At 42.3% G+C, this 52,619-nt stretch carries 51 protein-coding genes and 2 pseudogenes; 23 read left to right on the top strand and 30 right to left on the bottom strand.

The window, feature by feature from the left end; translation table 11 throughout:
- Nucleotides 1-36: 36 nt before the first annotated feature.
- Complete coding sequence (locus tag HWQ44_RS05845) at nucleotides 37-318, bottom strand: transposase (RefSeq protein WP_292716127.1); 282 nt, start codon at nucleotides 316-318, stop codon at nucleotides 37-39.
- 111 nt (nucleotides 319-429) lie between these two features.
- On the opposite strand from HWQ44_RS05845, the gene HWQ44_RS05840 reads away from it, so the two are divergent.
- Both HWQ44_RS05840 and HWQ44_RS05835 read left to right on the top strand, forming a co-directional pair.
- Nucleotides 430-2,610 carry a CHAT domain-containing protein gene (locus HWQ44_RS05840; protein WP_292716124.1) on the top strand — a complete coding sequence of 727 codons (2,181 nt, stop codon included), beginning with the start codon at nucleotides 430-432 and terminating at the stop codon, nucleotides 2,608-2,610.
- A gap of 15 nt (nucleotides 2,611-2,625) precedes the next feature.
- On the top strand, nucleotides 2,626-4,278 hold the full coding sequence (locus HWQ44_RS05835) for a hypothetical protein (RefSeq protein ID WP_292716121.1): 1,653 nt from the start codon (nucleotides 2,626-2,628) through the stop codon (nucleotides 4,276-4,278).
- 33 nt (nucleotides 4,279-4,311) lie between these two features.
- On the opposite strand, the gene HWQ44_RS05830 is transcribed toward HWQ44_RS05835, so the two are convergent.
- Genes HWQ44_RS05830 through HWQ44_RS05820 form a run of 3 tightly spaced genes read right to left on the bottom strand, consistent with a single transcriptional unit; the run spans nucleotide 4,312 to nucleotide 8,360 of the window.
- Nucleotides 4,312-5,010, bottom strand: coding sequence for a hypothetical protein (locus tag HWQ44_RS05830; RefSeq protein WP_292716118.1), 699 nt, complete (start codon nucleotides 5,008-5,010; stop codon nucleotides 4,312-4,314).
- Nucleotides 5,011-5,060: 50 nt separating this feature from the next.
- Complete coding sequence (locus HWQ44_RS05825) at nucleotides 5,061-8,087, bottom strand: SUMF1/EgtB/PvdO family nonheme iron enzyme (RefSeq protein ID WP_292716115.1); 3,027 nt, start codon at nucleotides 8,085-8,087, stop codon at nucleotides 5,061-5,063.
- A 48-nt stretch (nucleotides 8,088-8,135) separates the two neighbouring features.
- Nucleotides 8,136-8,360, bottom strand: a complete 225-nt coding sequence (locus HWQ44_RS05820) for a hypothetical protein (RefSeq protein WP_292716113.1) — start codon at nucleotides 8,358-8,360, stop codon at nucleotides 8,136-8,138.
- Nucleotides 8,361-8,755: 395 nt separating this feature from the next.
- On the opposite strand from HWQ44_RS05820, the gene HWQ44_RS05815 reads away from it, so the two are divergent.
- Nucleotides 8,756-10,240 carry a CIA30 family protein gene (locus HWQ44_RS05815; RefSeq protein ID WP_292716110.1) on the top strand — a complete coding sequence of 495 codons (1,485 nt, stop codon included), beginning with the start codon at nucleotides 8,756-8,758 and terminating at the stop codon, nucleotides 10,238-10,240.
- 301 nt (nucleotides 10,241-10,541) lie between these two features.
- Nucleotides 10,542-10,889: a hypothetical protein gene (locus HWQ44_RS05810; protein ID WP_292716109.1), complete on the top strand. Its 348-nt coding sequence runs from the start codon at nucleotides 10,542-10,544 to the stop codon at nucleotides 10,887-10,889.
- 64 nt (nucleotides 10,890-10,953) lie between these two features.
- On the opposite strand, the gene HWQ44_RS05805 is transcribed toward HWQ44_RS05810, so the two are convergent.
- Entirely contained in the window at nucleotides 10,954-11,169 is a 216-nt protein-coding gene (locus HWQ44_RS05805) for a hypothetical protein (RefSeq protein WP_292716107.1), read from the bottom strand.
- A gap of 216 nt (nucleotides 11,170-11,385) precedes the next feature.
- Here HWQ44_RS05805 and HWQ44_RS05800 point away from each other — a divergent pair, with 216 nt between their 5' ends.
- Nucleotides 11,386-12,906 carry a PLP-dependent aminotransferase family protein gene (locus tag HWQ44_RS05800; protein WP_292716105.1) on the top strand — a complete coding sequence of 507 codons (1,521 nt, stop codon included), beginning with the start codon at nucleotides 11,386-11,388 and terminating at the stop codon, nucleotides 12,904-12,906.
- Nucleotides 12,907-13,012: 106 nt separating this feature from the next.
- Here HWQ44_RS05800 and HWQ44_RS05795 read toward each other — a convergent pair whose 3' ends face one another.
- Entirely contained in the window at nucleotides 13,013-13,873 is an 861-nt protein-coding gene (locus HWQ44_RS05795) for a tetratricopeptide repeat protein (protein WP_292716129.1), read from the bottom strand.
- Nucleotides 13,874-13,903: 30 nt separating this feature from the next.
- Nucleotides 13,904-14,080, bottom strand: a pseudogene (locus HWQ44_RS05790) (IS4 family transposase); the annotation flags it as partial.
- On the opposite strand from HWQ44_RS05790, the gene HWQ44_RS05785 reads away from it, so the two are divergent.
- Entirely contained in the window at nucleotides 14,081-14,491 is a 411-nt protein-coding gene (locus HWQ44_RS05785; RefSeq protein ID WP_292716103.1) for a hypothetical protein, read from the top strand.
- A gap of 3 nt (nucleotides 14,492-14,494) precedes the next feature.
- On the opposite strand, the gene HWQ44_RS05780 is transcribed toward HWQ44_RS05785, so the two are convergent.
- From HWQ44_RS05780 to HWQ44_RS05765, 4 genes are all read right to left on the bottom strand, one after another.
- Nucleotides 14,495-14,689 carry a hypothetical protein gene (locus tag HWQ44_RS05780; protein WP_292716101.1) on the bottom strand — a complete coding sequence of 65 codons (195 nt, stop codon included), beginning with the start codon at nucleotides 14,687-14,689 and terminating at the stop codon, nucleotides 14,495-14,497.
- A 42-nt stretch (nucleotides 14,690-14,731) separates the two neighbouring features.
- A complete protein-coding gene (locus HWQ44_RS05775) occupies nucleotides 14,732-15,139 on the bottom strand; it encodes a ParA family protein (protein WP_292716099.1) in 408 nt (135 codons plus the stop codon).
- A gap of 336 nt (nucleotides 15,140-15,475) precedes the next feature.
- Nucleotides 15,476-16,327: a CDP-diacylglycerol diphosphatase gene (locus tag HWQ44_RS05770; RefSeq protein WP_292716097.1), complete on the bottom strand. Its 852-nt coding sequence runs from the start codon at nucleotides 16,325-16,327 to the stop codon at nucleotides 15,476-15,478.
- A 186-nt stretch (nucleotides 16,328-16,513) separates the two neighbouring features.
- Complete coding sequence (locus tag HWQ44_RS05765; protein ID WP_292716094.1) at nucleotides 16,514-17,206, bottom strand: hypothetical protein; 693 nt, start codon at nucleotides 17,204-17,206, stop codon at nucleotides 16,514-16,516.
- 15 nt (nucleotides 17,207-17,221) lie between these two features.
- Here HWQ44_RS05765 and HWQ44_RS05760 point away from each other — a divergent pair, with 15 nt between their 5' ends.
- Nucleotides 17,222-17,398 (top strand): hypothetical protein, encoded by a 177-nt coding sequence (locus tag HWQ44_RS05760; RefSeq protein WP_292716091.1) that lies wholly within the window; start codon nucleotides 17,222-17,224, stop codon nucleotides 17,396-17,398.
- 76 nt (nucleotides 17,399-17,474) lie between these two features.
- Here HWQ44_RS05760 and metX read toward each other — a convergent pair whose 3' ends face one another.
- The 3 genes from metX to HWQ44_RS05745 form a co-directional block, all read right to left on the bottom strand.
- Complete coding sequence (gene metX / locus HWQ44_RS05755; RefSeq protein WP_292716088.1) at nucleotides 17,475-18,554, bottom strand: homoserine O-acetyltransferase; 1,080 nt, start codon at nucleotides 18,552-18,554, stop codon at nucleotides 17,475-17,477.
- A gap of 110 nt (nucleotides 18,555-18,664) precedes the next feature.
- Entirely contained in the window at nucleotides 18,665-19,969 is a 1,305-nt protein-coding gene (locus HWQ44_RS05750) for an O-acetylhomoserine aminocarboxypropyltransferase/cysteine synthase family protein (protein WP_292716085.1), read from the bottom strand.
- 71 nt (nucleotides 19,970-20,040) lie between these two features.
- On the bottom strand, nucleotides 20,041-20,214 hold the full coding sequence (locus HWQ44_RS05745; protein WP_292716082.1) for a hypothetical protein: 174 nt from the start codon (nucleotides 20,212-20,214) through the stop codon (nucleotides 20,041-20,043).
- A 221-nt stretch (nucleotides 20,215-20,435) separates the two neighbouring features.
- On the opposite strand from HWQ44_RS05745, the gene HWQ44_RS05740 reads away from it, so the two are divergent.
- Nucleotides 20,436-20,678, top strand: coding sequence for a hypothetical protein (locus tag HWQ44_RS05740; protein WP_292716079.1), 243 nt, complete (start codon nucleotides 20,436-20,438; stop codon nucleotides 20,676-20,678).
- A gap of 233 nt (nucleotides 20,679-20,911) precedes the next feature.
- Here HWQ44_RS05740 and HWQ44_RS05735 read toward each other — a convergent pair whose 3' ends face one another.
- The 8 genes from HWQ44_RS05735 to trxA form a co-directional block, all read right to left on the bottom strand.
- On the bottom strand, nucleotides 20,912-21,610 hold the full coding sequence (locus tag HWQ44_RS05735) for a glutathione binding-like protein (RefSeq protein WP_292716076.1): 699 nt from the start codon (nucleotides 21,608-21,610) through the stop codon (nucleotides 20,912-20,914).
- Nucleotides 21,611-21,670: 60 nt separating this feature from the next.
- Nucleotides 21,671-22,447 carry a class I SAM-dependent methyltransferase gene (locus tag HWQ44_RS05730; protein ID WP_292716073.1) on the bottom strand — a complete coding sequence of 259 codons (777 nt, stop codon included), beginning with the start codon at nucleotides 22,445-22,447 and terminating at the stop codon, nucleotides 21,671-21,673.
- A gap of 34 nt (nucleotides 22,448-22,481) precedes the next feature.
- On the bottom strand, nucleotides 22,482-23,171 hold the full coding sequence (locus HWQ44_RS05725) for an SDR family NAD(P)-dependent oxidoreductase (RefSeq protein WP_292716070.1): 690 nt from the start codon (nucleotides 23,169-23,171) through the stop codon (nucleotides 22,482-22,484).
- Between the two features lie 4 nt (nucleotides 23,172-23,175).
- On the bottom strand, nucleotides 23,176-24,471 hold the full coding sequence (locus HWQ44_RS05720) for an MFS transporter (RefSeq protein WP_292716068.1): 1,296 nt from the start codon (nucleotides 24,469-24,471) through the stop codon (nucleotides 23,176-23,178).
- A gap of 182 nt (nucleotides 24,472-24,653) precedes the next feature.
- Nucleotides 24,654-25,319, bottom strand: coding sequence for a nitroreductase family protein (locus HWQ44_RS05715; protein ID WP_292716066.1), 666 nt, complete (start codon nucleotides 25,317-25,319; stop codon nucleotides 24,654-24,656).
- Between the two features lie 224 nt (nucleotides 25,320-25,543).
- Nucleotides 25,544-26,656: an alkene reductase gene (locus HWQ44_RS05710; RefSeq protein ID WP_292716064.1), complete on the bottom strand. Its 1,113-nt coding sequence runs from the start codon at nucleotides 26,654-26,656 to the stop codon at nucleotides 25,544-25,546.
- A gap of 103 nt (nucleotides 26,657-26,759) precedes the next feature.
- A complete protein-coding gene (locus tag HWQ44_RS05705) occupies nucleotides 26,760-27,554 on the bottom strand; it encodes an SDR family NAD(P)-dependent oxidoreductase (RefSeq protein ID WP_292716061.1) in 795 nt (264 codons plus the stop codon).
- A 271-nt stretch (nucleotides 27,555-27,825) separates the two neighbouring features.
- Nucleotides 27,826-28,149, bottom strand: coding sequence for a thioredoxin (trxA, locus tag HWQ44_RS05700; RefSeq protein ID WP_012412473.1), 324 nt, complete (start codon nucleotides 28,147-28,149; stop codon nucleotides 27,826-27,828).
- A gap of 80 nt (nucleotides 28,150-28,229) precedes the next feature.
- Between trxA and HWQ44_RS05695 the strand changes: the two genes are divergently transcribed.
- On the top strand, nucleotides 28,230-28,580 hold the full coding sequence (locus HWQ44_RS05695) for a helix-turn-helix transcriptional regulator (RefSeq protein WP_292716058.1): 351 nt from the start codon (nucleotides 28,230-28,232) through the stop codon (nucleotides 28,578-28,580).
- Nucleotides 28,581-28,664: 84 nt separating this feature from the next.
- On the opposite strand, the gene HWQ44_RS05690 is transcribed toward HWQ44_RS05695, so the two are convergent.
- The 3 genes from HWQ44_RS05690 to HWQ44_RS05680 form a co-directional block, all read right to left on the bottom strand.
- The gene (locus HWQ44_RS05690; RefSeq protein WP_292716055.1) at nucleotides 28,665-29,561 is read right to left on the bottom strand and encodes an undecaprenyl-diphosphate phosphatase; all 897 of its coding nucleotides are present in this window, start codon (nucleotides 29,559-29,561) and stop codon (nucleotides 28,665-28,667) included.
- Between the two features lie 266 nt (nucleotides 29,562-29,827).
- Nucleotides 29,828-31,216 (bottom strand): LCP family protein, encoded by a 1,389-nt coding sequence (locus HWQ44_RS05685; protein ID WP_292716052.1) that lies wholly within the window; start codon nucleotides 31,214-31,216, stop codon nucleotides 29,828-29,830.
- A 708-nt stretch (nucleotides 31,217-31,924) separates the two neighbouring features.
- Nucleotides 31,925-32,176 carry a hypothetical protein gene (locus HWQ44_RS05680; protein WP_292716048.1) on the bottom strand — a complete coding sequence of 84 codons (252 nt, stop codon included), beginning with the start codon at nucleotides 32,174-32,176 and terminating at the stop codon, nucleotides 31,925-31,927.
- 275 nt (nucleotides 32,177-32,451) lie between these two features.
- Here HWQ44_RS05680 and HWQ44_RS05675 point away from each other — a divergent pair, with 275 nt between their 5' ends.
- From HWQ44_RS05675 to HWQ44_RS05660, 4 genes are read left to right on the top strand one after another with little or no spacing between them, the layout of a single operon-like run.
- Nucleotides 32,452-33,063, top strand: coding sequence for a sigma-70 family RNA polymerase sigma factor (locus tag HWQ44_RS05675; protein WP_292716045.1), 612 nt, complete (start codon nucleotides 32,452-32,454; stop codon nucleotides 33,061-33,063).
- Nucleotides 33,060-33,407: a hypothetical protein gene (locus HWQ44_RS05670; RefSeq protein ID WP_292716041.1), complete on the top strand. Its 348-nt coding sequence runs from the start codon at nucleotides 33,060-33,062 to the stop codon at nucleotides 33,405-33,407. Before HWQ44_RS05675 ends, HWQ44_RS05670 begins: the two co-directional genes overlap by 4 nt.
- Nucleotides 33,408-33,419: 12 nt before the next feature.
- Nucleotides 33,420-33,902 carry a Spy/CpxP family protein refolding chaperone gene (locus HWQ44_RS05665; RefSeq protein WP_292716038.1) on the top strand — a complete coding sequence of 161 codons (483 nt, stop codon included), beginning with the start codon at nucleotides 33,420-33,422 and terminating at the stop codon, nucleotides 33,900-33,902.
- Between the two features lie 4 nt (nucleotides 33,903-33,906).
- Nucleotides 33,907-35,460, top strand: a complete 1,554-nt coding sequence (locus tag HWQ44_RS05660) for a DUF1800 domain-containing protein (RefSeq protein ID WP_292716035.1) — start codon at nucleotides 33,907-33,909, stop codon at nucleotides 35,458-35,460.
- A 24-nt stretch (nucleotides 35,461-35,484) separates the two neighbouring features.
- Here HWQ44_RS05660 and HWQ44_RS05655 read toward each other — a convergent pair whose 3' ends face one another.
- Nucleotides 35,485-35,631: a hypothetical protein gene (locus tag HWQ44_RS05655; protein WP_292716032.1), complete on the bottom strand. Its 147-nt coding sequence runs from the start codon at nucleotides 35,629-35,631 to the stop codon at nucleotides 35,485-35,487.
- A 73-nt stretch (nucleotides 35,632-35,704) separates the two neighbouring features.
- Here HWQ44_RS05655 and HWQ44_RS05650 point away from each other — a divergent pair, with 73 nt between their 5' ends.
- The gene (locus HWQ44_RS05650) at nucleotides 35,705-36,937 is read left to right on the top strand and encodes a DUF1501 domain-containing protein (RefSeq protein WP_292716029.1); all 1,233 of its coding nucleotides are present in this window, start codon (nucleotides 35,705-35,707) and stop codon (nucleotides 36,935-36,937) included.
- A gap of 8 nt (nucleotides 36,938-36,945) precedes the next feature.
- On the opposite strand, the gene HWQ44_RS05645 is transcribed toward HWQ44_RS05650, so the two are convergent.
- On the bottom strand, nucleotides 36,946-38,196 hold the full coding sequence (locus HWQ44_RS05645; RefSeq protein WP_292716026.1) for a glycosyltransferase: 1,251 nt from the start codon (nucleotides 38,194-38,196) through the stop codon (nucleotides 36,946-36,948).
- Nucleotides 38,197-38,318: 122 nt separating this feature from the next.
- Here HWQ44_RS05645 and shc point away from each other — a divergent pair, with 122 nt between their 5' ends.
- The gene (gene shc / locus HWQ44_RS05640; protein ID WP_292716023.1) at nucleotides 38,319-40,235 is read left to right on the top strand and encodes a squalene--hopene cyclase; all 1,917 of its coding nucleotides are present in this window, start codon (nucleotides 38,319-38,321) and stop codon (nucleotides 40,233-40,235) included.
- Between the two features lie 1,285 nt (nucleotides 40,236-41,520).
- Here shc and HWQ44_RS05635 read toward each other — a convergent pair.
- Both HWQ44_RS05635 and HWQ44_RS05630 read right to left on the bottom strand, forming a co-directional pair.
- Nucleotides 41,521-42,012: an orange carotenoid protein N-terminal domain-containing protein gene (locus HWQ44_RS05635; RefSeq protein ID WP_292716021.1), complete on the bottom strand. Its 492-nt coding sequence runs from the start codon at nucleotides 42,010-42,012 to the stop codon at nucleotides 41,521-41,523.
- A gap of 504 nt (nucleotides 42,013-42,516) precedes the next feature.
- Nucleotides 42,517-42,915, bottom strand: coding sequence for a DUF6335 family protein (locus tag HWQ44_RS05630; RefSeq protein WP_292716018.1), 399 nt, complete (start codon nucleotides 42,913-42,915; stop codon nucleotides 42,517-42,519).
- 356 nt (nucleotides 42,916-43,271) lie between these two features.
- Between HWQ44_RS05630 and HWQ44_RS05625 the strand changes: the two genes are divergently transcribed.
- The 6 genes and pseudogenes from HWQ44_RS05625 to HWQ44_RS05600 all read left to right on the top strand — a co-directional run bounded on the left by HWQ44_RS05625 (nucleotide 43,272) and on the right by HWQ44_RS05600 (nucleotide 47,188).
- A complete protein-coding gene (locus HWQ44_RS05625) occupies nucleotides 43,272-43,673 on the top strand; it encodes a DUF2267 domain-containing protein (protein ID WP_292716015.1) in 402 nt (133 codons plus the stop codon).
- 106 nt (nucleotides 43,674-43,779) lie between these two features.
- Complete coding sequence (locus tag HWQ44_RS05620; RefSeq protein ID WP_292716011.1) at nucleotides 43,780-44,877, top strand: DJ-1/PfpI/YhbO family deglycase/protease; 1,098 nt, start codon at nucleotides 43,780-43,782, stop codon at nucleotides 44,875-44,877.
- A 107-nt stretch (nucleotides 44,878-44,984) separates the two neighbouring features.
- A complete protein-coding gene (locus tag HWQ44_RS05615; RefSeq protein ID WP_292716008.1) occupies nucleotides 44,985-45,683 on the top strand; it encodes an SRPBCC family protein in 699 nt (232 codons plus the stop codon).
- Between the two features lie 19 nt (nucleotides 45,684-45,702).
- Nucleotides 45,703-45,888: pseudogene (locus HWQ44_RS05610) on the top strand (zinc-binding dehydrogenase); the annotation flags it as partial.
- 117 nt (nucleotides 45,889-46,005) lie between these two features.
- Nucleotides 46,006-46,404 carry a hypothetical protein gene (locus HWQ44_RS05605; protein ID WP_292716006.1) on the top strand — a complete coding sequence of 133 codons (399 nt, stop codon included), beginning with the start codon at nucleotides 46,006-46,008 and terminating at the stop codon, nucleotides 46,402-46,404.
- A gap of 442 nt (nucleotides 46,405-46,846) precedes the next feature.
- A complete protein-coding gene (locus HWQ44_RS05600) occupies nucleotides 46,847-47,188 on the top strand; it encodes a cupin domain-containing protein (RefSeq protein WP_292716003.1) in 342 nt (113 codons plus the stop codon).
- 148 nt (nucleotides 47,189-47,336) lie between these two features.
- Here HWQ44_RS05600 and HWQ44_RS05595 read toward each other — a convergent pair whose 3' ends face one another.
- Nucleotides 47,337-48,296, bottom strand: coding sequence for an SGNH/GDSL hydrolase family protein (locus tag HWQ44_RS05595; protein ID WP_292715999.1), 960 nt, complete (start codon nucleotides 48,294-48,296; stop codon nucleotides 47,337-47,339).
- Nucleotides 48,297-49,064: 768 nt separating this feature from the next.
- Between HWQ44_RS05595 and HWQ44_RS05590 the strand changes: the two genes are divergently transcribed.
- Together HWQ44_RS05590 and HWQ44_RS05585 are read left to right on the top strand one after the other, a co-directional pair.
- Nucleotides 49,065-51,983, top strand: coding sequence for a glycerol-3-phosphate acyltransferase (locus HWQ44_RS05590; RefSeq protein ID WP_292715997.1), 2,919 nt, complete (start codon nucleotides 49,065-49,067; stop codon nucleotides 51,981-51,983).
- The gene (locus HWQ44_RS05585) at nucleotides 51,980-52,327 is read left to right on the top strand and encodes a cupin domain-containing protein (protein WP_292715994.1); all 348 of its coding nucleotides are present in this window, start codon (nucleotides 51,980-51,982) and stop codon (nucleotides 52,325-52,327) included. Before HWQ44_RS05590 ends, HWQ44_RS05585 begins: the two co-directional genes overlap by 4 nt.
- Nucleotides 52,328-52,619 lie beyond the last annotated feature (292 nt).

Here is a 52,619-nt window from a genome sequence, read left to right as displayed (position 1 = left end):
ACTATATTATCAAACCCAAAGTAGTCACTTAATTGTTCAAGTTATTTTTACATAACTCCTACCTGTGAATGCAAAGCACACATCATCTGCTCTAGCACTCCATCTGAACGCCACTGCTTGTAATGCCAAAATACCGTCGAGTAGGGCGCCAAGTATGAAGGGTAGGTCACACCAATTACAGCCGTTCTTAAGTTGATAAAAGATGCCATCTAAGATTTGTCGTTTTGTCCAACGAGGTGGTCTGGTTTGTTTCTTCTGCGGAAGTAATGGCTCAATGAGTTTCCACTCTTTGTCGGTTAAGCTGCTGGAGTATGCCATTTATTCCTGATCTTAGCTCGTTATCAGAGATCTCAAATGGGTTCTATAAGTGCTTCTCTTCTCATAGCTAAAAATTTTAACCGTATAAAGTATTACAAGCAACCTACTTCAATGAATTCTTCCGTTACCAAAACTCTACTAGCTCTGTTACTGGCGCTGAAAAAACTGGAAATTCCTTTGAGCGAAGATGAACAAGCACTTCTGCAAGATGTAGGACAGCAACTAGCTCTCGATCCTGATTACTGGGAGTTTATTGAACCAGAATTAATTACTATAATTCAGGCAAATTCCACTTTACATCAGCTTTTTGAAGCAGTAAAAGTCAAATTAGACACTTTAGACGGTCGAATCCCTAGAGAATTGTTACCAAGCCTAGCTTACTTAGAGAAAGAACTATTCGGAGAGACAAAAGAAATTACCACCTTTGACGGTCAAATCAAAGGTGAACCCAACAATCAACCAAACCCGGTAATTAGCCTTACCAGTTCCATCCTGCGTCTTTCCAACCAAGACCACACTGTTAAGCAGCTACCTTTTATACAAGAAATCTCCGACTATGTAGAAAACTATCGTTACTTTAATACTTACTTTGCAAATCCTGATGAGCGCACAACTGTTCCACCCAGCGAACCCTTAATTCACGGACAGACTTATTTATTGCTTGTAGACATCAGCCCAGAACGAAAAGGAATAGAGAGTAAGCCGACTCCATTTCCAGATCAAGCCTTGGCTCAGGTGTGGAATGACTCGGAATCCCTACCTCTAGATTTAGTGGTGGCTTCTAAGGAATTTAACATAGATGCAACAGTCAAAAAGCTAACCCTACCCCGCAGTGGTGCATCAGATATTGTACAGTTCACCGTTAAACCTAACTTATTTGAAGGTCGAGGCTACATTCAGGTGGACTTGTTATATCGCGGATATCTGCTTCAGTCAAAGCAACTTGCAGTCCTCATCATCCCCGTAGCCGGGGCAGAAATCCCAGAGTCACTGCGCCCACCTCAAACCGCTACCATTACCTTTACTACCACTGACTTGCTGACTCATGACAAGCTAACACTGCTTCCTGAGCGATTCTTAACTGTAGATGTACAAGTTGATACACGCGATGGTAGCACTGATCTGCGCTTTCTGGACAGGACACAGGGCAATCAAGAACTAGTATCTTATAGTACAAATTTACAATCTGGGTTAGGAAATGCGATCGCCAGAGTGCGGCAAAAATTACACTCAATGGCGGCGACAAAAGAGGGTTATCAGTTTAAAACCCAAGGCGATATGAAGCTGCTAAATACTTGGCTACCTCAGTTAGCCGATGCTGGACGATATTTATATCGCTCATTACTCCCCGAAAACAAAGGTCGAACGTTAGGTGAAGACAGTGGCGAAAAATTACGCGCCGCCTTAAAACCTGATAGCGTCATCCAAGTTAACCCGATTAACCCAATTTTAGGATTGGGAAAAGCAACAATCCCTTGGGCGTTGCTATATGAGCGTAAGGTAATGACCAGTAAAGAAGTTCATGTCTGCGAAGAATTTCTCAATCACGACATCGACTGTACTGACTGTCCTTTTAAGGATAATTACAAGGTTGTTTGCCCCCATGCTTTTTGGGGCTACCGCTATGCTATTGAGCAACTTCCAGCTTGGACAAGTGGCGAACTTTCTCAAACGCCTAGCCTTGTATGGCAAATTGCCAATAATCAACCTTTGTATATCAATTTCAACGTCTGGCGAGATTTTAGGTTTTGGAAAAACCACCTGCCTAAAATTGAACAACTTGGTTACGTGAAAATGCTAGTAGCTGAAGAAATCATGGAACTAGAGAATATTTGGGCAACTTACAGTTCTGATTTAGATATTGTGTACTTTTATTGTCACGGCGGTATAGATGAAACTGAACAACTGCCTTACTTGCAACTGAGCGATGACAAAATTTCCAGTAATTTTCTCGAAGCCTGCGAGGTAAACTGGCAGCATCGCCCTTTAGTCTTACTCAACGGCTGCGCTACTGGGGATTATGGGCCGGAGAGTTACATCAGCTTAATTGATGACTTTCGTGCAGCTGGTGCTAGTGGCGTAATTGGTACGGAATGCCCTGTACCAGAATTATTTGCAGAACTCTATGCCATTATCTTGCTGAAGCGAGTATTTCGCGGAGAACCTTTAGGACGAGCTATGCTGACAGTGCGGCGAGAAATGCTTCAGCAGAACCTCAATCCTTTGGGTTTAGTGTATTCATTGTATGCTCCTTATGAGATTGCTTTAGCTCGTGCGCTTGCCCATAATTAACTGCTTGACCTACTCATGAAATGCTGGATTACTGCTGCACTCCTGATTTTACTCGTTTGCCCTGCTCCTGCTGTTGCTCAAACTAATGTCAAAATTGAAGTTGATGCCAAAGACAAGCCGTTAGAAGTTAAAGGTTGGCTTGGGGAAGAGAATGCCTTAATTAGCAACATCCGATTAACAGCCTCTGGAGGGAATATAACAGCTTGGACATTCCTACCCTCAGACTTGAAGCGAACCGAAGGTGATGAAGTAATTGGTCGCCAGCAGGTAGAGTTAATTGGAGAACGCAAGCTAGAAGCGGGTTTACCAAAAGATTTTCAGGTGAAGTTGAATGGTGTAAAGTTACCAGGAACTTATCAAGGACAGATTGAAATACTTTTACCTAGTCAAAAGCGATCTGAGGCTTTGGTGATTCCTTTAACAGTGAAAGCAAAAGCTAGACCTGCATTAGTACCTGTAAAAGATTCAGAACAAGTTCAGTTGCAATTAGTCCGATGCAGTTGGGATTGTGGTTTAGCTGATCTATTACTCCCCGCCAGTGCTGTCCAAAATCAACGGCTAATTTATTTAGATAACCCCAATCAAGCAACTGTGCTTCTTACCAGTGCTGAAGTAATTTTACAAGGGAAGCAAACTAACTATCAAATTACTAAAACCGAGGTAGACCCCCCGCTAAGTCCGCAAACTTTAGCTGCTAATAAAATTATTAGCTTGCCTTTAAAGTGGGAGCGATCGCAAATACCCCCCGACCGATATACGGGGGCAGTTTACTTGACAATGGAAGGTCGAGAGGGGAGACTGTCGATTCCAGTGGATTTAAGTATGCGTATTGGCCCAGCAATACCAATTTTAGTTTTATTGGTGGGTATCGTTCTGGGCAGATTGTTCAAATATATGCAAGATAAGGGGATTCCCCAATCGGATGCTTTGGCGAAAGTCTACGAAGTAGAGAACATGATTGATAAAGTTGACGAAAAAGACCAAGAAATTCTGAGTCCAATGGTTAATAAAGTCCGCAGTTCTGTTACTCAAATGGATTTAGAAACAGTGAACGCAGATTTAGCCAAGATTAAAGAGCGTCTTAATTGCTTAACTAGCCTCCGAAAAATCGAACAGCAGTTAGAAGGTATGGAACAAGACCCTGCTGTGGGTGGTGAAAACGGGCTATTAGCCAAAATTACGGAAACTCGTAATTGCATTAAATTTGAGAGCGATGATAAAGCTAAAGAATTGCTGCAACAAATACAGCAGAGTATTATCAACCTCAGCAATGGCATGATGGGAGGAGATAAAAAACCCGATCCTAGTTTGACAGCAGCTGCAAATGAAGCTGCTGTGGCCATAATATCTGCTGAACGTGCTACACAGGTGCAGAAAACTAAATCAGCTAGGTTTGCGTGGTTACGCCAACTTTTGATAGCGATCGCAGGAGTATCTAACGAATTGCGAGCAGAAACAACACTCTGGATTGTGCGACCACTGTTATCTTTAACGTTGTTAGTAGGATTATCGTTAGTAGGGATACGCGCATTATATGTAGAAAAGGGTATGACTTTTGGTGCTGACCCCTTTTCTAATTATTTGGAATTGATACTTTGGGGATTGAGTGCAGATGTCGCTAGTCGTAGCTTGAGTAATTTGGCAGGGGGAGAGATTCAGGACAAGTAATTTAACTTGTTATTGAAACGAAATCAATCCATTTTAAGTAACCACCCAATTTCCTGTAATACTATAATTAGTACCGGGTTCGCCCTGTACCATAAGTTTAAAATACTTATTTTGATTTACTCTATAGATTAGATTTTCAGAACTGTTAGATGAAACTGTAATTTTTCTAACGTAGTCCCCCCAATTACCCTGTCCTGTTGTTGATTGATACAAGAAGAAAGTAGCATTCCCTCTTTGGACAGTAATAATAGCTTCTACCTTAGTAAGTGGGCTTGTTTTATAAACTTCTCTTGATAAAGTTGTTATAGGTATAGGTTGTAAGGTATCATCATTTATTGATCTCCACATTATACTGGGTAATCGATTTTCAAATGCAAATTTTAGTTTGCTTCCTGGATTTATATTGTCTAGAAGAAGGGAGTCTACAAAAATTTCTAAAGGTTGAATTATATCTTCTATATTTTCTGCTTCCGCAGAAATGCCAGGTTCAGAATTTAAAACTGGCCGATTGTCAGCTTCGGGTATCAAACTGGCAACTGTATCTGATTCTAAGATTTCATCTGTGGATATATTTAAGGATATCAATAAATTTTTAGTCCGTTCCTCTATTTCATTTTTGCTACTACCATAAGCTTTAACAAAAACCTTATAGCCTTGATTATTATCATATATGGCAGTACTCTCATAACGAGTAATAGGCTTTGAAAATTCTAATTTTTTAAGCTCGGACACCTTGCTTTTCCTCCTGATATTTTTAGTCTATTAATAAACCGGATATGATATTACTTGGCACAACGTATTCCTGTATCTGGATTATGAAAGGAGCTAGGAGTCTCCAAACGTTGAGTTACTCGGTCAATTTGTGACATCCATCCTCCTCCCCTAGTAATTAGAGACAAGTTTGATGGAATAGGCTGTTTTGAATCTTTCCAAACCAATGCCAAATTGTAGTTTTTATAGGATGGCTGATAATAGGATGCAGTCCATTCCCAAACATTACCAATTAAGTTATAAACTTCTCCTTCATTAGTTCTCCCTTGTTTATAAGCATTTATAACTTCAATACCTTTTTTGGATTTTCCAGAAATATTAGCAAAATTAGCTACTGGAGTTTTGTCACCCCATGGCCATAGTTCTCCTTTAGAACCGCGTGTAGCCCTTTCCCATTCAAGTTCTGTAGGTAATCGCATACCTAGCCACTCACAGTAAGTAGCTGCATGAAAAGCCGTCACTTCTACTACTGGATATTGATCAAATTTGTGATCATTTAATTGACTGGGATTAACTGGTTTATCACAATGTCCAGCTTGTACGCAAAAGCGATAAAGATGATTAGAAACCTCAAACTTTTGGATTTGAAAATCTGAAAGATGAAAAAAGCTTTTGGGTTTTTCGTTACTATAAGCATTGGAATCGTCTGTGCCGATAATAGCGTCGCCACCAGAAATAGATACCATCTCAGTTTGCCTAATCAGAATCTGCCGCAATCCTTCTCGGTAGACGAATGAGCCAATAGTACCCATAGCGATCGCACCGAGTACAAAAGCCAGCCATTGCCAACCGCGTCGTGCTTGTTTTTCTCTTTGTAATTCTTGCTGTTGTGCAAGTCGCTCTCGTTCTAATTCTTCCTTTTCTAGTCGCTCCAGTTCAGTAGCAATGCGATCGCGCTCTTTCTGACTAGCCTCTATTAACTCATAACTCAAACCTGACGGTGGTACAATATCAACTTGCTCTTGCAAAAACTTCTCGGCTTCTGCCAATCTCAACCCCGTGATCAAGTAATCAACAGACTTACCTTTATCTGCCCATTCTTCAGCTGCCGCATGAATTCTGCGCTCAGTTCTAATCGCCTCCCGATTATTATCCAGCAACTCTTGCAACCTTGACCAATGGCGAATCAAGGCTTCATGAGACACATCTACTACCGCCACCTTTTCTTCACCTCTGCGTTGTTCGCTAGTGACGATTAACTTCGCTAGTGCCAGCTTTTGAATTACTTGCTTTACCAACTGTGCAGATTTACCCAAAGAAACTAAATCTCGCTGCGGAACTTGCTTGCGTGTGTCTGGTGTACCTTCCCCTAACTGAGTCAAATTAATAAAAATCAAGTCCGTTACCCGTTGTTCTTCAGCCGAAAGTTCCTTGTAAGTTTGTTCTGCCAAATTTTCTAGAGTTTTTCGCACCCCGCCTAATTGGTGATAACTATCTAGCTTCAACCAATTCAGTTTCTGTCGTTGCCAAAGCTGCTCTAAAGTATATGACAACAAAGGCAACATTCCCGGTTCAGGTTCTTGTGTAGGTTGTCCTACCTCAACTCCCAAGTCTTTGAGAATAGCATTGATTAAATTTTCTTCCACCTTCCGTCCTAGTTTTGCTGCCGGTTCTCGGATTGCTTGCTGCAACTCTTCTAAAGACATGGGAGTTACCATCACCAGATTAGTTTGAATCAAATCAGTTAGCTCATGATATGCAGCACACTTACCTAAGAAATCATCACGCATAGCAAATATTATGCAGAGTTTATCTCCTGTTTGTTTGAGCGCACCCAATAAACTAGAAATAAACTGCTGTTGATCGCTGTGACTCTGACAAACGGTAAAAATCTCTTCAAACTGATCCACAATTAGTAGGGTGCGAGGCGATCGCGATGCTCTAATTAATCGTGCTAGCCCTGTTTCTCCTTGTGCGATCGCCTCATCTGCCACTTTTAGCTGTTCTGCACGCTGCATATCTGTGGCTAACTCATCCAGAAATGCTGTTGCCAAACTCACCAGAGGTCGCTCTCCTGGGTTAAAAATCCTAATTTTCCATTCCTCTGTCCCTGGTAATCTGCGCTGTTGCTGTAACTGGTAAATCAACCCCGCCCGCAGTAAGGAAGATTTACCACTCCCCGATACGCCCAGTACTGCCAAAAAATTTCCTTTACCCACCTGAACGTGCTGAATCAGCTTTTGGGTCAATACTTTCCGCCCATAAAAATAGGTAGCATCTTCAACATCAAAGAAGCGTAACCCTTTGTAAGGACAAACTCCATCTGGGATGTGGATGAGAACGTCTTCCCGTTCACCAGTGAGCATAATTTCCCGGTTGGGGTTATACCAAATCGGCTGCTGGGGAACATCCTTGAGGGTTTGGGCAATATACTCAATTAATTTGTCATTGTTGACCAAACCATCTGGCTGTTGTCTGGGATCAAGTCCTTCCCAAAGTGCTTGGGAAAATACCCCATGCTTTCCCTGAATATCTTCCTCAGCAGGTTCAAATTCTCTTGATGCAGCAATTAAAAACCGCGTCTGTTCTTGAAGCGATGTCCCCAAATCTGCTTCTACAAAATTGAATAGTTCTCCACTGTAGCAGCAGTCCAGCCAGACGATTTGCTGCTTGACGGGACTTTTTTGCAACAGTTCTCGCAACCATCGTAGGGAAATACCCCACTGATTCTTTCGGGGATCAGCATCACTGGCAGCCAAAAAACCTTCAGTTACCCCACCGCGATTTTTGCGTAAACCATGACCGATAAAATATAACAGCGCTGTTTCTGGAATATTTTCGCCTACTGGGTTGAATAACTGGATGATCGCATCTTCTAAAGTCTCAGATTTGACCAAACCATCAGATGTGACTCGACGCTGTTCACCCTGAATCGTTTCTGGCAGTCGCCGCACGCGAAAATCACCATATTCTTCTAAACGTTGCGCGATCGCTTCGGCATCGTTAGCAGGGGTAAAAATATGTTTCGCTTTACTTGTTGGAGTATCTTTTAAGAAAGGATACTGATTAATTCCCACTACCAACGCATCTCGATTCATTACCTTGGGACTTATTTTTTGGTCAATATAATTGTTTTATAGCGAATTTCAAAAATTCTCAATATCTTCTGCTTCCACACTACCAGAACCTTCCCCAAACAGCCAGTCGCTATCACTATCAGCATTACTTTCGCCATCCACCTGAAGATTTAAGGAAGGTATTAGCTGTTCAATTTGGCTTTCAAGGCGGGAGATTGCCAACGTCAAATAAGCAAGTTGCTCCCTATCCTTCTTAATTTCATTTGAAATACCCACCCGCAATTGATTTAACATTGAATTGTTTTTGCTGGCTAGCTTAAGAACTCAACTCGATGATCTTTGCGATCGCACCAGTAATAAATCGAGACCCAACAAATTAAACTTGCCGCGCTACTACACAAGTTAAGGTTTTTATAGCAAACACCAAGCGTATTGGAGTACGGGCGATCGCAGCAGCAGTTTCTAAAGCCATTAGCTATCGCTGAAGTCTATGGGCACTGTGCTTCAGAACAATTAGAATTATTACCATCTACATCAGCAAAAACAGGTATGTGGATACTAAATTTGGCTGAGTAGTCAAAGCAAATAACACCAACAGGGTACTTAATCAAGTACAAAATAGATAATACTTTAACCACCTCCTCATCGGCTGATTGGGCTAGACTTAAGAAAGTTATGAGGACGCAAATGTGACTGACAAAAATCGTTCTCAATGGGATTTAGGCAGGTTTATCGAAACCCTGACTTACTTTGAGGTAATTCCTTTCCTTAACTGGGTACAGCAGTTAATCCAAGGTCGTCCTAAGGATAATCAAGATAGACCCAATGGAGGAAGAAACGTGGGTGTAATATTAGTAGCAGGTGCAACAGGTGGTGTAGGTAAACGAGTGGTGCAGCGATCGCTCGCTCAAGGTTATAAAGTTCGCGCCCTAGTTCGAGACATTGACAAAGCGCGGTCAATTCTTGGTAATGATATAGATTTAGTAGTTGCGGATATTACTCAACCAGAAACTTTAACTCCTTTGGTCATGGCTGATACCCAAGCTGTAGTTTGTTGTACAGCAGTGCGCGTCCAACCAGTTGAAGGAGATACAGCAGATAGAGCCAAATATTATCAAGGTGTTAAATTTTACCAACCAGAAATTGTTGGCGACACTCCAGAAAATGTGGAATATCAAGGTGTCAAAAACTTAGTCCAAGCAGCAGCAAAATATTTACCCCAAGCAAACGAAAAACTCATATTTGATTTCACCAAGCCATCAGCAGAATTAAAGGATAACTGGGGAGCGTTGGATGATGTCGTCATGGGTGGCGTGAGTGCCAGTAATATCCAATTAGTAGAAAATACAGCTTTATTTGCTGGCAATGTCTCTACTGCTAACTCTGGCGGATTTGCTTCTGTCAGAACTAAGAATTTTGATCCACCGTTCAATTTGTCTGGTTATACAGGTGTGAAATTGCGCGTCAAAGGTGATGGTCAGCGTTATAAAATCTTTCTGCGAACAGATACAAAATGGGATGGTATTGGCTATAGCTATTCTTTTGATACCGTAGCTAATACCTGGATAGATGTTCACATTCCCTTTGCAGATTTGATTCCCGTATTTCGGGCAAAAATTGTCAATGATGCGCCGCCAATTGAGGAAAGTAGAATTTGCTCATTCCAACTGATGTTAAGCAAATTTGAATACGATGGCGCTTTAAATCCCAAGTTTTCTGCTGGTGGTTTTGCTTTGCAGTTGGAATCAATTAAAGCTGATGGCGGGACGACTTTACCACAATTTATCCTCGTCAGTTCAGCAGGTGTAACTCGCCCTGGACGCCCTGGTATTAATTTAGATGAAGAACCGCCAGCAGTGAAATTAAATGATCAATTGGGAGGAATTTTAACTTGGAAGTTGAAGGGAGAAGATAGTTTAAGAGAAAGCGGAATTCCTTATACGATTATTAGACCTTGTGCTTTAACCGAGGAAGCAGGTGGTAAGGAATTAATATTTGAACAAGGTGACAATATTAGAGGCAAAATCAGCCGTGAGGATGTGGCAGAACTTTGTGTGCAAGCTCTAAAACTAGCGAAAGCTTGTAATGTCACGTTTGAGGTAAAACAGGGAAATAATACTGTTAACTCTACCGATTGGCAGAGGCTATTTTATAACTTAGTAAAGGATAAATAAGCGAAGTGTCTACGGGAGCATTCCAATGCAAGCAAAAATGAATGCCTAACGACTAGAAGTCGCGGCTATACCAACAAAGTCTGTCTAGGCAGCCTATCTATTGTATTAGTCTGCGGACTGCTTCTCTACGGGAGGCTATGCGTAGCTTACCTAAGAGAAGGGGTATGCAAAAACCGCAGGCTAGACAGACGGAAAGTTTGTGAGTCAGCGACTTCCAGTCTCAGGGGCGTTTTGCTTATACTCTGTAGCCATACCAATAAAGCCTGTCTAAACAGACTGTTGTAAGAGTTTAGCTATTGACATGAAAAAAATCAAAGTGCTAATACTTGCCGGGATTTTAGTAACCATTATCTGGGCTGGGTTATTTCCAAAGACTGCCTCATCACAGCAAGTGGAGTCCCGCATCAACAACCTAGAAGCGGACTTTAATCGTGTGGAGTCGCGGTTAAATCAAATAGAGTCTCAACTAGGTCAAACCTCTCAGTCTCCATCCCCAAAAACAACACTTACCCCACAACAGGCAAATGGTTCCAGAGGGAACTTATCACAGCAAGATCGGATGTTTGATCGGCTTGCAACTTTGGTGGTTGAATTGAAGCAACAAGTCAACAAATTAGACGAGCGAGTTGCTAAATTAGAACCACACTGAATATTTCAATTGTCTAGAATACAAGTCTTTGGTAGGGACACTACTATTTGATGGATAATAAATGCTATCTGTAGTAACACTTATCAATCCAAATTCGCATTTCTTCTTCAGAACCAAAACAAGCAGAACGTCCTGTGATTGGATCGTAGGCGTGCCAACAAGAAATGTGACCATGCCAGTCTAATTCCTGCCAAACTTGTAAGTCAGCACCACTAGTCATCCAAATGACAAAATGTTGCCAATATTTTCGTATATTTAACAAAAAATTATATTTATTCATATTGAAAGCACCTGATGTACAGTGAACTATTACTTTTACTTTCACGTAAGAATTTTCAACTGAGAAGGTACAGTTTTAGCAGATTTTATCTAGTACAGTTCAACGTCATTCCAACTGGTATAGTCAAAAAACTCTCAACTGTACTAGGTAAACTTGGTAAGAATAGTTTATATTGCCAGTATTGATGATTTTTTAGTCATTAACGAGTGCGCCAAAATGAAAATTTTATTAGAACGGCAATCACACAAACCGATTTATTTGCAGATCCGCGATCGCATTAGTCGGCTAATTAAATCTGGCGCACTTAAAAATGGCGATCGCCTCCCTTCTATCCGCTCTCTGGCAGAGAGTTTACAAGTTAATAAACTCACGATTATTGAAGCATATAACGTTTTAGAAGCTGATGGGATTGTTTCTGCTCGTCAAGGTTCAGGATATTTTGTCAGCAGCGTTTCTCTCAAGAGTGCCAACTTAGAATCTAAATTTGCCCCAGCCCAAAATGTGATCATTACAAAACCAGGGAAGTGTTCTTTTTATGAGATGTATACTCCACTGGTGCAAGCACAAACTGAGCCAGGAATAATTAATTTTGGTTACGGTTATCCTCGTCCACCAAAAGATATCAACCTCATTGCCAGACGAGCGCTAAGACAAGATGATACTGATATCTTTTTTCCCCATGAGATGCCTCAAGGACAAGTAACTCTGTGCAGACAAATTGCCCAGATGCTAGTACATCAAGGATTAGAGGTTTTTCCAGAGGATTTAATTATTACTAATGGCTCTCAGCAAGGGTTGTCATTAGCGATGAATTATTATGTACAACCTGGTGATTGGGTAATTGTCGAAGCTCCCACCTATTATGGTGCAATTTCTATTTTAGAAAACTTAGGAGCCAAGATTATTGGTATTCCCATGACTGCGGAGGGAATGAATTTAGATTTATTAGAGCAATATCTACATAGTCACCGCCCGAAATTAATTTATACGATTAGTACTTTTCACAATCCAACCGGATTGACGACAACACAAGCTCATCGTCAGCAATTATTAGCATTAGCCGAAAAATATGAATGTCCGATTTTAGAAGATAATGCTTATGAAGGAATAAATTTTGATGCAGTACCAGCGCCAATTAAAGCTTTAGATAAAAATAATTTGGTGACTTATTTAAGCACCTTTTCTAAAACTTTAATGCCTGGTTTACGAGTGGGCTATATGGTAGTGACAGGTAAGCATTATCAAGCAATTATTGAGCGGAAGTTGCTCCATGACTTGCACACATCCAGTATTTCGCAAACAATAGTTAGCGAATATCTCGCTTCAGGACATTATCGCCGTCACCTCAGCCGACTTCGCACAGATAATCTGCAAAGTCGTAATACTATGCTGCAAGCTTTGGAGCGTTATTTTCCTGAAGAAATCCGGTGGACAGTTCCCACGGGTGGATTATTTCTCTGGGTACAGTTACCCGATGATATTCCGATTGGGACAATTCGTAAGGAAGCCTTTGCACAAAATGTTTACCTGGCGTGTGGTTCGGCATTTTTCCCCGATAAGCAGGGTTATCCAGCGATGCGTCTGACTTTCTGTCTCTCACCAGAGGAGATTGAGCAAGGTATCTCGATTGTGGGTAAGTTGCTGAAAAAGTATATTTCCAAAGGATGTGTAGATACAGAGCGGCTTGTCGTTAAACATCGCGTATCTAATTATCAACCGCTTGTTCACAGTTTGTAGGTCAATACGGTTCAGTTAAGGGTTAATTATAGAAAATTGTGGGTTTTCGAGACGCGATAAATCGCCGTCTCTACAAGTATTTTGGTTTTCTATGAACTGTATTGGGCTAGGTTTCGTTATCTGAACGCAGTAATCTATTAGCCTGTGAGATTGAAATTAATGAACTTGGCATCATTGGGATTAATCTTGCTCCCACTCTCGCTTGATTTTCTCCAAATCCTTCGCCGCGCCCAATTGCTGAAATATTTGATGCGCTGTGTTGTAATGCTGTTGGGCAAGTTCTGTGTTTACCGCGTTTACGCTCAAGCCGTGCTAAATCGTAGTTAATCTCTGCCAGAAGGTGAATCATCCCTAATTCTTGGGCTATTACTAAAGCTTGTTTAGAAAACTGTTCTGCTGCTTCGAGATTACCACGATCGGATTCATTTTCTCCTAAACCACTATAAGACTGAGCCATGTTAGAGCGATCGCCTAATTCTGTCTGCAATTCCAAAGATTGTTGATACAGGATTTTGGCTGCATCCCAATTACCACGACGGTACTCTATGTATCCCAACTGTTCCCAAATATTCACCATGCCAGAGCGATCGCCTAATTCTGTTTTAACTTCTAAAGATTGCTGATATAGGGTTTCGGCAGCATCCCAGTTGCCGCGACATTGCTCAATATATCCCAACGATACCCAATTAGAAGCTATACCAGAGCGATCGCCTAATTCTGTCATCACTTCCAAAGATTGCCGATACAAAGTTTCGGCAGCATCCCAGTTGCCACGATTGCGCTCTATATCTCCCAATATTCCCCAACTAGTAGCCATACCAGAGCGATCGCGTAATTCTGTTCTCACCGTCAGAGATTGTTGATACAGGGTTTCGGCTGCATCCCAGTTGCCGCGATCGCGCTCTACATCTCCCAACAATCCATTGCAAGATGCAATACTCCTTTTACTTTCTTGCTTTTGTGCAATGGCTAAAGCATTCTCAATACCTCTGCCAATTTACGAGGGTTCAACGCCGGTGGAAATGGGATGAATACGTCCTAAAGCAGTAAGCTTGGCAAAAATCTGGGTTAATAAAATAGGCTCAGGGATTTCGGGAAGCATTTTTAACATTTCACGAACATATTGAAAACCACGGTAGTAAGCCTTAAGATCAATAATGCCGGAGTCGGGATTGTGTTAACGAAAATCAGATTTTGCCAAAGCCTACATCATCGGCAACTAACAAACCCTCTCAGCATAAGCAAAGCCTTTCATAGCAACTTCAGAGGAAGAGGCAATCAACGGTGCAGATGGCATAACCGCCTGCTTGTGCGTGATCGCCTACCTCTGGTTTCTTACTTCAATCCAGACTGTGCTTTACTCTTGAGCTTATCATACTCAAAAGTTACGTTGATTTTAGAACCATCAGGATTTTCCCAGACAAATGTTGCTATTGTTGCAGAGCAGCTAACCTCAACACCTCGATACAAGATTGACCGCACTTCCGTTAAGGACATTCCTGGTTTGGTAAATTCTCCCGCAGCGCTGATTCACCATAAACAAATTCATGGGCTAGGGCATCATCCAGAGGCTTTCGTTTTTTAGCAGTCATGACAGCATCCCTAGAACTTCCTTAAACAACCGCTCATACTCCCGTGCTGACTCCGCAGCTTGCAGACCAGGTAAATCCCAAATTGTTGCAGCTTGACCAAAAATATCTGCGATCGCTTGTTTTTGGTGAATCACAGTTTTTAACACTGTCGCTTCTTTGGTTTTTGATAGAAGTGCGATCGCTTCACCCAATAACTTTGTACCCTTAACAGCACGACTAATAAATATGGCTGCTTAGGGCGCACCACCGCGAACAGACTGAGCTTGTCTGATTAACCTAACAGCGTCACTCGCGGATTGTAAATCTAACCCTGTAGGCTGACAGGGAACTACAGCTAAATCGGCTCTAAATAATATTGCTCTGCTGGCTTCAGATAAACCGGCTGGGTCATCTATTATTAGATGATCAGATTGCGCTGCTAACTCTGGGATTTGCTCTAAGAGTTCGTCGGGTGATTGCAGCACAGTTGTGGGGATAGAATTTTCCTCAATCGACTGAAGCCAAATCGAGCTGCTACGTTGAGCGTCGGCATCTAGCAAGTGGACTTTGCGACCCTTGCGGGATAACCAACACGTTAGATGAACGGCAGAGGTAGATTTTGAGCAGCCCCCTTTTTGATTGACAAGGGCAATTATTGTCATACTGCACTACTGCACTACTGCATTAATTCAGTAATGCAGTAAGTATAAGTTGAAAGTGTGTATTATTGTTTGTTTACAACCTACATCAGAACTATTTACTGCGTTACTGCATTGATTGCTGCATTAAGTATAAATTTTCTAGCGATCGCTTCTTCTTCTAGTTTGCCTACGAAACGCTCTGCTTCGCGCTTGCCAGATTCTTAGAGGAAATCTGAACTGTGCCTGGGGCCTGGGGCGATCGCCTATGCTGGGCAGGTACGCCATCGCACTTTCTGTGACTTGCACTAAAATTAGCTTACTTTGCCCCTGGTCATAGCTTCCGTAACACTACCCCTACTACTGTGTACTACAGTTTTCGTCAAGCAAATATTCAGCATGACCCTTGTTATTTGATGTACGACTATCACTGTTCAAGATGTAAAATTCTTTCTGATTTCTTCTTACTAAAGCAATACTTTGTTCGTCTATCGAATATTTAGAACCGATGTAGTCCTTTACAAGTGCAAAAGGATTAACTTGCGAACCAAAATTACTCAGTATTTTTACACGATATTTATCATTTGTATTGTTCGGGTTTTCAAAGTTAGGCGTGTTTATGTCTGGCCACTTCGTAGTAATTTTCTGAGCTTTAGCTAATTTTTCTAGCTGATCACTCACTTTTTTATTAATACAAGACATATGAATATGTAATTGATCTTGGCCACGACTATATTTAGAATTAACAGCTAATCCTAATTGTTTTGGGGTCTTATTAGGTACGTATTTGAGAGTTTCATTCCATGCAAAATACCAAAAATATGGATAATAAGGGTTATTTTTAGAGTCCCATATTTTCGGATCTTCAATGCCAGTAATTTTAACAGTTGGAATTAATAAATACTCAGAGGCATGATCATACACTATGGCATAATTATTTTTCAAATCGACATATTGACATGGAGATGGATCTTTTTTTTGTTTCTGATTTATAGTACACTCTTGAACTTTTCTCCAAAGATAATCTCTATCTTGAGTTAATGCAGGTGAAATTGAAATAGTAGTTATACTTATTACCGCCAAAAAAGTTAACAAGATTGTTAACGAATATTTCAGGCTAGATTTTCTAAAATTTGACTTCCCTCTATTGTTAGAAAACAAGTTACTCAACCATTTAACCAAAATTGATTTTGATAAAAAAGAATAATTCATTTTACTTCCTTTTGTGATGCTGATAATTAAGATTTTTCATATTTTATTCGCCAATCATAAATGATTTATTTATTAATCATAATGCCGCTAATTTCCTAACTTTTATTATTTTGTTAATTGGTTTATTTCGGTATTAAGTTATAATATTCATAGCCAGTTTTATTTTGTACTAATACAATAAAAAAATCAAGTTATTAAAATTAAATATTTAGACATAAATAATATATTAATAATTTCGATAGTTAAACCTCGGATATCTATCCCCACGCGCAACACACACATCCGGCTGAGTAAATCTCGCGCTGCTTCACTTTGTCTTGCCAGTTGTTCTCTGAGAATGGGTTCAGCTTTTTTCGTCACCAATTCTGGATGCTTTCGCAGATACCCAGGCTTACCCTTACCAATAGCCGCCAGTTGGGTTAACAAAAATACGTGTCCCTCAACGCGCTCAGATATCCACTGCAAATCTGGTACACTATCTTTCAGTTGGCGCTGTCGCAAAATCTCAACTCCCGCGACTGTCGCCACTCCAGAAATTCTCTCGATATACACCAATTCTGAATCTGGTTCCGCACCCTCATAGCGGATATCAACTAAATCTGCTGGCACTTCTCGACTGGTTAATAGGGTTTGTGATTGATGCTGCTGATAGACTAAAGCATAACGTTCGCGTAGCGTCTCGCAGAGAAGTCCGCCTCCGCGGAAATCATGAAAAATATCGGCTTTGAAACCCACGCAGGTGATTTTGCCTGTGTAGCTGTGGTTTCTAACCGCCCTAAGTTGGGAATTGGGAATAACTAGGAAATAACTCGGTAATAACTTCAGACAGCTTGGGACTGAACTTGTGATTGGGCATTGTTTCATGGAATTGTCAACCATTTAAACGCAATTCTGATGAAACGTAAACAAGCCGAATTTATTCTGACAGTATTGGGGGTTGCTGAAGTTGTGGCTACTTTCTACACGATTTACCCGCCTGTAGCGATCGCACTAACTCCTGTAGCTATTTACTGCTTGGTAATCATTTATATTAATGACGCAAAGAATAGTAAAAATAAACCCAATGCCTAAAAGTGCGATCGCCTTTTCAACTTCATCATTCCACCTCAGAACTCGGAAGGCCGAGCTTTGATCTCAATCCATCGAGTTAAGAGGCTGATAAATCTAAACTTTGCTGAAAAGAGATTAGTATTTCATTCAATGCATCCATGTCAATTAAGAATGCATCATGTCCGTGGGTTGACTTCAGCCACGCCAGTTGAGCATTAGGGATTAAATTTGCCAATTCTTGTTGTTCTACTGGAGGATAGAGGATGTCAGAATCAATGGCGACAACTAAAGTCGGTTGCTGGATGCTTTGCAGAACAGATTCGTAATCTGATAAATTAGGACTGGTGCGATCGCGTGCAACATCGTGACGATCCATTACCTGGGTGAGGGTAATGTAAGTGTTGGCATCAAATCGCTCTGTCAGCTTTTGACCCTGATGCTGTAAGTAACTGGCTATAGCAAACTGCTCAGACGCATCATACTGCCGTCCAAAACGGATTGTAAAACTATCCCAAGAACGGTAAGTAGACATCGCCATCATCCGCGCTACTGCTAGTCCTTGGATTGGGGGTGCATCCAGGGTATAGTTCCCTCCTTGCCAGTTTGGATCGGCATAAATTGCCTGTCTTTGGGCTTCACTTAATGCAATACACCAAGCTGAATGCCTTCCAGAAACAGCAATGGGTGCTATTCCTTTCACCTTTTCTGGATATAATAACGCCCATTCCAGTACTTGCATCCCACCGAGCGATCCGCCAATTACTAACCGCAGAGATTGAACACCCAGGTATTCTAGTAGTACAGCTTGCAGGTGAACCATATCTCGGATTGTAATCTTAGGAAAGGATACGCCATAAGGGTTTCCTGTTGTTGGGTTGATAGATGTTGGCCCAGTTGTACCGTAACAACTTCCCAAAATGTTGGTGCATACAATAAAATCGCATTCTGGATTGAAGGCTTTCCCTGAACCAAACAAAGGTTCCCACCAATCATCAGCGTCAGCCGAACCAGTCAAGGCATGACAAATCAGTACCCCATTATCACCTTGAGAATTTAACTGTCCCCAGGTACGATAAGCAACCTGAACCCCAGTTAATGTTTCACCGCCTTCAAGTTGAAAAGGCACTGTAAGCTGATAAAACTGGGTTTGCGGTGAGATGAAGTCTGAGTAGATCATATCTAGGAGTGGGGAGTGGGGAGTTAGAAGTTGGCAGCTAGGAGTTAGGAGTGGAGGAGAAGAATTAATACCCAATGCCCAATGCCCAATGCCCCATTCCCAATTAAAAACTAAATCCTAACTTGCTGGAATGCCTGCTGGAAATCCTCTTTGATATCGTCCATATGTTCAATTCCCACTGATACTCGCACCAAATCGGGTGTCACTCCTGCTGAAACCTGCTCATCATCACTTAGCTGTTGATGGGTTGTAGAAGCGGGATGAATAACGAGAGTTTTGGCATCACCAACATTTGCTAAATGACTCGCCAATTTCACATGATTAATAAAGGCTTTACCTGCGTCCAATCCACCTTTGATGCCAAAATTTAAAACTCCCCCAAAGCCATGTCGGAGATATTTCTTCGCTCGTTCATGATATGGGTGATTGGGAAGTCCGGGATAATTAACCCAAGATACTTGCTCTTGCTGCTCTAACCACCGAGCCAATTCTAGAGCATTGCTCACATGCCGATCCACACGTAGGGAGAGAGTCTCTAATCCTTGCAGTAACAGAAAGGCATTAAATGGACTCAAAGATGGGCCAAAATCCCGTAACCCCTCGACTCTGGCGCGAATAATAAAGGCAATGTTGCCAAAGGAACCGCTAGGGCCAAACACTTCTTGGAAATTCAGCCCATGATAGCCGGGTGCTGGCTCAGTAAATAGGGGAAATTTGCCGTTACCCCAGTCAAATTTACCCGAATCGACAATTACGCCACCAATGGAAGTACCATGTCCACCAATCCATTTAGTTGCAGATTCCACTACAATGTCTGCACCATGTTCAATCGGTCGAGCTAAATACCCACCAGCACCGAAGGTATTATCCACAATTAAAGGTATGCCGTTTTCGTGGGCAATGTGAGCTAAAGCGGCAAAGTCGGGAATGTTGAATTGAGGATTGCCAATGGTTTCAACGTATAACGCTTTGGTGCGATCGTCGATCGCCTGACGGAAACTTTCCGGATCATCTCCCTCGACAAACTTGACATTAATCCCCAAGCGGGGAAAAGAGACTTTAAATTGGTTATATGTTCCCCCATACAAAAAACTAGTGGAAACAATATTATCCCCAGCCTGAGCTATGGTACTGATTGCCAAAAATTGTGCCGCTTGCCCACTAGCTGTTGCTAATGCTGCTACACCACCTTCTAAGGCAGCAATCCGCTTTTCAAATACATCCGTCGTCGGGTTCATGATCCGGGTGTAAATGTTACCAAATTCCTGGAGAGCAAATAACCGCGCTCCGTGATCGGCATCGTCAAAAACGTAGGAAGTCGTTTGGTAAATCGGTACAGCACGAGCATTAGTTCCAGGAGCCGGCTCTTGTCCAGCATGAACTTGCAGGGTTTCAAAACGATATTGTTCAGACATAAGCAGTTATTTGAGTTTCCAATTATATAAGCAAGTAATATATTTGAGGATTGGATTGGATTAATCAACGGTTATTTAGAAGACTTACCGTATTTTACCTGGTCACGCCCAAGATTACCCATCTTTAGCACAACAAGTTGAGGAATGGGAATTAAAGGCAAGGTAGCAGTGCCTTTAATTTCTAAAACCTTTTCTGAAAGAGCAATTTTAGCAAATCTGGGCGAGAACTTGATCAGAACCCACATAATATTAATCCCCGCTTCCAATACGGTTCGGTTAGGGCTTTTTGATGAAAATTCTAAATCACAAAGACGCGATAAATCGCCGTCTCTACAATAATCAATCCTTTGTAAAGACGGCGATTTATTGCGTCTCTTGGCTTAACCGATCCGTATTGATCTGCGCCTCGGACGACATTTTCAGCTTTAGGCTAAGATAGATACTTAGTTTTTCCCCTGTACTACGTATGCCTCAAAACTACAACAGCAATTCCCGAAGATTGCCCAAAATTAGAACCACGATTTTCTACATCTTCGCGGTCATCACTGTTTTAGTAGTAGCCTTTCCTTGGCTGTACGAAATTAAAACCAAGGCTGGGATCGACATATCTCCTGGACGCCATGCTGGAACCTTTTTTGAAAAACATACCCATGGACTTTTCAAGTGTGAGTGGCTTTATCCTTATCATTGCGATCGCCCCCAAGGTTAAGGAGGGGAATTAAATCTCGCATGACTCAGGGCTAGTATTAATTGAGACTTGATAAACATCCTCTATTAGCGGCAGCAGCCCTATAAAGTTAGGACTTATTGAAGGGACTTCCAAAAAATAAATTATCCAAAATTATTTGTAAATTTGTAGAAGGGCAAAGCCTTACGTTCCGACGATGGGATATTTTTTTAACTGGAAGTCCCTGAAATTGAGTCAAGACAATTTTATTAGGTTCAAGGCTGAATAGTCTTCGCCGACTGGTTAAATAACAAATCTCGTAACTTATCTGGATCAAGCGCTTCAGTTTTGAATGCTTCGGCTTTTTCGTAGGCGCGAATTGTTGCTGGACGCGCTTTAATTGTCTCAAACCAGCGCTTGAGGTGAGGAAAATCCTCTAAATTCTGACTTTGGATTTCATGGGGCACAATCCAGGGATAAGCAGCAATATCGGCGATGGAATAATCGCCAGCCACAAATTCTCTATCTGCTAGTTGCTTATTTAGTACTGCATATAAGCGTCCGGTTTCATTCACATAGCGCTTAATGGCATATTCAATCTTTTCGGGAGCATAAGTACTAAAGTGATGATTTTGTCCCGCCATTGGCCCTAGACCTGCCATTTGCCAGAACAACCATTCTAAAACTTGAGTCCGTTGGCGTAAATCTTGAGGGATTAATTTCCCGGTTTTTTCTGCCAAATATAGCAAGATTGCACCAGATTCAAATAGCGAAATCGGCGCACCTCCATCTGCTGGTTCGTGGTCAACGATCGCAGGCATCCGATTATTAGGAGATATCTTTAGAAATTCCGGCTTAAATTGCTCCCCAGCCGCAATATTCACAGGAATTATAGTGTATGGTAAGCCGGCTTCTTCCAAGAAAATCGTGATTTTATGACCGTTTGGAGTTGCCCAATAGTAAAGTTCAATCATGGTTCGTTTCCTAAAATTGTGCGATTATTTTGTAGGAGTGCGTTACAGACACTCTCTTAATTACGAATGAGATTGCGGTGCTTTTGCGATCGCAGCCCAAACTCTATGGTGAACCTGAAGAATTGGTGTAGGATATTTTGCTTCGAGTAATGTTGCCAATTCTTGGTCAAATACTTCTACTTTTTCTGGTGTCAAGCTGGCTCCCACACCAGCACTTGCACGAATTCGTCCCCGCCAGTCTTCGTGTGTATAAGAGACAAATACATCGTAAGAAAATGTGCGGATTTCTCGGAATCCTCCTTCACCAATGTCTTGTAACCACAGGGGATGCAAGCCATTACCGCCGCCCATATTCCAGGCGGGATTATGAGCCTCGATCAATTGTTCTGTGGCTTCAACTACATTACCTTTTAAGGGTATCCAATCAAAATGTGCGATCGCGAGGGAGCCATTTCCTCTCAATATGCGAGTAATTTCCTGGACAACCTGTGGACGGTCAAACCAATGCCAACACTGTCCTGCTGTCACCACATCTGCACTGGCATCTGGTAACTCAGTATTCTCAGCAGTTGCGACTCGATAATCTACTTTCAGTTGGGCAGATTCGCTTAACAGTCTGGCTTGTTCTAAAAGTGAGGCTGATGGATCTATGCCAATTACATAAGCACCTCTATCGGCAAAGCCCCGCGCCAGTGTTCCTGTCCCTGTACCAAGGTCAATAATGTTTTGCCCTGGTAAACCTATACCATATTCAGACAGTTTGTTAAATAATGAACTCGGAAAGCCAGCGCGGTGTTTTGCATAATCAGTAGCAGTTGCACCAAAATCAATTTTCATACCTACAAAACTATTCTTGTAACAATTGTCTAGGCTAGAAGTTCTCTACCCACGGACGTAGTTCTACTTCCCATGTCCAAGCACTGCGGGGTTGGCGGAAGATGCTGAGATAAGTTTGTGCGATCGCATCTGGGTCAAGGGTACTATCAGGATTATCTGCTGGATCTTGGCGATCTGCTGAACGGATTCCACCATCAATCACGAAATGTGCCACATGGATATTCTTTGGTGCTAATTCTCTAGCAATACTCTGAGCCAAACCGCGCAGTGCAAATTTACCCATTGCAAAGGGAGCAGACAGCGGATAACCCTTAACACTGGCTGAGGCTCCAGTAAAAAATATCGCCCCGCCGCCAAGCTGCAAAAACCTTTTGGTAGCAGCTTGGGCCACAATAAAGCCACCATAAGCTGTGACATCTAGGGTTTTTGCCACCTCACCAGGGTCTAAATCAACAAGAGGCCCCCGCACCCGAAAACTGGGATTGTAAACGACAATATTCGGGGAACCGATTTTATTATCAATATCAATAAATAACTGTTCTACTTCATCTGGTTTTGAGGCATCAGCGGCGAAACTAAATCCCCCAATTTCACTGCTCAATTGAGTGAGTTTTTCAATTTGGCGAGCCGCTAAAGCTACGGTGAATCCTTCTTTGGCAAATAGGCGAGCTAAAGAAGCGCTCAATCCATTACCTGCACCGACAATTAAAGCTGTTGTTGCCATAAATTTAATTTTCCGTGACTGAAGATAACTGGGAATTGCCCTTAGTGGGAGTTTGACCAATTTGCAGTACACAAACTGCGGCAATCAGACAGAGAACGCCTGATAAAATAAACGCTTGTAAATAACTACCCGTCCAAGTTCTCAACGCTCCGGCTCCGAATGCGGCTGTGGCTGCACCAAGTTGGTGTCCGGCGACAATCCAACCAAACATCACACCCACATTTTGTTTACCGAAGACATTGGCAACAAGACGGACTGTCGGTGGTACAGTGGCAATCCAATCAAGTCCATAGAAAACAGCGAAAATGGAAAGTCCATAGAAGGAAAAGTTGAAACTGAAGGGCAAGAAAATCAAAGACAAACCCCGCAGTCCGTAGTACCAGCACAATAAGTAGCGATTGTTCCAGCGGTCAGATAGCCAACCGGACATAGTAGTTCCAAAAAAATCGAATAGTCCCATGATTGCCAAAAGACCCGCAGCCTTGACTTCCGGGATACCGTGGTCAATACAAGCGGGAATCAGATGAGTTCCAATTAACCCATTTGTGCTTGCGCCACAGATAAAAAAGCTACCAAATAGCAGCCAGAAGTCGCGATGATGCATTCCTAGCCAGAGGGCGTTGAGAGTGGAGGCGATGGAATTGACTTTGGGCTGTGATAGTTCCACAGTTTCGCTGTTGTCGCCAAAGGGTCGCAAACCGACATCTGCTGGACGATCGCGCATAAAAGCTGCGATCGCTGGAATAATTAGAAGTGCTGCACAACTAAGAGCCAGAGCCGCAACTCGCCAGCCAAAGCGATCGCTTACTGAAGCCAGCAAGGGGAGAAACACTAGTTGCCCCGTGGCTGTACTGGCGGTTAAAATGCCCAGAACTAGACCCCGCTTTTCCAAAAACCAGCGATTGACAACAATAGCACCCAAAACCAAGGCGATAACTCCGCTACCACAACCAACAACCACACCCCACAGCAAGACTAGCTGCCAAGATGCTGACATCAAAGTGGTTAAACCGACACCGAGAGCAATGATAGCAAGTGAGAATACCATCATCCGACGAATGCCGATCCGCTCCATAACTGTGGCAGCAAAAGGGCCAATTAATCCGTAGAGGACTAAGTTAATGGAGATTGCCAAAGATATAGTTGCTCTACTCCAGCCAAACTCCTGTTCGAGAGGCACTATAAAAACTCCAGGAGCAGAGCGAATTCCGGCTGCCACCAGCAAAGCTAAGAATGTTAAACCAGCTACGATCCAGCCATAGTGGAACGAACGACGCGCTAGGAAGGAAGCTAGGGACATGAGTGGGGATTGGGTAGTAGTCTGTCAATAAATAATTGATAAATAAATTCCTTGTAGAGACGGCGATTTATCGCGTCTTTCTAACCGTCAAAATGAATGAATTTGACAGATTAGTACAAGGAGTAAGGGGAGCAGGGGGAGAATAACTATTGCCCAATGCTCCATTCCTAATTTAGGAAAGGTTACCCTGCATAAGGATTACCAATTTTGTCTACAGAGACATTGGAGGAGAATGGCAAACGACCTGGATTTAAGCGTGGTTCGGCTGCGTAGCCAACGGGGACGACAACAGCGATCGCTAAATCTGGATTATCCCCAGCACCAATTACTTCCTTTACCTGATCCTCAATCCAACCGTTCATAAAACAAGTGGATAATCCCAAACTTTCTGCCGCTAACACCAAATGAGTAGCGGCAATGATGGCATCTTTGATGGCATATTCGCGTCGCTTCTCGCCTAGCGATGCTTGAAATTGCGGGACGGCGGTTTTAAAGTAGTTTACCGTGCCTTCATTCCATGCCCCAGTTTCGAGTCCCTGCTCTAAAATTGGGGTCAAGTTTTGTTCGCCTGCGTTAGGATCGGCGGCAAAGACAAAGGTTACAGGTGCTTGAATAATTTGCTGTTGATTAAAAGATGCCGCTGACAATGCTGCTTTTTGCGCTGCATCTTGCACAAGAATAATTTGCCAGTCTTGGATATTATAGCTACTGGGTGCAGCCACAGTTAACTCTACCAGTTGCTTGAGTAGTTCTGGGGTGATAGGGTCTGTTTTAAAAGTTTTGATGGAACGACGTTTAGCGATCGCACTGGGTACATCTAAAGGTTGGGTTTGAGTAATGGAACTCATGAGATTCTCCTGATAGTTGAGTGATGACTAAATAATTCCTAATAACGCTCTCTACGAAACGCTGTGCGTAGCTTGCTTCCCTGTAATGGTCGCTGCGTTAACGTAATTAGGATACAAGCGAATGTATTTATTCATGAAACAAAAATAAAAATTATTCCTTGTTTCACCACAAACGACTTGTCTCCAGCCCGCGCAAGCAACAATTACAAATTACGAATTACGAATTACGCCTTAGCTACTGGCTCATTAGCAGGTGACCAAAATGGATAGTCTATATATCCCTTTTCATCGCCACCATAGAAGCTTGCTTGATTTGGTTGATTTAGTGGTGCATTTAAAGCGAAGCGTCGGGGTAAATCGGGATTTGATATAAATAATGTGCCAAAGGCAACTAAATCTGCTGCTTTGTTTGCCAGTACTGCATCGCCTTTTTCACGGGTATAACCGCCATTGACGATGAGTGTACCTGTAAAGCGATCGCGGATATGACTAGTGGGTACTATTATCCCGCCATGTCTAATATCTGCCTCTGTTGCCTCATAAATATGCAGATATGCCAAATTAAACTGGTTCAACGCTTGAGCCGCATAACCGAATGTCTCCAGAGGATTGGAGTCACCTATATCGTTAAAAGTCCCACTGGGAGAAAAACGTACCCCAACTCGGTTAGAATCCCACACACTAGTTACCGCCTCTGTCACCTCCAACAGAAATCGGGCCCGATTCTCAATAGAACCTCCATATTTGTCTGTACGTTGATTGGTGCGATCGCGCAGAAACTGATCTATCAAATAACCATTAGCTGCGTGAATTTCCACCCCATCAAACCCAGCCGCTAGGGCATTTGCCGCTCCCTGACGGTACTGTTCGACTATCTGCGGTATTTCCGATGTTTCTAAAGCCCGGGGAGTAACAAAAGGTTTTGGCCCCTCATAAGTTGCAGCCTCACCTTTAGGAGCGATCGCAGAAGGTGCTACAGGTAAAACTCCATTTGGTTGTAAGTCAGGATGGGAAATCCTGCCGACGTGCCATAGTTGCAGGAAAATTCTTCCTCCCTGCTGATGTACGGCATCGGTTACTAATTTCCATCCCTCCACCTGTTCTGGTGAATGAATTCCTGGGGTCGCGGGATAGCCCTGTCCTTCAGGAGTTACCTGTGTTGCTTCTGAAATAATCAGTCCGGCGGAAGCACGTTGGACGTAGTAGGTAGCATTCAGTTCGTATGGTACGTTTCCCTTACCTGCCCTATTTCGGGTTAAGGGTGCCATTATTATCCGGTTAGGTAGTTCCAGATTCCCTAATTGGTAAGGAGAGAATAAGTTGATATCAGTAGTCATTGGTTATATCTCCAAATTATTTTTAGTCATTGGGCATTGGGTATTGGGCATAGTTATTCCCCCAGTCCCCAGTCCCTAGTCCCCAGTCCCCAGTCCCTAGTAACTAAACAATCGACCGAATAACGCCACCATCTACCCTCAAAGCTGCACCATTAGTTGCTGATGCTACCGGACTAGAAAGGTAAACTACGATCGCTGCTACTTCTTCATTAGTTGCAAAGCGTTTGATTAGGGAACTTGGACGCACATTTTTAAAAAAGTCAGCCTCAACTTCCGCTGCACTAATGCCACGTTCCTTTGCAAGGTTGGTGATAAAATCTTCAACTCCTTCTGAGCGGGTTGGCCCTGGGAGGACTGAGTTTACCGTGACTCCAGTCCCGACAGTCATTTCTGCTAGACCTCGGGCAATGGCTAGTTGCGCTGTCTTAGTTGTGCCGTAGTGAATCATTTCCACAGGGATCTGAATGGCAGATTCGCTAGAAATAAAAATTATCCGCCCCCAGTTTTGCTCTAGCTGCTTTTGCAGATATTGCCTACTCAAACGGACTCCACTGAGGACGTTAACCTCAAATATCTTTAACCAGTCTTCATCAGTAATATCAAAGAACGTTTTTGGCTCATAAATACCGACATTGTTTATGAGAATATCAACGTGAGGAACTTTTTGAAAGAGTTGCTCTACCCCTGATGCAGTCCCGGCGTCAGCAACAACACCAGAAACTTTCGCCTCCGGTGTGCTTTGCTGAATTTTGGCGATCGCTTCAGCGACTCGTTCTTCAGATCGACCATTGACAATCACTGATGCACCCTCTTGAGCTAACCCTTGGGCGATCGCAAAACCAATGCCTCCGGTTGAGCCACTCACCAATGCGGATTTACCATGCAGTTTCAAGTCCATTTCGCTCTTTCCCCGTTAGTTGAAACAGAATGATCTGGGATTGGGGACTAGGGACTAGGTAATGGGGACTAGGTACTGGGACAAGGAGAAAAGTATGAGCGCCGAAAGTTGGCGCTTATAACTTTGGAGGGATAAGGGGGACAAAGAATATTGAAGAAGTCTCTCCCCAGTCCCCAGTCCCCAATCCCCATTACCCCTTATCCCCAGAGGGGACCCCACCATCCCCAATCCCCAGTCCCCAATCCCCAGTCCCCAATCCCCACCACTCAAATTAAAGATGCTGTGCTAAGGTCTTATTCAAGGTAGTTTTTGGGACTGCCCCGACGACAGTATCGACCTGGCGGCCTCCCTTAAAAACCATCAGCGTTGGAATGCTGCGAATTCCATAATGGCTAGCGACAGTAGGATTTTGATCTGTGTTCAGCTTCACAAATTTCACCTGTCCTTCATATTCAGCAGCAACTTCATCGACGACTGGCCCCACCATCCGGCAAGGGCCGCACCACGGCGCCCAAAAGTCCACTAATACTGGAATTTCACTTTCCAAGACTTCTTGCTTGAATGTGGCTTCTGTGACATTTGTAATGGATGACATAAATTGCCTTCCTAATTAATTCTATAATTCGATAATATCGAATAATAAAAATATATGCCACCTGATGAGATAATGCAACTATGAGATTTCTTTATCATCCAGATCGAAAAAATATTTCTTTAGCGGGAGTGCTGTATGCATTGGGCGATCCAGTGCGGCTAGAGATTGTACGACTGCTGGCGACTGAGGGGGAACAATGCTGTGCCAGATTTGATTTTGCGATCGCTAAGTCTACTATGTCCAATCACTTCAAGATTTTGCGGGAGTCGGGCATAGTCTTTACACGGAAAGAAGGCACACACCATATTAACATCCTGCGGCGTGAAGATTTAGAGGTGCTGTTTCCAGGGTTATTGGATGTGGTATTGAAAGCGGCTCAACCATTGCCTATTGTCCCTACAAGTGATAAACAAACAGCTTCCAGGATTTAGGGGCATGGGTTAGTGCCTGATGTTTGGCCGGCAAAGTCAAAGTTCGCACTCTTGCTTACCCAGCACGCATGAACACCGAAATACTCAGTTGGGTAAAAAGCCAGTAACAACGCTAACTACGAGGAATATTCCCATCGCCAAACGATACCAAACAAATACCCAAGTACTATATTTTTCTAAATAATGAAGTAAACTATAAATGGCGGCAAAAGCAGAAATACTAGCTGTAGTTAAACCAATAATTAAAGTTATCCAACCGTTGATATCAAGTCCAGCTTTGAAAAGCGTATGCAGTTCTAATGCTCCTGCTAGAATCACGGCTGGCAAGCCTAGTAAAAATGAGAATCTAGCAGCAGTTTCTCGCTCCATTCCTAAGAATAATCCAGCAGTTAAGGTAGAACCAGAACGGGAAACTCCTGGAATTAAAGCTAATGCTTGAGAAATTCCTACCCAAATCCCGTCACTTAGTGATAGTTGACTAAAAACGCGATCGCGTTTCCCAAATCTTTCTGCAATTGCTAGCAACAAAGACATCACAATTGATGATATTCCTATGACTATCAGGGCACGGAAAGGAGAATTACAAACGTTGAGACTTTTTTTTAGTAAAAGACCTGCAACAGCAATAGGAATTGTACCAATTAATAATCCAATTGCTAAACGAAAATATTGGTTGCTGTAATCTTGTTCAGAAATCGCCCTCACCGTTGCACCTGTTAATTTCTTCAAATCTTGCCAAAAATAACTAATTACAGCCGCGATACTCGCTAACTGCATCGCTGCACTAAAAGCACTTCCTGGATCTTGCCATCCTAGTAATCCCGGAATAATTCGTAAATGTGCTGTGCTACTAATGGGTAATAATTCAGTAATTCCTTGTACAATTCCTAAAAAAACTATTTTTAACCAACTTAATTCTAGAAAACCTAAATTGATATCACTGGAACAAGAAACAGTCAATAAAAACAAAGAAAACATCATAGCTTTATCAATGGATATTGTACTCTTGAAGATAGTAAGTAGTGAATATCTAAATAATTGCATCTAAAAAAACTGTTAATAATTGCTGTTTAAAGAGATATTCAGCTACGATACATCTTTTTGAAATTAAACACGTTAAATTGACGTTACTATGACAAACCTATGACAAAAGTATGACTAATTTTTCAGATTAGCTTTTGTAATTAGCGGATATTTGACAACTAGGCGATTTCCAAATCTCAAGTAGTCCAAATTCTTAAATAGTATTAGATACTTTTTCTTAGTTGCAACCAATCTTTACCGATTTGAATGCTGATATCCGAGTAGAGATTGCCAGTGCTTTCCACTCGAACTTCCCCTAATTCTAAAGTGTTGCGAATTGATTGAGCGCTCTCACTATCTCCCTGTTGGGCAATAATCCGAGTTACTTCTAGAGGCTCACCCCAGCTTTTAGTAATATAAATATTGCTATAGCCAGCTTCTTGTAAGATTTTGATTAGTGGATGCAAGTTTGTATGATTGCTACCAGTGCTGTCTTGAATTGCAACTCGTAAACTAGCTGGTTGATGGGCTACTTGTGGTTTTGCTCCTGAGTCCAAATCAAAATACTGAGCCATCATGGCAGGAATGCGGCTGCTGTTTGGTATCCAGTAGCTAGCCTCATACTCTTTCTTTTCACTAAAACGACCAGGTACCATTAACATCTGCATATTAGAACGAGTAGTTTGCACCATAAAACCTAACAGCGCCACTAACTCTTCCACTGTTAAGTTGGAATCGATATGTTCTTTAACTATGTCAAGAATTTTAGGCAGTTGAGTGAGTGTGGTGGGATTGAGGGTTTGGTCGCTTAAGGCACTAATCACCATTTGCTGCCGTTGAATGCGACCAATGTCTCCCAACTCATCATGGCGAAAGCGCAAAAGTTGCAGCACTTGGTCTCCGTTGAGATGTTGCTTACCCGCTTTCAAATTGATGTACAGATGCTGGGAATCATCTCGGTATTTCATATTCTTGGGTACGTAGACTGTCACACCACCCAAGGCATCGACTAACTTGCTGACTCCCAAAACGTTAATTCTGATATACCGATCAATTCCCACTCCATCCAAGAGATTACTGACTGTTGTACTGGTCAAAGCCGGCCCACCATAAAGATTGGCAGCATTAATTTTGGTCAAACCATGTCCAGACACCTCTATGCGAGTATCTCTAGGAATGGAAAGCATAATTAATTTTTTCTTTTCTGGCTCAAATCGCAATAGAAGCATGACATCAGATAGACCATCAAAGGAATTTAATTCGGGCTGATATCTCAAATGTAGGGTTTCAGGAGGCGGGTTCTTAATATCTGGTGGCAACACACTCATCCCTAAAACTAAAATGTTCACAGGGCGACTTAATGCAGAAAATTGTAGTCCACTTTTAGTGATGTCCTCTCCATCAAACACTGCTTGCTGTTGTTGATTTAGCTGAGTTTTCTGCAAAGGCTTGCTGGTGAAAGAAACTGCTAACAGGGTTCCTGCGATCGCTGATATTATTGCCACAGCACTCATCCCCACCCCAAACCACAGCCAACGTCCGGGTATAAGTTTTTTGGTATTTTTTTTACTCCCTTTGAAGGCTTTCACCGAATGGTTTTCTTCTGTTGGCATTCTTTTAACACTCACTCCTCACACTAAATGTCATTCGGATTTAAAACAGACAAGCTAACCTACAATAGCTCACTCTCAAATTATCTTTTAGCCAAAATCTCATTTGACTTTGGACTAATAGCAACTAACACTTTTAAGAAAATATCTATAAATTAACTTATGCTAGTGACGTTTCTATTACTAAGATATGTCACTTGGATGACGTTTAATAGAATATACGTAAGGTTAAGATGTTCCAGAATTAAGTCACGAGCCACTTGAAGAGATAAATTTCTTTGGAGTTAATATTCATAAACTTTCATCTTTAGATATGGTTAAAACGCTGATGTTATGAACCAAAAACGTTGTTTTTATAAGAACATTTTAGTAGGACAGCGATCGCTGTTTTCTGGTTAAATCTAATGAAAATGATAATCAAATAAGGAAGTAGTATGTGATCTTTGCTCACATACTACCTGCTAACCACCTACCCCGGTTTTCTCACAAAGAGATAAAAAATGGGGTCAAAAACTGCGGAAATGTATTCTACTTTTTATCGGTCTAGGGACTGACAAATAAAAAAATACTCAACTACTTATTGTGAGGTGGGCGACACGAGAGCCCATACATATAAAGCAGGCAAGATGCCCACCCCACAAGATTGGGTAATTTATTTGTTGGAAGTCCCCTAGTCTATTAAGTGCTAATTTCTTAAATGAGAGCGATGTATTATCGATAACCATACTCATGTCTTGAGCGCCATTCACGTTTCTCATGCTCTCTATGTATCCGTTCACGGCGCTCACGTTCTTCACGTTCTCTACGTAGCAATACTAACCTTGCATGTTCTCGTTCGCGCCATTCATGTCGATTATTGTTTCCCAAAATTACTTCTACTTGAGCAGATGCACGCTCTGCTAAAACACTCGAAGTTAGCAAAACGCCTAACAAACAAGATGAGAGAATTCTTTTCATGTTCATAAAGACATACCTTTGATTGAACCAGAAATCTATAGTTTTAGACTTCTTTCCTTCACAAAAGGTTCAATTAGGAGAGACCTCTTTCACTCCTATACCAGCCGTGTTCTTAATTGCCCGTTGTGTGGTATTGCTCTGGTTCGTACTAAAGAATGTGACAGATACAAGCCTAGAAACCCAGATAAAAATTTAGAAAGCTGAATTTTTAATTGGTATAACCCATTTGAACCTTTTTCCCATTCATCCAGTCTAATAAATACAAGCAACGAAACGGATAGATGAGAACGCCTCAGGTGTTAGTTGTGCCAGCTAAGGTTAATAAAGCAAATCAATTCATTGGCGAATCAGAAAACGAATCTGACAGTTATCTAGTACAGCAGTGTCTGCGAGGTGATACCCAAAGCTACGGTCAGCTTTACCGACGGCATCAGCAAAAAGTGCGGTCAATCCTCTACAAACTATGCACTCCAGCCTCTCTCGACGATGTAGTGCAGGAAGTATTTCTGCAAACTTGGAAAGGATTGCCCAAGTTTCGCCAAACAGCAAAATTCTCCACCTGGCTGTACCGAATCGCTTGGAACGTGGCTTATGACCAGCGACAGGCAGATGTTCAAAGACGAACTCAATTAGAGATTCTGAGTCAAAAAACTCCTACCCAACAGGAAGCCCCAGAGTTAATGAATATGCATTATCAAGACCTTGTGCAACGGGGACTGGCAAACCTAAGTTTTGACCATCGCACGATATTGGTTTTGCATGATTTGGAAGAAGTACCTCAAAAAGAGGTAGCACAAATCCTGGACATTCCTCTAGGAACAGTCAAGTCACGTCTATTCCATGCTCGTGCTACTATGCGTCAATTTCTCCAAAACCAAGGAGTAGAGCTATGACTCAGTTTCCCAATGATGATCCTGACCTGATTAATTTTCTATGCCAACATTGTCCAGAAGTTCCACCAGCCTCACCTGATTTAGAACAACAAATTTTACGACAGGTGAAAACTTGGTCTGAGCCACCCAAAAGCCATTATTCAAGGCTGAGGTTAATTGTGCCTGCTCTTGCTGCTGGATTAGTAGCTGCGATAGTTGGCTACCGTGCCTTCGTACCTGCTCAACCAAGTCTAGCTGAACTTGCCACATTGGAAGGTTTTATTGAAAGCAATTGGCAAGGTACAGTCAGTAACGAACATCTGGAAAGTGATGTATGGCATTTTACAGACTTAGATACTGAATAGGAGATCGCTTTGATGTTAATCCGTCGTGTTTCCATTTTGGCGGTGGCGATGATTGCCCTTGGTAGCACTATTGCTCTGGCCAAGCCCACTTTACTTTCACGTCAAGTCATTGCCCAAAACCCCACAAGTGTAACTCGTCCAAATCGTGCTAAATCAGGGGGATGGCTCAAGGATTTGAATTTGACATCTCAGCAACTGCAACAGATTAAGCAAATTCGTAATCAATCTAAACAGCAGATAGCCCAAAAATCACAGGAGATACGTCAAGGGCAACAGGAATTACATGACCTGATAGCAGGGACAGCTAGTAAAGAGCAAGTGCGGGATAAATATAACCAAATTAAGCTTGTAAAGCAGCAGCTTGCAGATACCCAGTTTGAAAATACCCTTGCTATTCGAGAAATTTTGAACCCAGAGCAACGGCAGAAATTTGCCGAACGGATGTATAAGAAAAATTCTCGCCAAAATCCTCCACCTCCAGCACAGCACAATTAATTCTATGAGTGTAAAGCCTAAATATTGGGTGTTATTGCTGTTGATCTTACTGGGAGGAATTGATCCTAGTAATGCAGCCTCCACACCTCTTGACCCAAAAGTATTACATATAATTAATCGCCTTAGCTTTGGCCCTCGTCCGGGAGATGTGCAAAGAGTGGAGTCTATGGGTGTAGAGCGATATATTCAGGAGCAACTTTCACCCGAATCGATTCCCGAATCGCAAGGTCTGACCAGCCAACTACAGCAGCTAGATACTCTCCACTTGAATCCGGTGGAACTCTTAGAATATGGCAAAACTAATCTCCCAGGACAAAAACCCACCCAGTCAGAAAGAAAAGCTGCCAATAAGTGGGCTGAACAGGTGCTAAATGAGGCAGTCCAGGCGCGATTATTACAGGCAACTAGCAGTAAGCGACAACTCCAGGAAGTGATGGTGGACTTTTGGTATAACCATTTTAATGTGGATGCTGCTAAAGGACGCGATCGCCTTTGGGTAGGAGCTTATGAACAACAGGCGATTCGACCTTACGCTTTGGGTCGCTTTCGTGATCTGTTAGGGGCAACAGCTCATCATCCAGCTATGCAGTTTTATCTGGATAACTTCCAAAATCGGGCTGACAGCCGCCCCGATGCTCAGGGTAATGTCCGAGGTTTGAATGAGAACTATGCCCGCGAACTGATGGAGTTACACACTCTCGGTGTAGATGGAGGTTATACTCAGCAAGATGTAATTGCTCTAGCGCGGATTTTGAGTGGTTGGGGTTTCAGTCGTCCCAGTCAGCAAACGGATAATAATTTTGGATTTGACTTCAACCCCAAGCGTCATGATTTTAGCGAGAAAGTTTTTCTTGGACACACAATTAAAGGCGGTGGTGAAGCCCAAGGGGAGGAAGCTCTAGATATTTTGGCTCGAAGTCCGGCAACTGCACATCACATTAGCTATCAAATAGCTCAATATTTTGTTAGCGATCGCCCCCCGACTACTCTGGTAAATAATCTCACACAACGTTATCTTGCCACTGATGGCAATATTCGTGAAGTTCTCAATACCCTATTCCACAGTCGGGAATTCTGGGATGCAAAAAACTTTAATGCCAAGTTTAAAACACCCTATCAATACGCTATCTCGGCGGTGCGGGCTACAGGTATGGAAGTGAATAACACAAGACCAATTTCCAACCTGCTGCAACAGTTGGCAATGCCTCTATACCGTTGTCAAACTCCAGACGGTTACAAAAACACGGCAGATGTATGGTTAAATTCTGATGCAATGAACCGCCGCCTCAGCTTTGCTGCTGCTCTCGCCAATGGAAATTTCCCCTTATCAACCATTCCCACAAAGATAGAACAGAGGCAGAGGACACCGGGACAGGAGGCAATCGGCACAGAGCAAAGACCTTTACAAAAGTCTCCCAGTATTCCTGTAGATGCTGGGCAATTAACCAATACATTGGGCAATTCTTTGTCAATGAAAACGCAAAAGGCGATCGCCTCTAGTGACTCTCAAATCCGTAGTGCTTTAATCTTGGGCAGTCCAGAATTTATGCGTCGTTAGTTACATAATTGTCAGTTACAAAACTCATATAGCAGTTTCACTGCGATGCAATATGCCCTCTTCGGCACAGATAATATCATGTTCGGGTAAAGACTTATCATTTAGACCGCAGGGGTGCAGGGAGTAGGGAGAAAGAGGTTTTCCTGACTTTTGCACGGATGCGGTAATCATAAGTAATTAACCGGACTTGATATAACTTGCATTCTACCAAATTGAAAACAGTCATAATTCAGTACTTTTAAAGATGAAAAGACGTGATTTTCTGATCCAAAGTGGAATTTTTTCAGCTGCCGCAATCACAGCCATAGGTAGCAATGCTTGGGTAGCTAGATCCGCTATCCAGAACAGCGATCGCAAGCGCTTGATTGTAATCTTCCTCCGGGGGGCAGTAGACGGTTTAAACGTCGTAGTTCCTTACTCACAAACAGCTTACTATCAAGCCCGACCGCAAATTGCAATTCCCCAACCAGGGAAGGAGGGGGGAGTCTTAGATTTAGACGGGCGCTTTGGGTTACATCCAGCATTAGCTCCTCTAATGCCCTTCTGGCAAGAGAATAGTCTGGCATTTGTTCATGCTTGTGGTTCCCCCGATCCAACTCGCTCTCACTTTGATGCTCAACAATATATGGAAAATGCTACCCCTGGTGACAAACATACTCAGGATGGTTGGATGAATCGTTTACTAGGGGTAATTTCTCAAAAAACACCCATCCAAGCAGTAAGTGTTGGAGAAACAACACCCTGGATTTTTTCTGGTCGGATGCCTGTAGCTAACATAGCATCAGGGAAAAATGCTAGCAGACCTCTACCAATAGATCGTCCTCAATTAGCAGCAGCATTTGACCAACTTTATAGTGGTAATGATGCCCTAAGTCAGACCTATCGCCAGGGACGGATGGCGCGTCAAGCGATCGTGAATGACCTAGATAGTGAAATGAAAATGGCGAATAATGGTGCGCCTTTACCTGATGGCTTCGCCAGCGATGCCCGACGACTGGCGCAACTAATGGTCAAAGACCCCAGAATTGAGTTAGGGTTTATGGCTTTGGGGGGTTGGGATACCCATGTCAATCAAGGTAGCACTCAGGGACAGTTAGCTCGGAACTTAAAAAAATTGGGTTCAGGTTTGGCAGCTTTTATCGAAGGTTTGGGGAGCGTTTACCAGAATACAACAATTGTCGTGATGTCCGAGTTTGGTCGTACAGTCAAGCAAAATGATAACGGTGGTACTGACCACGGTCATGGGAATGCGATCTGGGTTTTGGGCGGTAAAATTCGCGGTGGTAAAGTTTACGGTGAATGGCCTGGTCTATCTACAGACCAACTTTACCAAGGTAGGGACTTGGCTATTACCACTGATTTTCGGGATGTTATCTCTGTCGTGTTGTCAGATCATCTACATCTTAATCAAGCAAAATTGAATCAAGTATTACCAAATTATGCTTCTACTCAGAAAGTAGCATTAATTGTCAAGTAGCCTAACGATTATAAATTATCCGAACTGGGATAAACTCTTCCTTTCCAAGCGCCGCCGCGCCCTTGCCAGTGACGGAGTGCTGAATCTAGAGTCATCAGGGTATACAGAAAAGCGATCGCAGGTAAACTAAATGCAAACCAGACAGAACATTTATAAAAGCGGATTGTCGGGTAGTAAGCCAACGCCATTAATAGCCATCCTAATAAACCTGTAAGTGCGATCGCCCAATTGCTCCAAATTGCACCCAGAATTACACACAGCGGTGCAACTAAATAAATCAGAGGCATTCCTACCAAAGTTCCCAATAGTAGTAATGGAGAATAATTCAATTGGGTATAGGCAGTACGAGCAACCATATCCCAAATCGTCGCCAGCGAGTCATAGGGACGCAGACTCCGAGTCAAGGTACTCAATCCTAGCCAGATACGCCCTTGGCTGGGGATGGGGTACTGGGGATTGGGTACTGGGGATTGGGAAAACTCTTCCCTAGTCCCTAGTCCCCAGCCCCCAGTCCCTCTCTTAACAGCCTGAGCTAGGGCGCAATCGTCAATTAAAGCTTGGCGAATCACTTGAATACCCCCGATTCGCTCTAAAGCTTCACGGGCGATCAGAATAGATCCCCCGGCGGCGGCTGCTGTGGGATTGTTGGGATTATTCACCCAGCGAAAAGGATAGAGTTTTTGGAAGAAAAAGACGAAAGCTGGAATCAAAAGTTTTTCCCAAAAGCTTTTACACCTGAGTCGCACCATTACCGAAACCAGGTCTAAATCTTCCTGCACAGCTTTAGCAACCAGTCGGCGAAGATTACCAGAATCATGTTCGATGTCTGCGTCGGTCAGTAAAAAATAATCAGGTGCAAAAGTACTGGCGCTTTTTATCCCTTGCTCAACGGCCCAAAGTTTGCCCGACCAACCAGAAGGTAGTAATTCGCCTGAGATAATATGCAATTGCTGGGGTTTACCGACAGCGTGTGCAACCCCTTCAGCAAAATTTGCTGTCCGGTCTGTGCTGCGATCGTCTACTAAAAACACGTTGAAAGAACCAGGGTAGTCTTGAAGTAGGAGCGATCGCAGTGTGGTTGGTATTAACTCAGCTTCGTTACGGGCTGGAACCACCACACAAACCACAGGTAATGATTTTAGCTGAGTTTCTGTAACCTCTAATTGCTGGTCTGTCCGCCAAAATTGTCCCCAAAAACACAGTAATCCTAACCAAATTGTCAAGGATAAGAGCATCAATCCTAATACAATTACATCCATGACCTATTGCAAATTTTCAGTGACTCAGACACAATACTATGTCTATTGATAGAGGAAAAAAATTTTTTCACTGTAGTGCGGTGTTTATAACTAGGTTGAGTGTTGAGGTTAAATAGTATTTGATGCGAACACAAGACAGGGTAAAAGTCAATCAAGTTCCAGAAGCGATCGCAGCCAGTCAAGAATATTTGCTTTCGATTCAAAATCCGGCAGGTTACTGGTGGGCAGAGTTAGAATCTAATGTCACCATCACTGCTGAAGTTGTCCTCCTGCATAAAATTTGGGGAACAGACCAAACCAGAGCTTTACACAAGGTTGCAGCATATTTGCGTCAAGAGCAACGGCAGCATGGCGGCTGGGAACTTTACTATGGTGATGGCGGAGAACTTAGCACTTCGGTTGAAGCCTACATGGCGCTAAGACTGCTAGGTGTACCAGCAACCGATCCGGCGATGATTCGGGCGCAAGCTTTTATTCTGCAACGAGGTGGGATCAGCAAAACTCGGATTTTTACCAAGTTGCACCTAGCCTTGATTGGCTGCTACAACTGGCGCGGTATTCCCTCGCTACCAGCTTGGGTGATGCTGTTACCAAAAGCTTTCCCCGTCAATATCTACGAGATGTCTAGCTGGGCACGTTCCAGCACAGTACCATTACTGATTGTGTGCGATCGCAAACCTGTTTTTCTCACCGACTCAGCTATCAACCTAGATGAGCTATATGCTGAAGGGATCGATCGAGTCCAGTGGGAATTACCCCAAAGTGGCGATTGGACAGATTTATTCCTCACCCTGGATCAGGGGTTCAAGTTGGCAGAAAGTCTGAATTTAGTACCTTTTCGCCAAGAAGGCATCAAAGCCGCCGAAAAGTGGATTTTAGAGCGCCAAGAAGCTACAGGCGATTGGGGCGGGATTATTCCGGCGATGTTGAATTCAATGCTAGCTTTGCGGTGTCTGGATTATGACCGAAACGATCCCATTGTAGAACGAGGTTTACAAGCAATTGATAACTTTGCCATTGAAACAGAGGATAGCTACCGAGTTCAGCCTTGTATTTCACCCGTCTGGGATACAGCTTGGGCAATGCGTGCTTTAGTAGAATCTGGCTTTGCACCAGATCATCCCGCCGTGGTAAAGGCTGGAGAATGGTTATTGCAAAAACAAATTTTAGATTACGGAGATTGGGCTGTCAAAAATCGCCAAGGAAAACCAGGGGCTTGGGCGTTTGAGTTTGAGAATCGCTTTTATCCTGATGTAGACGACTCGGCGGTGGTAGTGATGGCACTACATTTGGCGAAACTCCCTAATGAAAAAATCAAGCAGGCTGCGATCGCTCGGGCGTTAAACTGGATTGCATCTATGCAATGTAAACCAGGCGGGTGGGCTGCTTTTGATTTAGATAACGATCAAGATTGGCTCAACTCCATTCCTTATGGCGACTTGAAAGCCATGATCGATCCAAACACCGCAGATGTTACGGCTAGAGTCGTAGAAATGCTGGGTGCTTGTGATTTGGCAATTGATAGTGATAATTTGGAGCGATCGCTTGTTTATCTTTTGCGTGAACAAGAAACCGAAGGCTGTTGGTTTGGTCGTTGGGGTGTAAATTATATCTATGGTACCAGTGGCGTTTTATCAGCTTTGGCGTTAATTGCTCCTCAAAGGCATAAACTCAGTATAGAACGGGGAGCAGCTTGGTTAGTTGGATGTCAAAACCTTGATGGTGGTTGGGGTGAGACTTGCCGCAGCTATGACGCTCCCAGTCTTAAAGGAAAAGGAAATAGTACTGCATCTCAAACTGCTTGGGCTTTAATTGGCTTGATAGCAGCAGGTGAAGCTACTGGTAAATTAGCTCTTGAGGTGATTGAGCGGGGAATTGGCTATTTGGTGGCAACTCAACAGCCCGATGGTACTTGGTTTGAGGCGGACTTTACAGGTACTGGATTTCCTTGCCATTTTTATCTCAAGTATCATCTCTATCAACAATACTTTCCTTTAATTGCGCTAGGTCGCTATCAAGCAGTGATTCAAAAAGGTTAATTCTGGTTATTTTGGTAGGGGCACAAAAAATATTGTGCTCCTAAGGCGTATTACTGTAGCTAATACTCACATCCATAAGTCATATCATGTTCGGGTGAAGACTTATCATTTAGACCGCAGAGGTGCAGGGGGCAGGGAGCAGGGAGAAAGAGGTTTTCCTGACTTTTGCACGGATGCGGTAATCATAAGTTATTAACCGGACTTGATATCAACCTTAAAACATTGGGTTTAAAAAAACCTAGAAAGTCCCAAATAAAACTACTATTCTATGATTACTCAACCCAACAAATTAAGCTTACCGCGCTACTACATTGATAAATTGTATTACAAGTAATCACCCCAACTTGAAATCAGCCATACTTCTTAATTGACTTGCTTGCCGAGGTAGTGAGTATGGTAAATATGTTCTGATCTCTGATCGGAATAATTCACGCCAAGCAAATAGCTGTAATTTTAGGTATCAGTCCTGAATTCTCATTACTTAAATTAGCAGGTTTTTGTGTTAGTAATGTATCTATTTTATTAGTGAGTATTGTATCATAGCTGAAGTATTAAATCACTCCGAAAACTTTCTAGCGATCGCTTCTATTTATTCTATTTAAAGCATTAATAATTGAAATACATAGCTTTCATTTATCAACAAATTTGTTAGCCATAATAACTTATGCTAAATTAGCTACACCTTGATGTTTTTCAAGGAGTTTATCTGGTATTAAATATAATAAAAACTAATTAAATCTCCAATGTAAAATTTTGGACTCTTCCTTTTATGTGTCTGTTAATAAAAAATATTTAAGTTTATATGAAACACTATAAAAATATATAGGAATAATATAAAATAACCATATTTAAACCAACCAAAAGACAGATTAAATCAACTATATTTACTTTTAAGATATTGAGTACAAAACAAAGGGCGTTTCGACTGTAGGGTGCAATTGACCTAAGGACATAGATGAGCGCAGAGTAAGAGTTTTGGTTTTTACTCTGTGTTTATTTATCAAAATTCAGCTTTATATTAGGCGTCTGGCAAATAAGCTTGCTTAAGAGAAGGGGTATAAAAGGGTATAAGACCCTTACCCCTTTCCTGAAGGTGACAGTGCGTATCACAGGCAAGAGTTGCTAACGGTACGCTAACACCTATCACCTAGTTTGGAAAACCTGCTGGCGAGGAAAGATTTTTTGATTCCTGATTCTACTACAACTGAATGAAATCGGTATAACAGGCATCGTCATCCAGAGACTAAAAAAGTAGCCTCAAGCAGTCTAAAAATTTCAAAAATCCCTAAATTTCAGCACCTGCTTTTGCTTCGGCACCCATTGGTGAAACATAATCACGGAAAAGAGTAATCTGTTGCTCAAAGGCTAATCCTTGAATTCTGCCAAACAAGGCTTTAGATTCTGAGGGAAGTTCATAGTCAGAAGGTACAGGAATGATAGTACCATCATCCATACCTTGAGATAATCGATACCAAAATAGTAGCTTGGTGGTATCACCTAAAGAACCATATTCACGAGAAATTTGGTTATCTACTTTATTAATCAAGTCACGCTGAACTTGTAATTGTTGTTCGTGAGATAATTCCTTAACTTGATTAAACAAACCTTCAGCAATTTCTGGAGAAACAGTACTGGCACCAGGAGCAGCTGGCGTAATTGAGCCACCCATTTCTTTGTAAATGAACCAAAACAAAGCCAATTGTTGATCCACATCCAACTTTTGCCAAGCTTGAACATGTTCCCGAATAGTTGGATCGCTAGTTTGTGTAAATGTCATTATTAACTCCAGATGCAATTAATCAGTTTCATTAGCAAGGTTATCAAATATATACTTGGGGTTTTACCCTACTGAAGACAGATGTCTTCTAATCATAAAGAAGAAGAATTATAAAATCTAAATCGGGCAGAATATAGTTTTGCATTAAAAATATTACAGTTGGATAATCACCCAACATCAAAAGCCCAAATAATGCTTGACAAGAGCAAGGTGAAGCAATTAGCAATTGGAAGTTTGCTGCAAAATTGTTTTGTGAGCTATTTCGGTGGATAGATGTTGGCTTGATTGTGATAGTGCTTAAAGGATGTTTTAAAAGCGATCGCTAATGTATCCAAAACTTTAAATCCTCCTTAAAAAGGAGGACTTTGAGAAGATTATTACGCCTTTTTTAAGAGCAACGCTGTTTTACTCGATAAAATAGGGATTTTATCAAGAGGATAAAAGAGGAATTTGCTTGAGTTGATAACCAAAAGATTACCGCATAAACTTCTACTTTTATTGAGCTTATTCTGGCCGATCTTGATAATCTTCAGAAGATTTTGGATCTAACTCCCAGCGATCGCCGTCACGTTCCTCTAAAATATCGTTGGTATGTAGAAACTCAGAATCAGCCATTTCTAGCCCCACTGCTGTTTCTAGCTCCTCAGTTACATTTTGATCGGGAGTGGAAGTACTACCACCAACTGCTTCATCTCCAACTGCATCTGCATCTTGCCAGTAAGCATCAACATCCCCACCAGTTAGTTCAGGACTAGTTTCTGTGTACTCGTCTCTTTCTGCTTTTATTGAGCGTCCGCCAATATTGTATCCTGGCAAGTCTTTCACACCAGTCCCGTAGGATTCAGTAATTTCTTGTGGCAAATCATTGGTTTTAATTTTATCAGGATGATTTTTTTCTGCCATGATCCTAGCTCTTTTGTGCATTCCCACAATAACTTTTTTCTGTCACCAATTTGTCTAACTAGAGATGTATAGCTGATAAAATAATCTATCTCCTGGGAACGAAGCTAAATTTGCGATCGCACCATAACATTATAAATATGAATTAATGGTCAAGCAACTTGTAGTTGAAGTTTTTAGTTATGAGTTAGGAGCTATCAAACCGAAATTATTCAGTAGCCAGCTTTTCACTCATAACTATTTTTTAAGCATAAATAAAAATTTAACTTTAGCATTTTAACTTTTATTTATGCTTGAACCTAGCTGAGTGCTAAACAACAAGACATTCAAGCAGGAATTTTGATCAGTGGAGGTAGACAGTGGAATACGACGAGTTCATTACACATGTACAAAGTCTTACCCAATCAGACTCTCGTGAAGAGGCAGAACGTGCTACCCGTGCCACGCTAGAAACTCTTAAAGAACGTATCGCGGGTGATGACGCGGAGCAAATAGCTGCAAAGTTGCCCCAACAACTAGGCGATTGTTTACGAGGAAGAGAAGGAGATAGTGGTAATATTTTCAACTTGCAAGAGTTTATTGCCCGTGCTAGTCAAAAAGAAAATATAGAACCAACCACTGCGGCAATTCATGTTCGGGCTGTATTTACTGTCTTGCAAAATGCTATCAGTCCAGAGACATTTGCTGCCTTTAACGCATATTTTTCTCACGATTATCAAGAACTATTTACTATTTCACCAACAGGTGAAGTACCTGCATAATAGGCGATTCAAAATTTTTCTTCTTAAAACTCCTGGCTACGGAACTGTCCTAATCGATAAATATTGTAGCTAGTTAAATACTAGAAATAAATAGGTAATACCATCCATGACTGAGCATAACAATTATTCAAGTAATAAAAAAGTTGCTATCCTCATTGAACAAGCAGTAGAGGATGCAGAATTTACAGTTCCTTATAATGGACTCAAACAAGCAGGAATGGAGGTAGTAGTCCTCGGTTCCCGAATGAATGAAAAATATAAGGGTAAACGCGGCAAACTCAGCATCCAAGCTGATGGTACTACGACAGAAGCGATCGCAGCCGAATTCGATGCGGTAGTGATTCCTGGTGGGATGGCTCCCGACAAAATGCGGCGGAACCTGAACACAGTCCGTTTCGTACAAGAGGCCATACAACAAGGAAAATTAGTCGCTGCTGTTTGTCATGGGCCACAAGTTTTGATTGAAAGCGATTTGCTTAAAGGTAAACAAGTCACTGGTTTTAGCGCTATTGCTAAGGACATAGTTAACGCTGGCGCAAATTATTTAGATGAGCCGATAGTAGTTGACGGGAATTTGATTACATCTCGTGAACCTGGAGACTTAGCAATTTTCACCACAGCTATTTTGAGCCGTTTGGGCTATGGTGGCAAAGATGCTGCATTGCCAAATGAAAAAGATACAACTGCTGAATGGTGGAAACTAGCTGATGCTTGGGGTGGCTCAACTAAAGGTGATATTGGCAGAGGTTTAAATACTGCTCTGACTGGTGAACGTTATTCACTAGAAGCATTGGATAAGTATTTTGAAAAAGAATCAGATAGTGAAGTCAAATCACTCTTTCAAGAGATGATTGGTAATAAACAGCGCCACATTGAAAAGCTGGAAACCTATCTTCAACTCTTAGGCGAGAAACCTTCTTTAGGGTCAAATATTGCTAATCAGTATGCTAAGGTGAAAACTGCCTTAACAGGAAGTGACGACATATATCAGTTACGTTCCGCTTTAGGGGATGTGCAAACGGGTATTGGCGACATTGGCAATTTATCTGCGATGTTGACTGACCCAGTAGCAACTACTATTTTCAAAGAAATTTACCACGATTTATTGAAATACGAACAGCAATTAGTAAAGTTGTATCGGGCACGGGTAGGCGCTCAGATTCAGCCTCCTAAGCCAACTACAGGCGCAGCTTTATCAACGTAACAACCCAAGGCGCATTTGTCTAGAGTCTCCTAGAGAAGAAAGCAAAAGAGAAACAAGAGAGGATTTGCGTCTCTGTGGTTATTTTATTGTAATGGAGAGATAAAAAAGTGACTTCGACATCAGGTGATAAACTGACTACCAGTCAGGGTGAAGCTAGTGAAGTAGAGCGTTGGGCATCTCTCATCGGTGGGGGTGCTATGGTGCTGATGGGTTTAAAACAAGGTTCTTTGCGCGGAGTGCTAACGGTTTTGGCTGGTGGCGGTTTGATTTATCAAGGTGCAACAAAGCAAAGTACAATCCAACAAGCACAGGAAGCCATAGGCATAAACCAATCCATCAAAGTTGAAAAGACGGTAACAATTAATAAATCAGCAGAAGAATTGTATCGTTTTTGGCACAACTTTGAGAATCTGCCCACATTTATGAAGCATCTCAAATCTGTCCAGGTGTACAACGAAAAACGTTCTCATTGGATAGCCAATGCACCCTTGGGTAACAGCGTGGAATGGGATGCAGAAATTCTCGAAGATCGGGAAAATAAATTTATTTCTTGGGCTTCTGTGGAAGGTGCAGACATTGATAATTCTGGTTTTGTCCGCTTCCAAAAAGCACTAGGCGATAGGGGCACAGAAGTAAAGATTGTCTTAGAGTATAACCCACCAGGTGGAGCATTGGGAGCTACCGTAGCTAAACTTTTCGGTGAAGAACCACAACAGCAAATTGGTGATGAATTGCGCCGCTTCAAAATGCTAATGGAAGCAGGCGAAATTGCCACCACCGAAGGTCAACCAAGGGGACACAAGTAGCTATTTATACAGTATTATCTACATGATGGGTGCCGAAAAAGCGATTAAAAGCGATCGCTTTCCCGAACGCCTGAAAATGGCGAAAAAGTTTGCCAAAGCAGAAGTGATTAACTACGAAGAAGTTAATGCTGGCGAAACGTTGAAACAGATAACTGGTGGCTGTGGCCCCGATGCTTGCATCGATGCTGTTATTTTAGAACGCCATCAGATTTTTCAACAAAAAAAGGATAACTGGATGAAAGTTGTTCTTAAACCCTGAATGGTGAACAGTCATTCAGTATCTTTGAATTCTACACCCAACATAATGCAATTGAGGTTTTTTATGAATCGAGTAATTTCATCGCTGCGAAATATTCGCATTTCCCAAATTCTTGTAGTTTTTCTCGTAGGATTTATGTTTTTGCTAGGTCAGGCTTTTAGCTACGCTAACATAGCACAAGCTGATGTTAAGACTCCAGAAGGTACTTATTATAAAGGAGTACCAAATGAGCAAGGTGAAATTAGAAACGATACCCAAATCAGAGATGGTCAAAATACATTAAAAGGTGCTGTTAATAATATCCGAGAAAAGTTAAACTTGGATGAAAAAACTCCTGAAGCTACAAAAGAGTTTTTTGATCCTGCAAGAAACTTAACCGGAGATAAAGCTTCATCATCTAATGCAGCTAGAGAAGGTTATTATCAAAATCCTTCTAGCAAGCAACTGAGAGATAGAAGATAGACTTATAGCAAATTTTGAGTCTAAATTTTTGACTCATAGATTGTTGAATAAGTTTTGATAAGTTACTGAGACGCGATAATTATCGCGTCTCAAAATCAAGATATATCCAAGATTGCTCTTGATTGAGTAGTCATCGGTAATTAGTCAAACATGATTTTAGTGCATATCCCAGCGGAGGGTAGAAAAACTTTCTCTTTTAGGACTAATTCAAACCGCGTTAAAGAGTGAGTATGGTATTTCAAAGACTAATCAATAGTTGTAGTTGAATATTAAAGAGTCATAAATTCTTAATTAAGGACTAAATAATTATAAAAGCAGTTTGCTGCTATGGAGCAAACTATGTGCTGAGGGGAGAATATATAGAACAAGTCTCTTTCTTGTCTAGCTCCTCTATTTTGACTCTTCTCAAGGCTCAAGGTTAAAACTATAAAGAGGCAAAAATATGTCTGATAAAACCGTTAGCAAAGTAGACTCTAGTCATTCTCCTAAAGGCCAACTTGGTCAAAAATATCTTGCATCTGGCAAAAGTATTTCCATGCGTCTGTGGGAAAATGAACAACCGAACGAACCTAAAGATTCAACAGCAAGGGAATATGAAACTGTTGGTTATGTAATCAATGGTCGTGCAGAATTACATATTGAAGGGCAAACTATTTTACTAGAACCTGGGAGTTCTTGGATAGTACCAAAAGGAGCTAGCCACACCTATAAAATTCTAGAACCATTTACTGCTGTTGAAGCAACCAGTCCACCCGCTCAAGTTCACGGGCGAGATGAAAATTGATTTGCAGTTATCTGAAATTTGGGCGTTGCTGAATTCAGAATCCAACATGACTTGGAGTCCGACTGAGTAACGAATATTAGATCAGTCCGAAAAAGAATGTAGAGACGTGAGATTTCGTGTCTCTACAAGGATTCTGGATAAAGCATATTTAATTTCTGGAGATGTCTAGTATTTCCAAAAGCGATCGCTCCATAACTTCGCTGACAAATTTATTGCCTTGCAAGTTGAGGTGAATATGGTCGTGAAACAAACTTTGCGGGTTGGTAGTTGAATTGAAGCTCGGCAAAAAGTCTATATAGTTAATTTGCTGCACTTTGGTAAAATCGCTTAAGCGTTGACGGGCTTTAATTTCGTAATCGCGGGGGCCTGGTTCACCAATTTCTCGTAGCAAGGGAGTCATAACTAGCAGAAATTGGCTGTTGGTTTGACGAGTCAGGGCTTGAATTTTAGCGATCGCCTCCAGATTAATCCCCACGCGATCGCCTGGTTCATTTTGCACAGCTTTCATTTCAGGAATTGGCTTTTGCTTAATGATATAACGCTGCCACACCTCCACTAATGCTAGGGGAGGTTTACTATCTGGATAGTTGCGATCGCGTCCTACTGGTAAAGGAGTGGGAGGAGTTGCAAACAAATCATCGGTGTTAATTAATAACACTACCGCTTGCGCGTTGAAATTACCAAACTTCTCTAGATAAGCTAATTCATTCCTTGGCCCCCAAGAGTTAGCTGAAGCATTCAGCACTTCTACTTCCTGATAATTACTCTTAGAGAATGATGCCAGAGAACACATCATCAAACTAGAAATTGTATTAGTCTGATCTGTCCACCAGCCACCATTAGCAATAGAATCACCTAATAGTAAAACTCGCAGCCCAGAAGGTGCAGGTATCTTTTTTATCGGACTACCTCGCATGGAATATTCATTAATTTCAATGCGATTCCCAAAACGACGGGTACGCTGGTTAGGAGCCAACAAATAACCAATCTGCTCATCGCCAATATAAATCAGGGGATTACCAAAACCAAACAGCGATCGCAGTCCGATCTCGACTACTATAAACAATCCCACAACCACCGCCGAAATTACGATCAGTGCTACTTTCACCTACTCACACCCTTTTATACTGAGTTACTGTTCAACGATAGTAACTGACGCATTGGGCATCGAAAAGAGGCAGAGGAGCGGGGTGCGGGGGCGGAGGGGAAAATTCTTCTCCCTGCTCCCTTGCTTCTTCACCACTCAGCACTCAGCACTCTTGAGGGGTATTGGGCATTGGGCATGGAGAAGAGACAAGAGACAAGAGACAAAGGAGACAAGGAAGAGAGGGTAGAGAAGGAGAGACTTGTCCCTCTCATCTCCCCTACTCCCCAATCCCCAGTCCCCAATTTTGTATAAATAAGACCAATACCTCTAAAGAAATAAGTAATTGTGGGGTTTTAAAAATTGTGAAGGTTAAAACAAAATAGAATTAGGAATTTAACATCATCTGCAAATAGAAGGACTACAATCAAAACGGACAAATGTTTCATGCTCCAACAAGAGAGGATTACAAAGCTGTGTCCGACTTAAATCGAGGAATTATGAAATTTGAGGGTGCAGATTCCCCAAAAGTAGTCACTATCTCTACCGTGTTGCTTTTGGGATCAATAGCTGCTCTCATAATCTGGGCCCTGCAAGCTGCCTATGCGCTAAACTAAAACCATTAGTAGCCTAGAAGGACACTGGCAAAAACGGTTTCCGTCGTAGCCAAGTGTCCATTCAGCAACTAATAAATAAAAGCGCCCTAATCACCATCAAAAATTTCAGAAAAACTTTAGATTTGAGATTTGAGGTTTTAGATGGAAAATTTAAATCTAAAATCCAAAATCCAGAATGTTTGAACCTTGGGGTGTCTTAGTTATTTTAATTATCTGCCCCCTTTTGGGCGGATTACCCCTGATTTCATGGATTACTTACGCCCTGAAGCGGAAGCAATTATCACAAGTCGGTACAGGAAATATTAGTGTATCGGCTGCCTTTTATCACGGCGGTAAATTTGTCGGAATTCTGGCAGTCTTGTCAGAGGCTTTTAAAGGAGTTGCGGCAGTCTTACTCAGCCGCACTTTTTTCCCAGATGGCTCGTCTTGGGAATTAATTGCCCTCATCGCTTTGGTAATCGGTAGATACTGGATAGGCAGAGGGGCAGGTACGACAAATGTTGTCTGGGGATTTGTCGTACATGATCCACTGGTGGCATTATTTGTATCTTTTTTTGCAGGGATTAGTTTTACAATTCTGCAATCAAAACAGGTAGTCAAATTTGGGGTTTTGCTTCTTTTTCCTCTGTTTGTGGCACTTCTGCACCTTAGCGATATTCCCAGAATACTTGCTGCTGTGGCTTTAGCTGGTTTAATGGGCTGGATTTACATCAAAATTCCTGATGATATGAAACTGCCAGCCCAAGAGGCACAAACAGAATCGCAAGCGATGTTGGAATTTTTACGCGGCGATCGAGCAATGGTTTCTTTAGATGAAGAGTTGGATGCTGGCATTGTCGGAGAAAAGGCGGCTACGTTATCTCAAATTAAGCGCTGGGGCTATCCAGTCCCCAAGGGATGGGTACTGTCCCCAATCGACGATCCCCAAGTGTTGACAGAATTTCTCCAGCCATCAGAATTATCCCCCTTGGTGGTGCGTTCCTCGGCTATTGGAGAAGACTCAGAAAACGCTTCCGCTGCTGGACAGTATGAAACAGTTGTAAATGTTACCAGCTCTCAGGCATTACAGTCAGCGATCGCTCAAGTTCAAGCTTCCTACAATCATCCATTGGCTGTGCAATATCGGCGCGATCGCGGCTTAAATGATACAGCAATGGCTGTGTTGATTCAACAACAAGTCCAGAGTGTATATTCTGGCGTCGCTTTCAGTCGCGATCCTATTACGCAGCAAGGTGATGCGATCATCATTGAAGCCCTTCCAGGCAGCCCGACGCAAGTCGTTTCGGGAAAAGTCACACCAGAACAATATCGCGCTTTTGTCGTTGAAACAGAAAATTCTTACTCTATACAATTAGAGGGTGAAGGACGAGTCCCACAAGCATTAATTAAGCAAGTTGCATACTTAGCTTACCGACTCGAAAAACGCTATCATGGCACTCCTCAAGATATCGAGTGGAGTTCCGATGGTCAAACGCTTTGGGTATTGCAATCTCGACCGATCACTACTCTGTTACCCATCTGGACACGCAAAATCGCTGCTGAAGTGATTCCTGGAGTCATTCACCCCTTAACATGGTCGATTAATCGTCCTTTAACTTGTGGAGTTTGGGGAGAACTTTTTACTTTAGTTTTAAGCGATGCCTTTGGTAACGGCAAAGCCGAACGCGCCTTGGGGTTAGATTTCACCGAGACAGCAACTCTGCACTATTCCAGAGCCTACTTTAATGCATCCCTCTTAGGAGAGATTTTTCTCCGCATGGGACTGCCACCGGAAAGTCTAGAATTTTTAACCAGAGGAGCTAAATTAAGTAAACCGTCCTTGCAGTCAACTTGGGAAAATTTGCCAGGATTAGGGAAGTTGCTGAAGCGGGAATTAAGTTTAGAAAAGGACTTCAGGCAAGATTATCATAAACGGTTCATTCCTGGGTTGTCGCAGTTGGCGCAGGAAGAGATAGATAACTTGGAAGCACCAAAGTTGTTGGCAAGAATTGACTTTATTCTGGAGTTGCTGCGTCATGGGACTTATTACAGCATTTTAGCTCCCTTAAGTGCTGCTCTGAGACAGGCGATTTTTCGGGTAAAGGATGGGCAAATCGATCATAGCGTCACCCCAGAGATAGCAGCATTGCGATCGCTCAGTGCGATCGCAACAGATGCCAAGCAGGTATTGCAGGAGTTTGAGCCACAGCAGGTATTTGAGCAATTAAAGCAAACTCCAGAGGGAGAGAAGATCCTGCAAGAATTTAACGAATTACTTCAGGATTACGGCTATTTAAGTGAAGTAGGAACTGATATTTCCGTTCCCACTTGGCGGGAAAATCCCCAGATGATTAAGCAGATGTTTGTGCAGCTAATGCAGGGGAACGAACCACAATCAGGTGCTAAAGACGCGATTAATAGTATCTTTGCGGGTAAGCGCAAACGCTCTTTTGTGCAACGGCGTGTAGATATCAAAGGACGAGTCACCGAAGTTTATTCACGGCTTTTGGCTGAATTGCGTTGGAGCTTTGTGGGCTTAGAGAAGATTTGGTTAAAGTCTGGCTTACTCAATAAAACAGGCGATATCTTTTTTCTCAACTTTGATGAAGTGCGGCGTCTAATTGTGGGTGGAGATTCCAAGTTAATTGAGCAGTTAGATGAGTTAGTGGAATTTAGGCGATCGCAATTCTTGCAAGATAGCGAGATCATTCAAGTACCTCTTTTAGTCTACGGCAATACACCTCCTCATCCTTTAGCTCCCTCTGTGCTTTACTCAGACCAAATTTTACAAGGGATTGGAGCCAGTCACGGGCAAGCCGAAGGAAGAGTGAAGGTGTTGCGAAATTTACAAGACATTCCAGAGATTGACCGAGATACGATTCTGGTTGTACCTTACACAGATTCCGGCTGGGCACCATTGTTATTAAGGGCTGGAGGATTAATTGCCGAAGCTGGTGGAAGGCTTTCTCACGGTGCGATCGTTGCTCGGGAATACGGTATTCCCGCTGTGATGGATGTTCGAGGTGCTACATGGCTCTTGCAAGATGGTCAACGGGTACGGATTGATGGGTCTAGGGGTATTGTGGAATTATCTAACGATTTAAGACCCGAATGATTACCACTTCTCTGAAAAACTTGCCAGAAGAGTCTGTTTCTCACAATGCCGAAATCAAGAAAAAGGTGATGCTACGCTTCGGCGATTTACCTCACCTGACTAACTTTTCTCAAGCGCGTTTTGCTCCCGGACAAACCGCACCAGCACACGCGCATCAGGATATGTGTGAAGTATTCTTTGTGGAAGCTGGTTCGGGAGTAATTCACATTGATGGTAAAGAATACTCCCTGCTTCCGGGGAACTGCGTAGCGATAGAACCGGGAGAAGTACATGAAGTTGTCAATAGTGGCTCAACTGAGCTTGTTTTGACATACTTTGGTTTGCGAGTTGAAAAATCAGCCTAATTCTTTTGAATACAACATACAGTGAGGGCACAACAATGTTATGCCCTCACTGTATGTTTGTGGATGTTGCTTATAAACAAAACGTGAGTTTGATAAACCTCTCCCTGCCTTGAACTTTACTTCAAGTTTGTCCCCCTACTAATCGGAGAGGGACGGTTTTGCTAAAACCTCTTAGAGGTCTTTTTATGATCGCTAATTAGACAGATAAGATATCATGTCCGCCTAATTAGTTATAATTCCCGCATCTGTGCAAAAACCAGGAAACCCTCTTTCCCCCTGCCCCCTGCCCCCT

The organism is Nostoc sp. JL34 (assembly GCF_017114945.1).
Classification (GTDB): Bacteria; Cyanobacteriota; Cyanobacteriia; order Cyanobacteriales; family Nostocaceae; genus Nostoc.
The sequence above is the reverse complement of the archived record's forward strand: the minus strand, read 5'-3'. Positions and strand labels throughout refer to the sequence as shown.

Coding starts and splice junctions, on each gene's coding strand:
- HWQ44_RS05845 (WP_292716127.1), bottom strand. CDS start 318: ATGGCATACTCCAGCAGCTTAACCGACAAAGAGTGGAAACTCATTGAG.
- HWQ44_RS05840 (WP_292716124.1), top strand. CDS start 430: ATGAATTCTTCCGTTACCAAAACTCTACTAGCTCTGTTACTGGCGCTG.
- HWQ44_RS05835 (WP_292716121.1), top strand. CDS start 2,626: ATGAAATGCTGGATTACTGCTGCACTCCTGATTTTACTCGTTTGCCCT.
- HWQ44_RS05825 (WP_292716115.1), bottom strand. CDS start 8,087: ATGAATCGAGATGCGTTGGTAGTGGGAATTAATCAGTATCCTTTCTTA.
- HWQ44_RS05820 (WP_292716113.1), bottom strand. CDS start 8,360: ATGTTAAATCAATTGCGGGTGGGTATTTCAAATGAAATTAAGAAGGAT.
- HWQ44_RS05810 (WP_292716109.1), top strand. CDS start 10,542: ATGAAAAAAATCAAAGTGCTAATACTTGCCGGGATTTTAGTAACCATT.
- HWQ44_RS05805 (WP_292716107.1), bottom strand. CDS start 11,169: ATGAATAAATATAATTTTTTGTTAAATATACGAAAATATTGGCAACAT.
- HWQ44_RS05800 (WP_292716105.1), top strand. CDS start 11,386: ATGAAAATTTTATTAGAACGGCAATCACACAAACCGATTTATTTGCAG.
- HWQ44_RS05775 (WP_292716099.1), bottom strand. CDS start 15,139: ATGACAATAATTGCCCTTGTCAATCAAAAAGGGGGCTGCTCAAAATCT.
- HWQ44_RS05770 (WP_292716097.1), bottom strand. CDS start 16,327: ATGAATTATTCTTTTTTATCAAAATCAATTTTGGTTAAATGGTTGAGT.
- HWQ44_RS05765 (WP_292716094.1), bottom strand. CDS start 17,206: ATGGTTGACAATTCCATGAAACAATGCCCAATCACAAGTTCAGTCCCA.
- HWQ44_RS05760 (WP_292716091.1), top strand. CDS start 17,222: ATGAAACGTAAACAAGCCGAATTTATTCTGACAGTATTGGGGGTTGCT.
- metX (WP_292716088.1), bottom strand. CDS start 18,554: ATGATCTACTCAGACTTCATCTCACCGCAAACCCAGTTTTATCAGCTT.
- HWQ44_RS05750 (WP_292716085.1), bottom strand. CDS start 19,969: ATGTCTGAACAATATCGTTTTGAAACCCTGCAAGTTCATGCTGGACAA.
- HWQ44_RS05745 (WP_292716082.1), bottom strand. CDS start 20,214: ATGTGGGTTCTGATCAAGTTCTCGCCCAGATTTGCTAAAATTGCTCTT.
- HWQ44_RS05740 (WP_292716079.1), top strand. CDS start 20,436: ATGCCTCAAAACTACAACAGCAATTCCCGAAGATTGCCCAAAATTAGA.
- HWQ44_RS05735 (WP_292716076.1), bottom strand. CDS start 21,610: ATGATTGAACTTTACTATTGGGCAACTCCAAACGGTCATAAAATCACG.
- HWQ44_RS05730 (WP_292716073.1), bottom strand. CDS start 22,447: ATGAAAATTGATTTTGGTGCAACTGCTACTGATTATGCAAAACACCGC.
- HWQ44_RS05725 (WP_292716070.1), bottom strand. CDS start 23,171: ATGGCAACAACAGCTTTAATTGTCGGTGCAGGTAATGGATTGAGCGCT.
- HWQ44_RS05720 (WP_292716068.1), bottom strand. CDS start 24,471: ATGTCCCTAGCTTCCTTCCTAGCGCGTCGTTCGTTCCACTATGGCTGG.
- HWQ44_RS05715 (WP_292716066.1), bottom strand. CDS start 25,319: ATGAGTTCCATTACTCAAACCCAACCTTTAGATGTACCCAGTGCGATC.
- HWQ44_RS05710 (WP_292716064.1), bottom strand. CDS start 26,656: ATGACTACTGATATCAACTTATTCTCTCCTTACCAATTAGGGAATCTG.
- HWQ44_RS05705 (WP_292716061.1), bottom strand. CDS start 27,554: ATGGACTTGAAACTGCATGGTAAATCCGCATTGGTGAGTGGCTCAACC.
- trxA (WP_012412473.1), bottom strand. CDS start 28,149: ATGTCATCCATTACAAATGTCACAGAAGCCACATTCAAGCAAGAAGTC.
- HWQ44_RS05695 (WP_292716058.1), top strand. CDS start 28,230: ATGAGATTTCTTTATCATCCAGATCGAAAAAATATTTCTTTAGCGGGA.
- HWQ44_RS05690 (WP_292716055.1), bottom strand. CDS start 29,561: ATGATGTTTTCTTTGTTTTTATTGACTGTTTCTTGTTCCAGTGATATC.
- HWQ44_RS05685 (WP_292716052.1), bottom strand. CDS start 31,216: ATGCCAACAGAAGAAAACCATTCGGTGAAAGCCTTCAAAGGGAGTAAA.
- HWQ44_RS05680 (WP_292716048.1), bottom strand. CDS start 32,176: ATGAACATGAAAAGAATTCTCTCATCTTGTTTGTTAGGCGTTTTGCTA.
- HWQ44_RS05675 (WP_292716045.1), top strand. CDS start 32,452: ATGAGAACGCCTCAGGTGTTAGTTGTGCCAGCTAAGGTTAATAAAGCA.
- HWQ44_RS05670 (WP_292716041.1), top strand. CDS start 33,060: ATGACTCAGTTTCCCAATGATGATCCTGACCTGATTAATTTTCTATGC.
- HWQ44_RS05665 (WP_292716038.1), top strand. CDS start 33,420: ATGTTAATCCGTCGTGTTTCCATTTTGGCGGTGGCGATGATTGCCCTT.
- HWQ44_RS05660 (WP_292716035.1), top strand. CDS start 33,907: ATGAGTGTAAAGCCTAAATATTGGGTGTTATTGCTGTTGATCTTACTG.
- HWQ44_RS05655 (WP_292716032.1), bottom strand. CDS start 35,631: ATGATTACCGCATCCGTGCAAAAGTCAGGAAAACCTCTTTCTCCCTAC.
- HWQ44_RS05650 (WP_292716029.1), top strand. CDS start 35,705: ATGAAAAGACGTGATTTTCTGATCCAAAGTGGAATTTTTTCAGCTGCC.
- HWQ44_RS05645 (WP_292716026.1), bottom strand. CDS start 38,196: ATGGATGTAATTGTATTAGGATTGATGCTCTTATCCTTGACAATTTGG.
- shc (WP_292716023.1), top strand. CDS start 38,319: ATGCGAACACAAGACAGGGTAAAAGTCAATCAAGTTCCAGAAGCGATC.
- HWQ44_RS05635 (WP_292716021.1), bottom strand. CDS start 42,012: ATGACATTTACACAAACTAGCGATCCAACTATTCGGGAACATGTTCAA.
- HWQ44_RS05630 (WP_292716018.1), bottom strand. CDS start 42,915: ATGGCAGAAAAAAATCATCCTGATAAAATTAAAACCAATGATTTGCCA.
- HWQ44_RS05620 (WP_292716011.1), top strand. CDS start 43,780: ATGACTGAGCATAACAATTATTCAAGTAATAAAAAAGTTGCTATCCTC.
- HWQ44_RS05605 (WP_292716006.1), top strand. CDS start 46,006: ATGAATCGAGTAATTTCATCGCTGCGAAATATTCGCATTTCCCAAATT.
- HWQ44_RS05600 (WP_292716003.1), top strand. CDS start 46,847: ATGTCTGATAAAACCGTTAGCAAAGTAGACTCTAGTCATTCTCCTAAA.
- HWQ44_RS05590 (WP_292715997.1), top strand. CDS start 49,065: ATGTTTGAACCTTGGGGTGTCTTAGTTATTTTAATTATCTGCCCCCTT.
- HWQ44_RS05585 (WP_292715994.1), top strand. CDS start 51,980: ATGATTACCACTTCTCTGAAAAACTTGCCAGAAGAGTCTGTTTCTCAC.